The sequence below is a fragment of the Pseudoalteromonas sp. SG43-1 genome, from assembly GCF_014164415.1.
GTDB classification, from domain to species: domain Bacteria; phylum Pseudomonadota; class Gammaproteobacteria; order Enterobacterales; family Alteromonadaceae; genus Pseudoalteromonas; species Pseudoalteromonas distincta.
Window position 1 is genome coordinate 115,343 of sequence record NZ_JACJFD010000003.1, and the last position, 57,671, is coordinate 173,013.

Consider the following 57,671-nt stretch of genomic DNA (forward strand, 5'->3'; position numbering starts at 1 on the left):
GGTTTCATATCCCCTTTTGTCATGTTACGAAATGAAGAATTAGGTTATCAATTCCAAGATTCAACTTATTACATCGGAGCATTTTCAAGTGTATTTTTTTCAGTAGCATTGCTGTTCGCTGCTTTTAACACGTCAAAGATTTCCTATAAAATTGGGAGCTCTGTTATAGCTTTACTTTACATAATTTCCTCGTGTTATGTTTTTCTCGACAGTGAGAGCCGAATGGAAACGATAATCTATGGCTTAAATTATTTGTGCAGTGTGGCTAGTTTAACTTTAGGGGCCTTTATCGCCTTACACTGTTTTAAAAACACAACTCACTCTGTATATAAACATGCATAACAACTCAGTAAACTCGCTCACTACGTTCGCTGGGACGCATACACGCAGGGCGGCTTCGCTATTATGCTTATGTGCCTGCGCCCGTTATTGAAAAGTTATACGCTAGGAGTTTAAATGGAACTTAACCAGGTTACTTTACCAGTAAAAGATATGGATGTTGCTGTTAACTTTTATCTAAAACTCGGCTTCACTCAAATTGTCGATACGCCCCATTACACAAGGTTTTCTTGCCCAGATGGGAATTCTACTTTTTCCTTATCACTCGAATCCAGTGAATTTGAAAACAGTTCTGTGATTTACTTCGAGCATGAAAAACTTGATGAACTGTGTGCTGAGTTGACCAAAAAAGGTTTTCAGTTTGAACAACAGCCGACAGAGCAACGGTACTTGTGGAAAGAAGCAATACTTAAAGATCCGTCTGGTAATAAAATCAAACTTTACTGGGCAGGTGAAAAACGCTTAAATCCTCCTTGGAAAGTTGAGAAACGCGTATAAAAAGTGACTTAGGTTATGAGCATCCGCTCATGGCACTTAGCAGTCATAAATAAGCGAATCAAACATCAACAAAAAAGGCGCTTCCTTTACGGTAAGCGCCCTTCTGTTATCTCACTAATTACTTATTTTACGATTGTCATTTCGTCTAACAAGTTTTGTGCATTATCTACTTTATCCATTACCCACAGCATGTAGCGTGAATCAACGTGGATTGAGCGATTAAGCTCAGGGTTATAATCCCAGTCACCAATAATACTTTCGTAAACACCGTCAAACAGTAAACCAACAAGCTCTGCTTTACCGTTAAGTGTTGGCGAACCTGAGTTACCACCGGTAGTGTCTACATTTGATAAGAAGTTAACGGGTACTGTATTCATGCCACCCGTGTAATCACCATAAAGCTTGGCTTTAATTTGCTCTTGTAACTTTTTAGGTGCATTAAATGGGTCAACATCGGTATTTTTAGCGAGTAACCCTTCAAGCGAGGTAAAAGGTGTTGCTACCAAGCCATCTTGAGGTGAGTAGCCGCCTACAGTGCCATAGGTTACTCGTAGTGTGCTGTTGGCATCGGCGTATACAGGTTTGTTTTTAGCTTTGTTAAACGCAATTATTGCGCTCATTAACTCTGGGCGAGCTGCTTGTAATTTACCTGCAAGTGCTTTTGATTTATCTTCCTCAGCTTTCATTACTTTAAAGATTGCTTTAGCGTACTGAACAAATGGGTCTTGGCTTTGATTTAGCTGGCTAAACGATTGCTCAAATAATGAATTGCGAACAGTGGCATTATCGAGTCTTGACTGCTCATACATGCTATCAAGTAACGCGCTTTGAGTTGCTTTATCAAACCCATTTTGTACTTTAAATACGTTATCAACGTCGCTAAAACGCTCTTCTTTTGGAAGTGCTGCATACAGTTCTAAAAAGTGCAGTAAAATAGCTTTGTCTACTTTGCTATCATAACGGCGCGTCATGCGCTCAAGCCCTGCTTTAATGCGAGGTAAATCACGTTCTTGATAACCAGATTCACGTTCGCTATTTGGCTTTTGCTTTTCATAAGCTAAGCGGTATAAGCGTCGTGCTGTGCTGATCATTTGTGAGCGATGTACATAACCTAGCATGCGGTCGCGTTCACTGTGCTCTTGTGATTGCGCAATTAGCTCAGATAGCTCACCTAATACGCTTCCGTATTGTTCTTTACGCTCACCATCACTATTGATCCATTGTGTTAACTCTTGCTCAAACTGTTTTTTGCGCTCAAGCATAGTGCCCTTTTTGAAGCTTTCGATCATCGAACCATAGTTTTTAATATAGTTGTTATAACCTGCAATGGTGCTTTCGTAAGCAATACGCGCTTTACTGCCGTCTTCTGAGTTTTCTTCGATAAGCGACACGTATTTTGAGTTATGAACGCGTGCTTTAGGGTAGCTGTCGTTAAATACGTTATCTACCTCTGTTGCTATACGGTAGCGGTTAGTACGCCCTGGGTAGCCTGTAACCATTACAAAGTCGCCTTCTTGCACGCCTTTGGCACTTACTTTTAGGTAAGAGTCAGGTACGTAAGGTACGTTGTCTTCGCTGTACTCAGCTGGTTTTCCATCTTTGCCTACATAAGCGCGGTAAAAACCAAAGTCGCCGGTGTGGCGCGGCCACATCCAGTTATCTATATCGCCACCGTATTTACCTACGCCCATAGCTGGTGCGTAAGATAAACGTACGTCTTTAATTTCAAGTGACTTAATTAGGTAAAACTCTAAACCACCATGAAACGAATACACGTTACAACGATAGCTTTCGTCGGCTTCACACTGGGCTACTAGCGCTTTTTCGTTTTTTACTATTGCGTCGTAGCGTGCTTTACCGCTTAGTTCTTCAATACCTTTACTAACTTTGTCAGTCACATTAGTAACTGTTTCTGTGACGTATACGCGTGAACCCGGCGCTGCTGGTAAGTCCTCAGCAGGGCTTTTAGCTAAAAAGCCATTTTCTAATATGTTGTTTTCAGGTGTTGAATTGTATTGCACCGAGCCATAAACACAGTGATGGTTTGACACAACTAAACCCTTAGGCGATACAAACGATGCTGTACAGCCACCTAGGCTAATTACCGCATTCATTGGGAATTCGGTTAATTTAGAAATAGATTCAACATCAATTTCAAGCCCTTTGGCTTTTAAAATTGATTCTAACTCTGGAAGTTGGTGTGGTTGCCACATGCCTTCGTCGGCTATGGCACTACTTGAAAGTGATAAAGAAAATGTGGCTGCTAATGTAGCTACAAGAGGTTTTAAACGCATTATAGAATCCTTTTTATTTGTTTCTATAACAGGTTACTCGTCAGTAGCTAATGAGGTCAATAGCCGTGCAATGAATTGTTACAATCGAGTGTTTAATCTTACTTTTATCAAAATTCATCGAAAAATCAAGAAACTGTTTTGCTGGTATGGGTTTACTAAAGTAAAAACCTTGCATAAAATCACAGCCTAATTTGTTCAACAAAGTATGCTGCCCTTTTGTTTCTACGCCTTCGGCCACCACTGTCAGCCCTAAACTGTGCGACATGGCAATAATTGCCTTTACGAGATTACAATCTTCATTGTTTAGTACAATACCGTCAATAAAACTTCTATCTATTTTAAGTACATTAAACGGATACTCCATCAAATAACTTAATGATGAATAACCCGTACCAAAGTCATCCATTGATAAGTTAATGCCTAATGCCGTAATTTCAGTCAATATATCAACAACATTAGTGTGGCAACTCATCAGCACTCCCTCAGTTATTTCAAGCTCTAAATTTTCGGGATTTACGTTTGCTTCACTCAATGAGTTTTGAATAAAACTGAGCAGCCCTACGTCTCTAAATTGGCGAGGAGATAAGTTAACAGCCATTGTATATTTTTGTTGGCGTTTACAGGTACTTTGCCATGTGTTTAAAAAGTGTAATGCTTGGCTAATTACAAACTTGCCAATAGGTACAATTAATCCTGTATTTTCGGCAATAGGTATAAACTCATCGGGTGTTACATTACCTAGCACAGGGTTATGCCAGCGTAATAACGCTTCTGCACCAATGATGTGTTTATTTTTGGCGTCAAATTGGGGCTGGTAAAATAACTCGAATTCATTACGCTCAAGGGCGCCACGCATCTGCTCTTCTATTACTAGTCGGCGCTGAATAAGTATTACGACCATATGATTTTGCTTGATACATTGCAGTGTCAGCATTTCGTAATAAATCAGCAACAGTTGTACCATTTTCTGGGTATATGGCTACACCAATACTCGCTGTTAGTATGTGTTCTCGGCCTTCAATTTTAAAAGGGGCTCTAAAGTTATTGACCAATTTTTCAGTGATTTTTAGCGCTGCATGGTGATCAGTTATACCTCGTAGTAATACGATAAACTCATCTCCACCTAGGCGCCCTACCGTGTCGTCTTTTCGCAGTGCCTCTTGCAGCCTTTGCGCTGATTCAATTAAAAGTTTGTCTCCTGTTTCATGGCCTAAAGAGTCATTTATTTTTTTAAAATCATCTAAATCCAAAAACAGTACTGCCGCTTTCTCGTTATTTCTTTGTACTTCAATAAGCAATTGCGACAAACGATCAAGTGCTAAAAAACGATTAGGGAGTAAAGTTAGACTATCGTAATACGCTTGATGTCTAATTAGTTCATCTGATTTATGCTGTTCTGTAATATCTCGAATAATAACCATTAACTGGTTATGTTCTGTTATTTTATTTATTCTTGCTTCAAAAAAAACGAGCCCATGGGGTAAAGCTAGCTCATATTTAAAGCTCATCATCTGCTCTTTTTCTAATACGAGGCTGATATAGGTTTCAAATTTTTTGGCTACAGCGCGCGGGAGTACATCACCCATTTTTTTACCAATAAATTGCTTTGGCTTGGTGTAGAGATCGGTCTCATTACTGGCATGATACTCAATAATAGTTCCATCATTTTCCATCAAGAAAAATAAGTCAGGAATTGCCTCAAAAATAGTTTTTAGCATATCCTCATTAAATGATGCATCTGCTTGTGCCTTTTTAACCTCAGATAAGTCAATATCAATGCAATACATTTGTTTTGTATTATATTGATTTGTAAACATAACATGGCTAGAAAAAACAGATACACTTTCGCCATTTTTACCTTTTAGGGTAATTTCGGATGCTGGAATTTCTATGTCTTTTTCTACCCAATCACTGTGTGCGTCAATTACAAATTCACACATTGATTCTGGAATTATAAGGTCTTCTATTTTTTGCCCTATGGCCTCTTCTTTGGTGTATCCGTAAAGTCGCACACTGCCTTCATTCCAATAAATAACACGACGCTCATTGTCATAACCTTGAACAGAAATTACATTTACTGCATCAAATAACTGGTGCAAATAGTCGTTAATTACAAATTAGTTGGTTAAGTCTGAAGCAACGTCGTCTAATTTCATTTTGAGGCTATATCCATAAGTAATTTTATTTAGTAATAAAAAACACCAAATAATAATTAAATTTAATTTTAATATTAAATTTCCATGTACATTATATACGCCATTATACAAAACAAAAAAAGAGCCGAAGCTCTTTTTTAATAATTGTTAACTGTATTTAAACTCTATAAAAACTGAATTTATTTTTTTGTCACATCATTTGGATGTTCCACGCCAATCCATGCTTTGAATAGTGCTTTTTGCTGTGGCGTTGCCTCTTTATCAGCAACTACTTTTTTAGGCTTATCGAAATCTTCTGATAATACTAATGTTAAGCTTTCAAGTGCATCGCGACGAAGATAGTCAACGGTTACTTTGTCGCCTGCCTTAAACGTTTCTAGGCTAGTTTTTAAATCTTTACCTACGTGATGTTTGTTTATAGCGACAATTTTATCATCGGTAGTTAAACCCGCTTTCCACGCACTGCCACCACGGCGTACATAACTTAACGTCAGTAATTCACCTGTATTTTTGGCGGTAGCATCAACACTTGCAAGTGCTTTTGCTTTTTCAGGGCGCTCAAATTTCAAGCCTACTTTAGTAAGTAAGTCGTCAAAGTTAATACTTGCAGGCGACTCTACATTTTCTTGCCACCAGCTTGAATAATCACGTCCTGTTAAATCTTTTAAGATATTAAGTACATCTGTATCTGTAAATCCAGCGGGCATTTTATGATTGTTATAAAGTGCTTTGTGTACGTCTCGGTAGCTTATTTTACCTTGGCTTTTTTCAAGTAAGTCGATATCTAAAGCAAGTGAAAGTAACGAACCTTCTGAATAAATATTGGTGCTGTAGTTACGTGCGTGATCGCCACCTTGATTAATCCATTTATCAAAGCTTGTTTCGCTTGCGCTTTGCACTTCACGGCCCGGTGTTTGCAAATGACGGTTAATGGTTTTACTCATTACTTTAAAAAATTCATCTGTTGTTTGAATGCCTGAGCGCACTAATAAATGATCTTCAAAGTAACTTGTTGAACCTTCTGCAATCCACAGCAGTTTTGAATAGTTCATATTAGTGTAATCGTATGGCACTAAACCTTGAGGGCGATATGCTTTAACATTCCATGTATGAACAAACTCATGCGCAGCGGTGCTAATAAAACCTAAGTAATCTTCGCGGCTACCAAATCGGTCACGTGGTCGTTGAATAATTGTTGAGTTTAAATGCTCTGTTGCACCACCAGCTCCTGATGTTGCATGCACCATAAATACATAACGCTCATACGGATAGCCATCCCAAATTACATTACCCGTGGCAACTAATTTTTTAAGATCGGTAAGCATTAGCTCTACATCGTAGTTACCATCGCCCCATATAACTAAATCATATTCACGCCCTTCTACTTCAAATGTGTGTAGTTGGTTAATACCCGTTTCGATTGGTGAATCAACAAGTACATCGTAATCGGCTGCTTTAAATGAATTTTTGCCTTTTAAATTATTCATACCCGATACAGAACGCCACTTTTTAGGCACGTCTAAATTAACGGTTACAGGCTCTTGGCGAAATGATTCACTAAACATAAAAAAGCCTGACGCATCTATAAATGCATGGCTGTCGTCAATGTGGCGAGCACGTTTACCAAGCTCATTTGCATACACCTGGTAGTCAACATTTACTTCTGTAGGTTCATTAAGATGTACACGCCATGTACTGTGATCTATTTTTTCCCATTTTAGTTCTTTGCCATCTTCGTCTTTGGCTTTGAAGTAGCGAATGCCATTTGCAAGATTTAACATTTCGTAGCGACCCGTGCGCCACGCAGGAAGTTTTATATCAAGGTGTGCTTGCGCTGTTTTTGGAAACTCAACACTTACATCACCTAAATGATGCTGTGGTTGCGAGATTTCTAAAGAATAATTTACATCGGCAAATACAGGCGCTGAACATGCAGCTAAAATTGAAAGGGCTAATAACTTTTTCATAGAGACTCTTAGTAGAAACTTAATTGCTTACAAGACTAACAAGCCCCTATTTAAAAGTGAATTAAATACGATAAATGACCCTATATACGAGTTTATAAGTAGTAGCTTATTAAAATTTCTAAGTTTTTTACTAGATAACTACACATAATAAAAATTTGTTGTAAACTGAAGATAATGAAATTAATTTGATGGCGGTATGCTTAGGTGTCACAAAGATCTAACGCAACAGATAAAAAGCTAAAACAAGCAATTGATGCGCGTATGGCTGTTGAGAGCGCTCGTAAACATCAAGTAGATGTTCTATGTGACTTTACAGCTAAACTATCGTTGAGCTGTAAAGGACTAGATATCGAGTTAGATAATCGCCTCGCCAAATTTAGAAGTGCGCTTAATAAAGGCATGAGTTTTGAAAACCTTGCTCCCCTTATTAGTGAAACTTTAATCCTACTTAAAAACCAAGAATCGATTCAACAAGCTCAGCAACGTAATTTATACAACAGTGTGCAAAGTGCCGGTAAACAATTACAAAAAACCAAAGGTTTACCTGACGATACTCGTAGGACTCTAAGAAATTTACTCGATCACGAGATTAATAACGTTCATTCAACTCATGGTTACATTCCGCTACTTGATCAACTTATTAGCTTTTATCATGAAGCGTTGCTTACCAAGCAAAACCCTCAAGTTGATCAGCAGCGCCCAGTAAAACAGGCGCGTGCAAAAAAACTACTTGAGCTCGCAAATGAACTTATACTTGAAGAAGAAGCTACGCTACAAATTAATAATATAAAAAATAATATTACAGAAAGTGACTCAATCGATACATTACTTGATGTTGCAATTAGTATTATTGATGTAGTGGTAAAAAATATAAGTAAAGAGCGTAAATCCGCGCAAAGCTTTTTAGTTTCACTAAATCAAACCCTCGAAGATCTTCATAACTCTATCGTCTCAACTAGCAAGCACTCTGAGTCTATGGAGGTTGAGTTTGACTCACTTAATAAAAGCATTGAACTAAAAATAAAAAATCTTAATGAGCAAACGCAAAAAGCTACATCAATCTCATCTTTAAAAGAACTCGTAGATAACGAATTAAAATCAATAAGCGAAGATTTTATAGCAAAAGAAAAGTTAGAACGAAAAGACAGAGAAATGCTTAGCGCTAGCTTTAATGAAATAAATACTCGAATTGTTACTTTAGAAGATAAGTTAACAACGTATAAAAAACGCTTAAACGAACAGCGCTTTAAAAGCTTACTAGATGGGCTTACAAAACTGCCTAACCGGGCTGCATTTGACGAACGTTACAATCACGAAATGCATTTGTTTAATGTGCAGCCATCAGATGTTACGCTTGCAGTTATTGATGTTGACCACTTTAAATCTATCAATGATAGATTTGGCCACACCGCAGGTGATATTACCTTACAAGTTATATCAAAAGCGTTGCAAAAATCAGTAAGAAAGTCTGATTTTATAGCGCGTTATGGCGGTGAAGAATTTGTGCTATTAATGCCAGGTGTGTCGCTAGAAAACGCAACATTACCCCTGGATAAAGTAAGAAAGGTAATTAAAAATATACCTTTTAAATTTAGAGAAAAACAAATTGAGATCACTATTTCGGTAGGTGCAACTCAATTTAAAAAAGGCGATACCCTATTAAAGGCATTTGATAGAGCTGATGATGCACTTTACGAAGCCAAAAATTCAGGGCGAGATAGACTTTGTACCAGTAAATAATGTCATAGCTATTATAACTTTTATGACAAGTAGTTTTACGATTTAGTAGTAGGAGCACGTCTATGTTAATACAGTTAAACCCAACTGGGGTTTTAGATTTACTGTCGCAATTAGAAGTTGATTTATTAGAGCAATCGTCTGCTAGTGAGCGTTATAAATTATTTAGAAACTGCGTACTTGCAGTCCTCAATGTAGGTAGCCATACCGACGACAGTAACGATATATACGACAAATACAAAGATTTTGATATTCGTTTAGTAAGCCGCGAACGAGGTATTAAAATTGAGCTTGAAAACCCACCCGAAACCGCATTTGTTGATGGCGAAATAATTACCGGTATTCACGAACATATATTTTCTGTTATTCGTGATATTTTGTTTATTTGTCAAAAATACGAAAAAGATTTAAAAGAGCAAAAAGCCATAACCCATATGGTGTTCGATATGCTCAGAAATGCAGGTGCACTGCGTGTTAAAAGCGAGCCTAACATGGTTGTTTGCTGGGGCGGACATTCAATAAACGAGGTTGAATATAAGTACACAAAACAAGTAGGTTACGAACTTGGTTTACGTGGATTAAATATTTGTACCGGTTGTGGTCCTGGTGCCATGAAAGGCCCAATGAAAGGCGCAACTATTGGCCACGCAAAGCAACGTAACACCGATAATCGCTACTTAGGTTTAACAGAGCCAAGCATTATTGCTGCCGAGCCACCAAATCCTATTGTAAACGAACTCGTTATTTTACCTGATATTGAAAAACGCCTTGAAGCTTTTATTAGAACAGCTCACGCAATTATCATTTTTCCTGGTGGCGCAGGTACTGCTGAAGAGTTGTTATATTTATTAGGCATATTGTTGCACCCAGATAATACTAAACAATGTTTACCTGTTATTTTAACTGGCCCCAAACAAAGCGAGGCGTACTTTAAAGAGCTATGCGAGTTCGTTGAAATGACACTTGGTAAGGAAGCCTTGGATAAGTTTGAAGTAATTATCGATAATCCTGAATTAGTCGGTCAAAAACTAAAGTCATCGATGGCTAATGTTCGTGATTACCGTAAAAGTGAAGGTGATGCTTATTACTTTAACTGGACATTAAAAATAGATAACGACTTTCAACAACCTTTTGCACCAACACATCAAAATATGGCAAGTTTAGATTTACACCTTGATCAGCCTAAACAGCTACTCGCGGCTAATTTGCGTAGAGCTTTCTCTGGTATTGTTGCTGGTAATGTAAAAGACGAAGGCGTTAGAGCCATTAAACAAAACGGTCCATACATTTTAAGTGGCGAACCTGCCCTTATGACAAATATGGATAAATTATTACAGGCATTTGTTCTTCAAGGTCGCATGAAGCTCCCTGGTAGTAAATATGTTCCATGTTACAAAATAAAAGCATGAGTTTTATAGTTTGATACCCCATTTACTTCTTATAGATGCGCTTAATTTAATTAGGCGCATTTACGCCGTTGACGCGAATCAAAAACATCATAGCGACGAGCAAATGATACAAACGTGCTGTGCACGTGTAGCCCACGCCTGTAAAAAGCTTTTAGATACGAGTAATGCAACCCATGCCATTGCTGTGTTCGATGGTGACAAAAGCTGGCGTTATCATTTTTATAAAGACTACAAACATTCACGCGCGCCAATGCCCCAAGTATTAAAAGATGCTCTATTGCATTTTAAAGCCGCAATTGAAGAAACAGGTATTGTAGTATTTGAGCCTATTAACGATGAAGCTGATGATATTATTGCAACGCTTGCCTTTAAGGCATCAAATAATCAAATAACGAGCACTGTTGTTTCTACTGATAAAGGCTTTTTACCTTATATTGGCCCTTACATTACAGTTTACGATTACTTTAAAAAGCTCTATCTAGATGAGACAAGTATAAAAGAGCGTTTTGGTGTTGAGCAAAATAAACTCGTTGATTTTTGGGCATTAGCGGGCGATAAAACAAATGATATTCCGGGAGTTAAAGGAATAGGTACTAAATCTGCGCAGCAAATAGTTAATAACTATAACTCAATTGAACAAGCAGCCGAAGATGAGTCTCTAAGCCCGAGTATTAAAGCAAAGTTAGCCGCTAATATGGATATGTACGTAATTTCAAAGCACTTGGTTAGTTTACGCACCGATATAAATTTAGGTTTTAGTTTAAAGCAGTTAAGACTTAATTAGTCGCAAGTTAATAGCCTCTAAACATTACAAAACGTATACTGATATTAGTTACCGGAGTCAGAGTAAGCCATATTGAAAAAATTTATCCGATATTTAATTTTAGGTTTAGGGCTATATGCACTGATAGCTGCATTGGTGATTACCTTTTATAAAGACGATCCTCAAGCTATGATTTGGCAAGACCGAGAGGCTTTCAATAAACGTTACATCGAAAAACTATCACTTGAGCAGCCAACAACACTAAATAGTGTTCTTGATTACTTAGGCAGCCCCGATCTTACTTATGCCAAACGAGATGGTGAACAAGTATTTCAGATAGTTTTTTATCGTACACAACATAAAACATCTGACGGTATTACCACTATGGATGAATGTACTGGCCTATTATTTAAAAATGGGCAGCTGTTTTTATGGGGCCCGAGTGCATACAATAAATACCAAGAACAAAATTAGGTGAAGGTTTAATGGATGAAGCTGTTTCAACTACCTTAGAGCAGCTGCTTAATAATACGCAGCTGTTTTTAAGTTATTATAACAATAAACAAAAATGGACAGCTCTATATCCAATGGCAAGTAAGCTAGCTGAGCAATATAGAGTGCTCTACAGCAAACAGCCATTCGCATTACAATCCCGATTAACGCTTTATAATCCAAGTTATTCTTATGCAACAAATTTAATTGTTAGTCAGAGCGTCATAACTGCTGCCCTGTGTAAATCTCAAAATTATAATAGTGCCTTAAGTGAGCTATACATAGCCGCTACACTCATTGAACATTTATGTGTTGGAGCGCAATTAAACAAGCTTTGCGAGCAAACACCTTTTCAAGATTCTGATAAAAAAATTTGGAAAATGCGTCATCAGTTAGCAGCAAAAGTAATGTTAGCTAGTGGCGATTCAGCCAAACCTGTTACGCAGTTACTAGCTAAATTAAATAAGTATAAACAAGCACTGGTAAGTGCTCCTAAAATAATGCTTTACGATGGGGGCATAACGCTAATTGCTTTAGCAAATATTATTAGCATGAACATTACGAGCAATACGGCTAATAAACATATTAGCTTATATAAAGCACTTACCGATTTGTACATTCGCACACCTAACTTGTTCGCACTGCAATTAATTAAATCACTAATAGCGCATTTAGGGCCATTATTACCGGGAAGCCGCGTTTTATACGCTGAGCAAACCATGATTTATTTAGCAACTGATGCACAACAACGGCATGTTTTGATTAGTACGGCAAATCCAAATAAATTAACCTGGTACAGAGTAAAAGCAACGCTTAACGATAATCCAAAACAATGGCATTGCACTGATAAAACCATTAGCTTTAAAGTATTTAACAGTGAACATGTAAAACCACAAAGTGAGCTTGAGGTTGATAAGGCACAATCTTTACTTGAGCTAATAAGTAATATTAAGTTACAGCACGAATACAGCTATAAAGGATTAAGCCTGCTGATGGTGCCTCACCCTCTCGTAATTGCTAATTTATGCGAGGCTGTAAAACCATATAATAAAGAACATCAGCCCGCAAAAGACTTAAAACATAGTTTATCGATGGTCGGTTATTATAATGCACCTGCAATAATTCAACGGGTTGTTTTTGAACAATTAGTTAATGTTACCCCACATCCATTGCAAGCCTACGTGACTAACAGATTAAATGGATTAGTAAAAATAATGGCTTTATTGGTTAGTAAAAATGATCACGACCAGTTTGAGCACATCACTTTACCTTTATACGCTTACGCCCATTTTTTATTAACGCAATGCAGTACACAACTTTCTCGTAAAACACTGATTGACGACACACCAAATAAAACATTGAGTACCCCTATCTGCTCCTTTTTTGGGGTAAATTCAATTAACACTGAACAACTAACACAACAACTTACTCATTTATTGAGTGATAACCCATGGACTGCAGCACTCTTAGAGGCAGAGCAAACACCTAAAAAGCACTTAACTGAGGCCCATAAACTTTGGATTACACTTAAGGTTGTCGCTCAAAATGTGTTTAAACCAGAACTTTCGCTAACTCCGTGGCAGCAGCAAACGTTAAATGAACAGCTAAAAATACTCAAGTGGCATAACCAAGCTGATTTTTATCAACAATTAGAATCTCTTGAGTTGTTTAATAGTATTTAGTTTATTAGAAGCTATTTTATGTCTTTATACCCATTATAACTTTCGTGTATACCCAGTATTTTTTGTATAAACTAGCAAAATGGGTGATAAATTGGTATAAATGCGCCCTTAAATTTTCAAGCACGTTCACATAAATGTTCTAACAAGCGGTTACTCTCTCAGAGTAATAATTTATGTGCAAATCAAACTCTTTAAAGGAAAAGTCAATGGCCAAACAAACCATCACAGTGATCAAAGGCGACGGCATCGGTCCGAGCATTATCGACTCAGCACTTGAAATATTAAAAGCCGCAGGTTGCGACTTTGATTATGAATTTGTTGATGCTGGCCTAGCTGCACTTGAAAAAACAGGTGAGTTATTACCGCAAGAAACAGTTGATACAATTGCTAAAAACAAAATCACTCTTAAAGGCCCATTAACTACGCCTGTAGGTGAAGGTTTTACATCTATTAACGTAACACTTCGTAAGCAATTTGGTTTATACGCTAACGTACGTCCAGTTAAATCATTTGTTGGTACTAAAGCGCGTTACGACGATATTGATATCATCACTATTCGTGAAAACACTCAAGGTATGTACTCAGGTGCTGGCCAAGTAGTAAGTGAAGACGGGAATGAAGCAGAAGCAAAATCGATAATTACGCGTGAAGGCGCAGAAAAAATCGTAACTTTTGCATACGAGCTAGCGGTACGCGAAGGTCGTAAAAAAGTAACTGCAGTTCATAAAGCTAACATTTTAAAATCAACATCTGGTTTGTTTTTAAAAGTAGCACGTGAAGTAGCTGAGCGTTACCCACAAATTGAATCAAATGAAATGATTGTTGATGCAACATGTATGAAGCTAGTAATGACACCTGAAGAGTTTGACGTAATTGTTACGACTAACTTATTTGGTGATATTTTATCTGACCTTTGTGCTGGTTTAGTTGGCGGTTTAGGTATGGCTCCAGGTGCTAACATTGGTGAAGACGCTGCAATTTTTGAAGCTGTACACGGTAGTGCACCAGATATTGCTGGCAAAAACCTAGCTAACCCAACATCTGTAATTTTAGCGTCTATTCAAATGCTTGAGCATTTAAATATGGGCGATACTGCAGAGCGTATTCGTAGTGCTGTTGCTGATGTAATTAAATCAGGCGACCGTACAACTCGCGATTTAGGTGGCAGCCACGGTACAACTGATTTCACTCAATCAGTAATTGACCGTTTATAATTAATATTTGTTATTAATTTAAATAGCCCGCTAATTTAGCGGGCTTTTTTGTGTTTGCTAACTGCGTTTACTAACCTAGTGTATTTATGCAGGTTAGTATTAAACCTAAATAAACTTAACAGTAATAATCCTAATAAACCCGTCAGTGATCCGCCACTTGAACCCGAACTACTTTGTTGTTTTTGTACAGTAGCAGATAACTCTTGAGTAAAAGTATCATTGGTTTGAGTATCAGTAACATTCAACGTTACGTTATAAGTCCCGTCAGCTTGATAAGTATGCCTTGGGTTTTGTAAATTTGATAACGCACTGCCATCACCAAAATCCCAACTGTAAGTATAACTATTAAAGCCGCCGGTTACTTGGGCATTAAATTGTGCGCTTAAATCACTAACTGTAACGTTTGCGTTTATGCTAAGCGGAACATTAGCAGTTACATCAATCGCTTTTGATTGTTCAGTGCCTTCGTCATCTGTCACTGTAAGCGTTACTTGGTAATCGCCAGAGTACAAATAATTATACGTAAGCGATTGAGTCGCTAAAGTACTTCCATCTCCTAGCTGCCAATTATAAGTATACGGTGCGATTCCACCTGTAAGCGATGCCTCAGCTGTTAAAGCTCCTTGGTTTATTACATATTCAATTTCATTTACAGTTAATGGTTCAACTAATGTAACTTGTGCTACAGCGACTTGCTGTGAAGTACCATTATCTGCCATAAACTCAACGTTATAAGTGCCATAGTCTTGGTATTCATAAGTAGGCGTTAACTCTGTGCTGGAGCTTCCATCGTCAAAACTCCACGTAAATTTGTCCGCAGGAGTAAGTGCAAAACCTTCTACACTAAAATTAACGGTTAAACCGTTTTTAGTAAAATTAATTCCCTTAGTAACATCGTAAGTAAGCTCTACTTCTATATCTTCACTGTCTGCTGACTGGCTTATAATATTAAAGCCAAAACCAACCTGTGGAAGCACAACACCCGATGGTTTTTGCGCTGCAAAGCTATAATCGGTTTTATCAGTAAACCCGGTGATAGCTGATAAATCATCATCACCTAACCCTGCCCCTTGTTGATATAGGCTAAAAGCAGCATCACGTATTTGAATTGCTGAAGCAGCCGGAGTTTGCGTACTGCCTTTATTTATTGAACGCTGATCGGCATCTACCACTAATGCAAAACCACTACCTGGATGCTCGGTAGTGTTATTATCTGCTTGAGATTCATTGCTGTACCACAATAATAAGCCTGGTGAGTACTGCTCAGCTTGTAAGCTACTGTCAACGCCTGTGTATGAACGCAGTTGTAGATAGTAATGTGATGGCGATGCATATGTGTAACTACCTACTTTTTCAAAGCCATTAAACTCAGTGTGAACTTGATCTTGTGCATTATTTTGCCAAATTAAAGTATCACTTTGCTCAATGCGCATATCATCAACAACAAAACCATAATAATGTGTGTTCGCATCTGTTATGTATTCAATTTTTAAATCAATTGTTTGCCCAGAATAAGCTGATAAATCAAACTTATGGGTCAAATAGCCGTTAGGTTGCTTAGCATCACTATTAAGAAATGAATCACCTGAGATATACGGACCAATATCACCGTAGTATGGATTAAGCGCTTGCGTATAATTACTCGCGATTGGCTCGCCATTTACTTTTACTTGAACTAAATCGTAATCGCGCTCAATACTGTAATATGCAATAAAGCTTAAAGTAAGTGTCTCAGTTGTGCTTGGTAGCGCTATTGTATTAACTAAGCTATTGCTAATATTGTCGCCCGTATTTGAATAGTATTGAAAATCACCTTCAACTGGATCCCTAAATTTTTCGAGCCTTGGTGGTAGTGTTATTTTTATTTGATTTTGCTGTTGTGAAGTACTCGCAGTATTAATTAATGTTTGCTGTGAGTTAGCCTCTATCTCATCCATATCAAGCGTAAGCTGGTTAACCCAGTTACCCTGGTACCGCTTTTGTAAATATTCAAGCGCATAAGGGCTAAACATAACTGGCTCTGAGCCTCTTGGCGAACCAGCCCAACTTCCTGTCGACATAACTGACCAAGATGCGACAGGCTCACCTACCGTGTTAGATTGTAAGTCGTATTCATCTAATAATCCTAAATCATGCCCAAACTCATGCACAACCACACCAATCCCGGCATCAATAGGGTTAATGGTATAACCAAAGAGCTTAATGTTGCTGCCTGCAATCTCGCTCGGCCCGCTATTTTCATCAAATACATAGTAGCGGTGCGACCAAATAGCATCGGTGCTTAGGTAACCGCCACCCGCTTCTTCGCCAATACTTGAATGAAATACCATTACATGGTCAATAATGCCATTAGGTTCATTAAGGATACCGTCACCATCAATATCATCTAAATCAGTTAAGTCATAATCCGCTAAATTAATATTAAACTTTGCAACTGCTTTCTCCACAGCCTCTTTAATTAAAGCGGGCGCATTTATATCCCGTGTACTGCCTTGGCGCTCACCATATATTTTTGCATTGCTATTAGCGGTTACCCAACCATATACCTGCCCGCTAAAGTTTAAGCTATTTCCCGAAGCCGCTTTATAATAATCAGCAGCCGTTTTTAAGCTTTGTCCATCAGGGCCTGTATAACCTTGAGTATTAAAAAGCATTTGCTGATAGTGCTCAGTTGAATAATCAGCGTAAAACATGTCGGTGTCTTGCTCTACAAGTTGATTGTCGTCATGTTTAAGATCAGGAAAATCAATTAAGATACCTAACACTTTTACATCATTAACGCTTTGATCTGGCACTAGCGACGTTGAAAAAGCGACCTGTTGTTTATTTGTGTTTGAAAAAAAGTTGGAAGAGGATTTAAATTGCCTAAAGCCATTTTTAATTGAGTGATTGGCAACGTCTTTGTTACTCATATATGACTTAAATGAACTATCTAACTCACTTGAAGATATTTGGTCTCTTTTTTTAAGCCAATATAAAATACGCTCTTCGTTAGTTATACCAACATCATGCGGACTTAAGTTATTAGCCGCCACCATAGGGCTTAATAGCGTAGTTAAAAGCGCAATTAACGTCACTTTTTTCACTGTGTTTTCCTCAAACATAATTATGTAGCAATCATACCTAATAATAGAAATTTAAACATGCGATAAAAACATATAGTTAACATATGCAATTAAAGCTAATGGTCTCTCACACTATTTTATATCTAAAATCGAACTTACAACCTAAAATGCATAATTTCTGCCAGTAAACTCAATTAAACATAGGCTTTCTGCAGGTTTAAATTAAAAAAAGCCACAAAACGAATTTAAAATGCAAAAAACAGCTTTCAAGGTTGACATGAAGGCTCAAAACCCTTAAAAATAAACCTATACAAAATCTTTAATTTAAAAGCAGTGTTTTGCTAAGTAGAGTAAAAACTATGAACACACACATTAATCTTTTAGTCGTACTCGTACTGGTCTTAGTTATAAGCCCAGCGGGGATGTATTAAAAGGTGATACTGCTTTTTAAAAACCCTCGCACTACGCGGGGGTTTTTTTATGCATAAAAAAGCGCACAGAGGAATGAGGATGAGCAAACAAGAATATAATGGTTCTGAACTAGTAGTTCAGGCATTAAAAGAGTTAAAGGTAAAATACATATTTGGCTATCCCGGTGGTTCGGTTTTAGACTTATATGATGCACTTTTTCAGCAAGATGACATTGAACATATATTAGTACGTCACGAACAAGCTGCAACACATATGGCTGACGGCTATGCCCGCGCTACTGGAGACGTTGGTGTTGTACTTGCAACCTCAGGCCCTGGCGCTACAAACTGTATTACAGGTATTGCAACGGCCTACATGGATTCAATTCCTATGGTTGTGTTATCAGGCCAAGTGCCTACAAATTTGATTGGCGACGACGCATTCCAAGAAACCGATATTGTGGGTTGTTCTCGCCCTGTAGTTAAACACAGTTTTAACTGTAGAAGTGCTAAAGACATCCCTACAATCTTAGCTAAAGCTTTTTATATTGCTAGCACTGGTCGCCCAGGTCCTGTCGTTGTTGAGCTTCCAAAAGATATGCTTAACCCTGCTATTAAGTTTGAATACGAATTTCCTAAAACCACCGAGCTGAGAACTTACAGCCCTAATACTAAAGGGCACTCAAAACAAATTCGCAAAGCCGTAACAGCTATTTTAGAGGCCAAAAAACTGGTTATCTACTCTGGTGGTGGTATTGTTATTTCAAATACATCAGAGCAATTAACGCATTTAGTTGAATCATTAAATGCCCCCATTACAAATACACTAATGGGATTGGGTGGTATTTCAGGTGTGCATCCAAACTTTGTAGGTATGTTAGGCATGCACGGCACGCTTGAGGCAAACAAAGCAATGGCTAACGCCGATGTGATTTTAGCGCTTGGTGCCCGATTTGATGACAGGGTAACTAATAACGTTCAAAAGTTTTGTCCTAATGCCACAATTGTTCATGTTGATGTTGACCCAACTTCAATTTCTAAAACGATTAAAGCACACATACCAGTTGTAGGTTGTTTAGCAACCGTACTTGAACAACTACAAGCGGGTATTGATAAAAGCCCAATTAAAATAGACCGCAGCGCGCAAGAAGATTGGTGGCGACAAATTATCAGCTGGCGCGAACAAAAGTGCTTAAGCTACAACACTGCTGGCGACAAAATTAAACCACAAGCCGTGATAGAAGCGGTCTATAAAGCTACTAATGGCGATGCTTATGTAAGTTCTGACGTTGGTCAGCATCAAATGTTTGCAGCGCAATATTATCCATTTAAGCATCCTCGTCAATGGATCAACTCAGGCGGCCTAGGCACCATGGGCTTTGGTTTACCTGCTGCAATGGGCGTAAAGCTAGCCTTTCCTGATAAAGAGTCTGTGTGTATTACGGGTGATGGCTCTATTCAAATGAATATTCAAGAACTATCAACCTGTTTACAGTACAACCTAGCGGTAAAAGTTGTATCACTTAATAACCGCTCTTTAGGTATGGTACGCCAATGGCAAGACATGGTTTACGGTGGACGTCATTCATCATCTTACATGGATTCACTACCTGATTTTGTTAAGTTAGTTGAAAGCTACGGCCATGTAGGCATACAAGTAAACACACTAGATGAGTTACAACCTGCTATCGATAAAGCAATGTCAATTAACGACCGATTAGTCTTTTTAGATATAAACGTTGATGAAAAAGAACATGTATACCCAATGCAAATTAAGTTAGGCGGCATTGATGAGATGTGGTTACGTAAAGGAGTAAAAGCATAATGCGTCGTATTTTATCTATTTTATTAGAAAACGAACCAGGTGCCCTATCACGTATTGTTGGGCTTTTTTCACAACGTGCATATAACATCGACAGCCTAACTGTTGGCACAACTGACGATCAATCACTATCACGTATTACCATTACCACTATGGGTGATGACAGAGTTGTAGAGCAAATTACAAAGCAGGTTAACAAATTAGTCGACGTGCTTAAAATTATCGATTTAACAGAAATGAGTCACATTGAACGTGAGCTATTGCTTGTCAAGGTATTTGCTCAAGACGAGACTACTCGTGCAGCGGTTACGCGAGTAGTTGATGTGTTCCAAGGTGCTATTTTAGATATGGGCCGACAAAGCTATAGTCTACAACTAGTGAGCAGTACAGACAAAATAGAATCGTTTTTAGACACTCTTCGTCATGAAACCGATATTATTGAAGTTGTACGTTCTGGCGCTGTTGGCATTGGTCGAGGCGATAAAGCCTTAAAAGCATAAATTTATAATATAAAGGCATCAATTGATGTCTTTATTAAACATAAAAAAAAAGAGCTAATTAGCTCTTTTTTTAATTTAATTCGTTAAACCTATTAAGGGTTTACTTGGTCTTTAAGACCTTTACCTGCTTTAAAGCTTGGGATAGTTGCCGCTGCGATTTGGATCTCAGCACCCGTTTGTGGGTTACGGCCAGTGCGAGCTGCACGTTCTTTTACTGAGAAAGTACCAAAACCAACTAATGCTACTGAATCACCTTCTTTTAAAGAAGAAGTTACAGCACCTGTAAACGCGTCAAGAGCACGAGTAGCAGCGGCTTTAGAGATTTCTGCATCAGTAGCAATTTTTTCAACTAATTGAGCTTTATTCATTGTTAGATTCCTATTCGTTATTATTTTGCCTTCGCAAAACCTATCTTTATGCATTTTTAAAGAGTTAGCAACAGCAAATTGCATTTTTTGCTTAAATTCTTAAAAAATGAGTAAAATTTAAATAATTCTCTGTAAAATACAGCGTGTTGGGTTAACAAAGACTTAATTTGAGTACAATTTTGGCGCAAGTTAAGCAACTGGGTAAAGAAGCTATATTTTTTCGATCACTAAGGTCACTTCCCCGACCTCGACTCCAAACTTAACAATAGATGTGCGGTTTATCAAGCGCGATTGTGTAACCAGGTACATCCAATCATCAAAATTCACTTTTAAAGTACTGCCATCGTATGGAAGCTCTACATCGTAATTCCAATGAAATACGCTGCCATCACTTCTACCTTTTGCAGTACCTATAACATCATCTGCCACACCCGTTAAACTATTGTCTTCGTTTAACGTTATTTTCCAAATACGCTTTTGAGTTTCGCCATCGTCATAAACAAAGTCTTCTTCAATAACGCCCTGGTTACCATCCCAGCTCGCATTCATATCTACGACAAGCTTGCGGGTCAATTCACCCTTAAAGTCTTGTACAACACCGTAGGCTTTCAAATTTCCACTAAAAAATGTTTTAAAGTCAAAGTTTGGCGATGTATTTTTATAATGCTCTACATTTGGTGCCGAACAGCTTATCAGCAACAAAGCAGATAAGCATACAAGAGCTGTTTTAAACGCGTTAAATACATTCATATTAATTCCCTAATAGTTGCTTTCGTAGTTTCGGCTCTGAGGTTTTTTCATCCAGCCAAATGGCTAAAAAATCACTCGAAAATTGAGGTTCATTTATTTCGCCAATTTTTTCATCATTATGATAAAAAGTACTCATACCCTGCTCATTTGTGACTAACGTTAGCGAATCACCTTGTCTAATATCAGGCCAAATAGACAATAATTTACTGTCGTATTTGTCTGCTAGCTCTTTTTTTCCAATATGCTCCCACTGCTCATTTGTTGCTTTTACGATTTCTTTAGCTTCAAAGTCACGTAAATAGGTAAGTTTAAATTTAATAGGATGCGTTCCTGCGCTGTAATTACCTGAAGGGGTAAATAAAACCGCGTCATATACATCCCAAAATAAATACTCCATTCGTGCTTCGCCTACTTTGTTAAACTGTGTGTTAGCTAAAACAATTGAAGTTGTAAGCAAATAAAAAGTAACTGCCTTTAGTAAAAATTTCAAAATAAGCTCCCTTGAGTCAATGAGTAATGTTACGAAATGGGAATTGTGGGCGATCAGCGATTTATGAATAACTTGATTTTTTGGTTTATAAAAAGAATAACAGTAAACACTGTAGACCAAAGCGCACCGTAAACGAGCCAAAACTGCCATAAAGGTAAACCTAAACTTATTACTTCAAAGCGTGCTCCAGCCCAATAACTTGCTGGCGCAAAAGCCATGCATACTAAAAAGGCCTGCCAAAGCTTTAATTTACTCAAAAAAACCATAGAAGTATTTAAAGAAAGTAATAACGCAGCCCATAAAAAGACGAGCCATAGAGGGAAGGGATAAACTTTAAATTCTAACAAGCCTAACTTTACTGCTATAAATTCTAATAATAGTGCTAAAGGTAGGGCTTTAATAAGAAGTAAGGTGTCTTGTTTTTTTTGTTTTGACAACCAAAACATTAAAACAATAATCAATCCGCTAAAAAGTAGCGAATCAGCTTCAAGCAGCAAGGATAAAAACCACACTGCTTGAAATAAAACAAAATTAGTAACCGAGCGCAATATCATCGTTATCGCTAACAAAACGTGGTTTACGCGCCATTAAATGCACCGTACTTGTTGCTCTAGCTCTAAACGCGCCTTCGCAATAAGCAAAATAAAACAACCATAAACGATAAAAACGTTCATCAAATTTTGAGCGGTCCAAATCAGGCCAACTTTTTATAAAACGGCTTCGCCAGTCTGCTAATGTTCTTGCGTAGTGTGCACCAATATCATTAACAGTATGAATTACCATGTCGGTATTATTTTTAATCTGCTCACTCATTTCATTAAGTGATGGCAAACACCCGCCTGGAAAAATATACTGCTGAATAAAATCAGAGTTTTTTAAGTAATGCTTATAACGCTGATCGCCAATAGTTATAGCTTGTATGAGCATGGCACCGTCATCTTTTAACAATTCACCACATTGGGTAAAAAAGCTAGGTAAGTACTCATGGCCCACCGCTTCTATCATTTCGATAGAAACAAGCTTGTCGTACTTTCCTTTCAATTGCCTGTAATCAAGCTTAAGTAATGTAATTTTACTTTCAAGACCAAGCTCTGAAATTTTATTAGCGACATAATCATGTTGCTCATCAGATATGGTTGTTGTTGTTACATGGCAATCGTAATGTGTGGCTGCATATATAGCAAAAGCCCCCCACCCTGTACCAATTTCAATTACTGAATCATTTTTTTGAAGCTCAACTTGCTCACAAATGCGTTTAAGCTTGTATTGTTGAGCCTCTTCAAGTGTCGCTTCTTTTGTAGGATATACAGCACTTGAATAAAGCATTTCTTTACTCAAAAATGATTCGTACAAATCATTACCTAAGTCGTAATGAGCAACGATGTTTTTCTTAGAGCCCGATTCAGAATTTTTATTTTTTATGTGATTAAACCGGTGTGCAATATTACTAAAAAATGCGAATTTCTTCTCAAACTCATCAAGTTGCTTCTCATTTATAGCAAATATCTCAATGAAAGAGGTTAAGTTGTCACAAGACCAATGCCCCAAAATATACGCTTCACCAGCGCCAACGCTCCCAGATAATGCAAATGCCTTATACATAGCTTTATCGTTTACTATAATCGTTGCTTTTAGCGCTGAGGATGGGTCACCAAAAACTGTACGCTCGTTTGCATCTACTAAAATAACTTGGCCTGTTTCAATTGACGAAAAGGCTTTAGTCACTAATTTTTTATATATGTTAGTTAACCAGTTTGTGCTTTGTTCGCAATTTAAGCTCGACACTTTATCCATTGAAATACCTATTAATTGTCCTGACTATCTACGTTCTTTATGGCTTGCCTGAGTGACCTAAAAAAGGAACTCGTTTTATAAACAACTTTAACGCTTGATAATAAATACCTTTGAAAATAGACCATGTCATGGCCGGAAAACGTTTAAATAACTTATTAACTTCTTCTTTAGTAAGTTCTTTACGCTTTAAGCGAAGTGTAGCATCAAATAATAGCTCTTCATTTCGCTTATTTTCAATGTGTATCAATGTTTTATCAGGCGATTGCTTAACATGCCAATGATAGTTCATATCTAGATTCATAAAAGGTGATACGGAAAAAACCTTTTTAAAGTTCACTTTTTTTTCTAAAGGTACTAAATAATAATGACGTTCGTTCCATGGTGTATTACTTACTTCAGCAATCATGTATTTAAAACAGGTGTCGTTATGACCAAAAAAGTAAAAATTAACAGGACTAAAATATACACCAAAACAACGAAGTTGCCCAAGCATGTAAATATGAGTAAAGGTTTCAGTAATACCTAAATTGGCAAGTTGTTCGTGTGCACGCTCAATAAGAGGACGTTTAGCAAGCTGTGAGGTGCCTTTAAGATAATCAGCTTCATTAAACTTTAACGCCTTTAAGCCTGACGTACCTATGTGTTTATGCACACCATTTAGTTGTTGAGGATTATTTAAATCTACCCACATCATATATAAAGGGTAACTAAAGCGATGTTCTTTAACAGCAAAACGGCGATGTTTAACATCGCCTAAATACACTGCACTAGTCAAATTCGACCCCAAGTTGCTTGGCTACATCTACACCACTATGTACGCCATCTTCATGAAAACCATTGTACCAATAAGCGCCACAAAAATAACTATTGTTGTGTCCGTCAATACTGTGTTTAAGTTTTTGAGCCGCAATAGACTCTTGGTTAAATACAGGGTGGTGATAAGTAAACTCGCGCAAAATTTTACTTTGGCTTATTCCTTCAAGATGGTTAAGCGTTACACAGAACTGTGTATCTGATTGTATACCTTGCAAAATATTCATTTGGTAAGTTACAACAGCGGCTTTATCAGTGTTGTTGTTAAGTAGGTAGTTCCAGCTTGCCCATGCCGCTTTTCTATCTGGTAAAAGGTTTGTATCGGTGTGCAACACCACTGAGTTCTCAGTGTAAGCTATTGCACCCAATACTGACTTTTCTTGCTCAGTAGCATCACCCAGTAGTGCAAGCGCCTGATCTGAATGACAAGCAAATATTACTTTATCAAATTTACTTTGCTCACCATTGGCAAACTCTATTGTTACTTCATCATTTTGCCGCGTAACTGATTTAATATTTGTATTAAGGTTAATTTTGTCGGCAAAACCTCTGATCAGCGGCTTTATGTACTGACGAGAGCCTCCTGGTACTACATACCACTGTGGTCTATTGGTTACATCTAAAAGCCCATGATTAAAGAAAAACTTAACAAAAAACTCAACGCCTACGTTTTCCATTTCTTTAATACTGGTAGACCAAATAGCCGCGCCCATAGGAAGAATATAATGGTATTTAAAAAAGTCATTAAACTGGTTATCGTTAAGCAATTGCCCTAATGATTGATCAGACTGGTAATCACCTTTTTCATGCATTGCTTTGCACAGTTTGTTAAACCTAACAATGTCGTACAATAATCGCCAAAACTTAGGTCTAAAAATATTACGACGCTGTGCAAATAAGCTTGTAAACGTATGTCCATTGTATTCAAAACCAGTGGCTTCGTTATGCACACTAAAGCTCATCTGGGTTGTTTGTTTATCAATACCAATGCGCGAAAGTAGCTTTTCAAAATATGGGTAAGTTCGGTCATTAAATACAATAAAGCCTGTATCTATTGCGTATTTGATGCCACACACATCAACATCAACCGTTGCTGTATGGCCACCTATGTAATCATTTTTTTCAAATACGGTTACATCGTAATGTTTGTGAAGCAAATGCCCACATGTTAAACCAGATACACCAGTTCCTATTATTGCTATTTTTTTCAACGGGCTAATCCTTTTGCGATTTTAAGCCAAATCGGCAGTGGTAAAATGCGTAAAGCTTTTAATATAAGTGTAAAACGATAAGGGAAATGAACGTCTTTGCGGCGTTTTTGAATACCCTTAATCATGTAGTCAGCTGCTTTTTCAGCAGTAACGGCCATAGGCATCGGGAAATCATTTTTATTAGTAAGTGGCGTTTTTACAAACCCAGGATGAACTAAAGTCACATCAACATCATTTAAATCAACCGCTAAGCTTTTTGCTAAGTAACTTACACCCGCTTTTGATGCGCCATAAGCTTCTGAACGAGGTAGCGCAAGGTAAGTAACACTTGAGCTGACCAAAACAAGTTGGCCGCCTGGATTTATTTTAGGAAGTAACGCCTCAAGGCAATACCCCATAGAAAGTAAGTTAACGTTTATTACACGCTCAAACAACGCGCTATCAAAGTTGCGCGCATCATCTATATATTCACAATTACCAGCGTTTAAAATAACACGGTCAAAATGAGGAAAGCCAACTGTCGACTCTTTTATATCTTGCAGGTTAGTTGCATCAAATTTACATGCTTGGATATTGTCGTATTTAGCAAGCTCGGCGAGCTTATCACTATTACGGCCGCAAGCTATAACAGTGTCTCCTAGCTGTGCATATTTAATTGCTAGCTGCTCGCCAATACCTGATGTAGCACCCGTTATAAGTGTGATCATAATTAACCTGCCCTTTTATCAATTAGCTTTATAACGCTACCAAGTAAAGGAATGTGTTTGTATAACAACTCGCCCACATTAAAGTAGTCTCTGTGCTTAATAATTTTGCCATCTTTAAAAATAAGCTTACTATGACCGGCTACCGAGATAGTTTTACCTGATGAAAGCTTTGGATGTGCATAATGCATAGTCCAATAAATAAAAGCATTGTTACCGCTATTAAACGAATCACTAATATCAAACTGGCAATGCTTAACATTGCTGTATAAGTTAGCAAAGTACCTGCGCAATTCTACAATGCCGTTAATTTCATGCATCGGGTCTATAAACTGTATGTTGTCACAGTAAATATCACTCAATAAATCAAGATTAGTGCTATCAAGCTGTTGGTATATTTCAACAAATTTATCTACTGGTAACTGGTTATCCATATCACACCTTAAATGCAGCAAGTGCACGTTCTCGTGCCGCTTTATGATCAACTATTGCTGGCCAGTAACATTCCTTATCTTTGCCTGTTGCGGCTAAATAAGTGTGTGGAAAATGAATGTGTTTACCTGGCACGTTTTCAAGCTCTGGCAAATACTTACGGATAAACTTGCCCGTTGGATCAAAGCGCTCGCTTTGTCTGATAGGATTAAAAACTCTAAAATAAGGCTGAGCATCACAGCCCGTACTTGCAGCCCACTGCCAACCACCATTATTTGAGGCTAAATCGCCATCAATTAAGTGCTGCATGAAAAAGCGTTCACCTTTACGCCAGTCTATTAATAAATGTTTAGTTAAAAAGCTTGCAACAACCATTCGTAAACGATTATGCATCCAACCGGTTTGCTTAAGTTGTAGCATTGCTGCATCCACTAATGGGTAACCTGTACGCCCTTCGCACCATGCTTTAAAATCGCTTTCGCTTTTACGCCACACTACAGCATTATACTTTTCGTTAAAGTTATCGCCGCGCGAAAGCTTCGGAAATTCAGCAATTAAATGCCTGTAAAATTCGCGCCAAACAAGCTCGTTAATCCACGTAAACGTTTTACTTTTTGATGTAGTTAAAATATCAGGATAACGCTGCTGAATATTAATAAGCAGTTGCTTTGTGCTTACAGTACCTAGTGCTAAATACGGGCTTAAACCCGATGTGCCTTTTACACTTGGAATATCACGCTGGTCGTCGTAACTTGTAAGTTTGTCGCATATAAAATTATCAACTACCGTAGAGAGTGTTTCGTCGTCAACCGGCCACTTATCTGAGCACCCATCACTTTTTAGTAAATCACTCTCGTCAAACTCAATAGGGTCAGAAGTTAAAGGCCATTGTGGCAAACTAAAGTGTGTATCTTGATACTGCTTTAACCATGCACGTTTAAAGGGAGTAAACACTTTATACATTTCATTACTTTGATTTTTGACCGTTCCAACAGGTGCAATTAAATCACCTTCGTACAAAGTAAAAGTAATAGAAAGCTCATCGCATTCGTGCAAAATTGCTTTATCGCGGTTTACTTCATTAAGCTCATATTCTGTATTAGCAATTACGTGTTTTACATCGTTTGCTTTACAAAAGTTAATAAGCTCGCGCGTACAATCACAAAAGCTAGGCGCTTCAATAATATGTAAAGTAATACCGTAATCAGCAAGTTGTGATTGAAGATAAGTAACTCGGCGCTTGAGTAAGTCAATCTGAATAGGCGCAGCTTGGTGTTGTTGCCACTGCTTTTCAGACACAAAAAAAATGGCGTGTTTAGCGCCATTATTTAGCGCTTGAATTAACGCTTCGTTAGAAAAAAGGCGCAAATCGCGCCTAAACCAAAATAATGTATCCATTAAATACCAAATCGTAATTTTAAATCGTGAGGGTATGGGTTAAAAAACACCTGTTTTTCAAGGTACTCATTCGGATGAACTTTCAAATGATGTTTTAACAAGGTAAGTGGTACATACAATGGCACCAATCCTTCGCGGTATTCGTCTATGGCATCACGAAGTTCTTGTTTTTCAACCTTTGATAAATCATTTTTAAAGTAGCCTTGTAAATGCATTAGGGTGTTGCAATTATTTCTTCGAGAAGCAGGCTTTTTCAGACCCGTCATCAAACCTAAAATATATTCATCAGCAACTGCATTTATGTCGTCACCTACGAACGTTCCAAGCAGATTACCCAAATCTCGATAAGCTTGGTAATTATGAGCCATCAACAAGTACTTATACTGAGAATGAAATTGAGTAAGCTTGTGAACCGTTAGTGGTTCTTGTACCAACTTTTGCCAATTTTTAAATACGTAAATTCTCATTACAAAGTTTTCACGTAAATGCATGTCATTTAAGCGACCGTTTTCTTCACATGGCAATAATGGGTTGTGCTTCATTATTTGCTCAGCAAAAAAACCAATGCCTTCAGAAGTATTACCCGTGCCTGCTTCGTTGTATATTTTAATGCGCTCCATGCCGCAGCTTGGACTTTTTGCGCAAAATACAAACCCGCTCAACTCTTTAGCTTGTTCTGTTGCAACTTTTTTACCATACTCGGTAAGTTGTTGACCTACATCTCCAGTGCCATCTGGGCGACATACTTTAATAGTATCTCCCACTTTAACTTGGCGAATAGTTGGACGAGGTATTGGTAAACCTACCGCTACCTCCGGACAAAACCGTGTATATTCAACGTGTTTACCTAACTCATCCATACAGAAGTTTGACTTTTTATGACCTGTGTCAAATCTAACTTTTTCGCCTGCTAAGCAGGCGCTTATACCTATTTTTATTATATCTGTGTGCATAAATTCTCTTAGTAAATCAAATTACCTATTGGATTTAGTAACTTGCTGAAGCCCTTATTAAAATGTAGCGCACTACTGACAACTGTAAAGCACAAACAACCATCTTTTGTTAAAGGTGTATGTTGGTGACTACCATCTTGCCATATAAAGTCACCTGGGACATATTTTCCTTCTTCATCACTAAACTCGCCATCTAGGAGTAAAGTAACTTCAAAGCCAGTGTGCGTGTGTTCTGGTATTTCACCACCAGCATCAATATGTAACAAGCTAGAACGTAATGGGCCATCATCAAGTGCAATACGAGATCTCGCAAGCTTACCCACTTGGGTAAATTTACTGTGAGAAATACGCGTTAGCGCACGTGGAAGCTGATAGTTATGCTCATTAACTTTAATAGAAACAGGCTCTACTTCATAAACTTCGTCGATAGAATCATCAGACATGATCATATCGAGAACATTTAGTTCAAATTCTTCAAGTAAATCAGATTTCTCAGTTTGAGGTTTCTCAAATTTAGCAGGCTCTTCACTAAATAATGCATTTGCATTACTTGCTTCAATTTTAGCTACTTTAGCTTGGCACACAGGGCACATGTCTACGTGAATAGAAACGGCTAAACTCAATGATGTAGCAAGTGATGCATCGCAATACTGTGTCAGTAAAGTTTCACTCGGGTGATGTTTAATCATGCTGATCTCCCATTTCATTACGTAATTTTTGCAAGGCCAAACGTAAACGTGATTTTACCGTGCCTACTGGAATATTAAGTTGATGTGCAAGTTGCTCTTGCGACATGTCTTGAAAATAAACGCCTCTTACCACTTCGCGTTGAGCAATAGGTAATTTGTCTAAATAACGTTTAATTTGTTTATCTTCTAAATGATCACTGTATTCGTGATGTGTATCTTGTGATTCGTTTAATAACGGCCAAATATCTTCGCTTATATTTTCTTCTTTATTACTTTTCATTTTACGAAGCATATCGAATGAAGCGTTACGCATAACGGTATAAACCCACGTAGTAGCCGCACCTTTATCACTGTGATACAAATGTGCTTTACGCCAAACAGATGTTAACGTCTCTTGCACTAGCTCCATTGCTTGAGCTTCAACACCAAATTGCTTAATTCCAAAGCGTTTAATTTTTGGCGCAAAGTATTCAAATAAATAGGAAAATGCTTTTTTATCGCGTGACTGTGCAACATCTATAAGCGCTTGCATGAGTTCTTTACTCGGCGTTTCTGGCATGGCAGTGTACTTACCTGTATTAGGTTCACAACGTGGTGATTGTTGTTGACTTACCATAATAATTTATCCCGTTATTGCTTTTGTATTAAGTAATACGGGCAATAATTAATTTAGGATCATAAAATTTAGGCAAATTCGTTATTAATCACAGTATGGAGGAAATTCAGTAAGTTATCAAAGTTCGTTTCAAACGCAAGTTGCTGTTTTTTCTCAATAGAAATAGGTAGGAGCTCAAGCCAACGAGCTGCAATCCAAGGCAGTTTGTCAAAGTGAGTTTTTTTGTACAGCAAATTAAGTTCCGGATTACTTTTAAACACGTTTAAAAGCGCATCATGCAATAAGTCATGTTCGCCAACTGAGTTGTTAGAATCCTTATACCAATATGGCGTATTACAAGAAGACACCAAACCATGTCGCAGTTCGTCCTCGTCTTGATAAACGTCATTTATTTGAACGCTTTGAGAAGCAAACACATCGATTAATAATACATCGTTGTCGTCTTGGTCAAAATCAATAATATCAACAAGGCAACCTTGCGCGCTTATATTAAATGGCGTGTCGTGCTCAAATGTACAAAGCACAAACCCTGTATTGTTTTTTAATGCGGTTTTAACCATATTTAAATAGCGAGGCTCAAATATGCGTAATCGCGTATAGCCTTCAGGTAACATAAAAATGGGTAATGGAAAAATCGCACGTTTCATAAAGTCTACTTCTTTCAAACACTCTGCCTTTATTTACGTGCGCTTTTGCTAAGTCGATCAGCTTTGTATGAATCGAATTAATTACCAGCTATATAATTGGCTAAAGATTAAACCAACCTCCCATAGCTTTAAACACTTGAACCGAGTAATAAGCGCTAATCATACTGACTACGGGTGCTAACATTAATGCAAATAATCCAAGTTCACTGCTCATCGTTTTAATCCTTTAAATAATTTATTTTGCGTTTTTAATACTAGTGTCAGTATTTTTAGGCGTTGTGCTATGTGTTAAAACGGGCTCATCTAATAAACCCTCTAAAACAGTTTTAGCATCAAAATAAAGCGTTTCCTTTAGTGATTTTTCAAGCTCGATTGTGGTTTGCTTTACGTAGCTTGCTACACTTTGAGTTAATATATCAGTTACATCTAGGTCCACTTCTGTTGCATGTACTTGCGCAGAACCTAATACTAATAAACTTGCCATAGCGATTTTAATTGAATGTTTCATAATGGTATTCCTTGTTTGTGTATTGTTTAGACGTAGTTACATATTCAAGGGTTGTGCCAACATAAAAATAAATCGTAAGCAACTGTAATTAAACAACTTTACATACATCTCTTTAATTTAAAAAATTCATACCTTGTTAATTTAACCATTTAATTTAATTTTTTGACTACTTTTTAGTTAATAAATAAAAGGGTTTAAATGTATTAATACCGTCACACTAAATACATTTAGCGTTTATAAAAACGTCATATCTACCCGCTAAAGTGCACACCACTATAAATAATTCAAAAAGTGCAGTATGACCCTTTCATCACGTCGAAATTTCTTAAAAACCTCAGCAGCAAGCATATTTACCGTCGCAGTATCGAGTGCCATTACAGGTTGTGCTCAAACATTAACAAACAAACCACTATCGGCTATTGAATTTAAACACGGTGTAGCCAGTGGCGATCCGCTCAGTAATGCTTTAATAATTTGGACACGTGCAACTACTTCTCAATCAAATTTTGAAGTTACTGCTGCTTGGGAATTGGCAAGTGACTCTCAATTTAAAAACATCATCCGCAGCGGGCGCGAACAAACAGATAAAAGCAGAGACTTTACAATAAAAATAGATGTGCAAGAACTTACTCCAAACACAGAGTACTTTTATCGGTTTATGGGTTTAAATACACAAAGCCCAATTGGCCGTGCTAAAACACTACCAATAAATAACATTGAACAAGTAAAAATGGCTGTTGTGTCGTGCTCAAACTATCCTGCTGGGTACTTTAATGCCTACACCGATGCCGCTAAACAAAAAGATTTAGATGTGGTACTGCATTTGGGAGATTACATTTACGAATACCCAATGGGCGGATACGCTACCGAAAATGCTGAAAAAATTGGCCGCCAATTAGCAGCCGATAACAGTGGTGAAATTATTACCCTTAGCGACTATCGTAAGCGCTATGCTATTTACAGAACAGACCAAGGCCTTCAAGCTCTTCACGCTGCAGCGCCTTTTATTGCAATATGGGATGATCACGAAGTTACCAACGATACCTATAAAAGTGGTGCTGAAAATCATACCCCTGATGAAGGTGACTTTTTTAAGCGCCGTGCAGCAGCTATTCAAGCCTATTACGAATGGCTGCCAATTAGACCGCCTATGGGCGAACAAAGCCCGCAAATATACCGCACCTTCGATTTTGGTAATTTAATAAGCTTGCACATGCTAGATACGCGCGTAATAGCACGCGATAAACAACTCGCTTACAGCGACTATAAAAACCTAGAGACCAAACAAATGGATGTTGCGCGCTTTGCCAGTGATTTAAATAATCCAAGTAGGCAGTTACTAGGTAACACACAACTAAACTGGCTCACGAGTGCAATAACTAAATCAAATGCAAAATGGCAAGTATTGGGCCAGCAAGTATTGATGACTAAAATGTGGCTACCTACTGAAATATTCTCGCAATCCGATCGCACTAAAATACCTCAGGTGTTAAAAGAGCTTGTTGCCATTAAAAAAGCCGTGTTAGCTAATAAAGCAGTCACACCTGAGCAACTCGCACGCGTAAATACTTTAATGCCTTACAATTTAGATGCGTGGGATGGTTACCCAAGCGAGCGCGAAGCATTATACAAAAGCGTTACCGCATTAAATAAAAAGTTAGTCGTGGTTGCAGGTGATACGCACAATGCGTGGCATGGCACATTAAAAAATGCAAAAGGCGAAAGCATAGGAGTAGAATTTGCAACACCAGGTGTTACATCCCCGGGGATGGAGCATTATTTAGCGCTTAATACAGCACAAGCAAAGCAAATGGCTGACTCGCTTTCATTGTTAATAAACGACTTAAACTATTGTGACTTATCACACCGTGGATATATGTTACTGACTATTACTAAAGAGCAAATCACAACCGATTGGCGCTATATAGATAACATAAACTCCCCTAGCTACAACATCATTAATCAACACCAAAGTGTTTATAAAGGCTAATACTTTTAAAAAGAAGGTAAATGTATTATTTACCTTCTTCACATATTTTATAAAACGTGCTTAACTACAGCTATAGATAAGCGTCCACGAAGCATCACTTCCTGGAATGCTGTTTGTATACCAATTTGCGCTGTATGCATTACCTTGATATTGCATTTTATCGTCGGTGTTATTGTGAGTAAACGGACCACCTGAGTAATCTTTTTTTACCCAATTAGGATATGCATTAATACCATTACAATCTGTTGAACTTACAACACTGCATCCGTTTGTATCAACACTTGTACCAGCGGGTGTATCTGGGCACTGATCAATATCATCATTCACTCCATCGTTATCCGCATCGCTTTGTGGTTCAACTACTTCAACAACGCAACCTACATTATTAACAGTTTCACCTGCAGGTGTATTAGGGCATTGATCAACACTATCGCTAATACCATCACCATCGCTGTCAGTTACTGCACAACCAATACTATCAACCGTTGTACCTGCGGGAGTATTATCGCACTGATCAAGGCTGTCACTTATACCATCGCCATCAGAGTCTAAAGCAACCGTACTACCACCCCAACCTTGAATGATCTCTTTAACTTTAGCGCCTGAAGCGGTTAATGAATTCCAACTACCGCCTGGGGTAAATAACGAAGCACCTTCGTTTTTATCGTTTAAAGCCCAGTTAGCGTGGCTAATATTGTTTGTTTTAAAAAATGCCTTCCATGCATCAGTTTCATTAGCATTAACACCAGCATTGCCATCAGCATTAACTGTTCCCCACTCTGTAGCAAATAGTGCAATGCCGTTATCGAGTGCTGTTTGTGCTTTATTTCGATACGATTGACCATGCGTGCCAGCATAAAAATGCAGAGTGTAAGCAATATTGGCGCGATCTATCGGATTTTGTGATGCCACATCCACATCTTGCTACCACGTAGGCGTACCAACCACAATTAAGTTATCAGGGTCGATTGCTCTAATTTTATCAATAACTGTTTCTGCGTAAGGCTTAATATCGTTAGCCCACGAGATTTGTAACGACTCATTATAAATTTCATAAATAACATTGTCGTACTGCCCATATTTAGTAGCTACGTCTTCAAAAAAGCGAACTGCAGTTGCTTGATAGGTATGTGCTTCATGGCTATGAAAATCAATAATAACGTACATATCTTCGCTAATAGCTGCGTTTACAACAGTATCAAGACGGCTCATATTGCCCTGCCAATCAAAGTTCAAACTACCACCAGTACTCGTACCATGCCCAATAGCTGCACGAATTAATGTTGCATTAAATTCAGTTTTTGCCTTTGCTACTGTTTGTGCTGTATAGAACTTTTCAGCGCCCCACCCCGTATTACTCCAAAATCGGCTAGGTCCTGCAAAGCTTGTGTTTTCTCCACCTGCAAGAATTTGATTCCCACTCACGTTAACTTCTCAACAGCGGCATTGGCCATGGTTGAGCACCCTAATAATAAAGCTAACGATAAGCTCGCCACTTTAAAATCCTTTCTTTTATGATTATTTGAACTGTTATTCATCGTATTTCCTTAAATTGAAATTATCAGTCGTCATTGCTTGATGTAATAAATTGACACAAAACCAATACTTAATAGTTAAAAAAAGTTAATTTGGCGAGCAAAAAGTATCATTTATTTATTAACATTAAATGAATAAAAAGGAACAAGGAGAAGGGTTTTAATTAACTAAGTATCAACAAGTGAGCAATTTAACGAGGTTTGAGGATTTTACTGGGTATATACAGGTATTTACACGATGTTTACATGGTGCAGGCAAAAATCTCGGTTACAAAAAATATGTATAAAAATGGAAAAAGCGGTAATAATTATTACCGCCATCAATAATAGCTAAATATCAGGGATAAATATGCGGGAAGAAAATTAATAAGCCAACCAAACCGAGTTCTGATTAACTGGCTTATTTTTTAGTGGGCAGCGCTTTTCTGCCCAAACGATATGCATCGGCTATGCTCAGCACCCAAATTATAATCATTAAAGGTACGTACTTATATTCAGCGAGGTGAGCGCAGGCGTTAGATGGTTGTTGCGCGGCTTTTAAAATGGCCGTAACCGACATGGGTATTTTTCCGTTTACAATTTCATTTGCAGTACACTGTGCAATCGCAAATATATCTTGAAAGGTTAAAATTAAAAGAACAGAGAATACACCCGCAAAAATAGCGCCTATAAGGTGTTTTCTTAAAGAAAAATGCCCCGCTCCAGGATAAACAATGGCGGTAAGTAAAGCAGCTTTTAGATCTTGTTTCATTTTTACCTAATATAAATTCACTTTAACGTGATCACATAAAAAAGCCACTTTGCAGTGGCTCAATTAAAATATCAAGTAGTTAAATGTATTATTGTCCGCCAAACCCGAGAGTTAACTCAATACCAACAAAGCGAGGTGCCCCTGCAACAAATGTTGGGTTGCCAAATCCCCCTCCAGTATTACCTGCATCAACTAAATACTCTTTATCTAATAAGTTACTGGCAAATACACTAACGGCCCAATCATCATCACTTGCAATTCCTAAGCGCGCACTGACTAATCCAAGCCCAGGTTGGCTAATATCTAAGCCTGATATTGGCGCATTTGCTGGCTCAAAATACACTTCAGAGCGGTAGCTATATATTAAAGAGCTCGTTAAATTAAGTGAGTTCGACAATTCTGTTGAATAAAACAGCCCCGTACTAAACGTCCACTCTGGTTGTAATCTAAATTTATTGCCTGCGAGGTTACCGTTATTACTATCATTATCTATTTCAGCATCAAGGTAAGCCGCATTGGCAAATACCTCAAACTCATTATTAATTAACGCCCTTACTTCAGCCTCTGCGCCAACATTAGTGGCAGAGCCCGCATCTGCAGAAAACGCAACGCCTTCATCATCCTGTAACGTAACCTGAAAGTTAGAGTAATCTTGATAAAATACAGCGACAGAGTAATCTAAACGCCCGTCAAGCGCTTTGCCTTTAATACCGGTTTCGTAGTTCCAAATAATTTCCGCTGGGACTTCTGATATAGAAGCTTCGACACTCCCTTGTTCATCGTTAGCCGAACTTACTTCAAGTACTTCCGAACGACGCCCTTTTGAAACAGTCGCATACATATTTGTAGTAGGGTTTATTATATAAAGCGCATTAAAACGTGGCAGCCAATCATCATAATCAGCATCGCCATAGAATGTTTCACCATTTGTATCAACCGTAAACAATGGCGCTTGTGTTAAAACACTATTGGGTGCTGCAGAGCTATAACCACTGCGCTTTTCTTCTTTTATATAACGAAGACCCGCTGTTAACTCTAGTGCCTCAGTTGCAGCATAAGTTACATCAGCAAACGCTGAGTACGCTTTGTTTTCACCATAGTTTGTAAACTCTAGTGAATATGGCAACTCGTTTACTACACCACCTGTTAATACTGGCGTTAAAATATTAACGCTACCATCATTATTAATACAAGGAACACCTGAGCCCAATACGCCTAAGCAATTTAAAAATATAGACTCCTCTGTACTAAATGGAATACGCTGGCTACCATCTTCTTCAAAGTAACTCACACCAAAAATACTAGTGAACTTATTCTGCGTATAAACAGCGCGTAATTCTTGGCTAAATTGATCGCCCTCAGCAGCTTCTGCAAATTCTAAAAACCATGCTTGCGTACCATCAGCATCAAACACTTCTAAAGAATCAAAATTACGCCCTGCAGTAATTGAGGTGATTGTTAAATCGTTACTTACATCCCAATTTACAGTCAAATTTAAATCGTTAACTGTGCGCTCCACACCTAAGTCTTTTTTTCCAAACAAAGACTCTGCATACGGACTACCTGGCATTTCAACAAAGCTATATGGACTTGTATCACCACCGGTGGGTGCATAAAGCCCATTTTTAAAAGATGTACCCGAGTCATCATTTTTTTCATACGTATACACCAAATCAATCGTTACATCGTCACTAGGTGTAATACGTAAAGACGGACGATAAGAAAAACGCTCAATAGCATGCATGTCATCTTGCTTAAACCCAGCCGGATTTTGGGAGTTACTATCTCCTGCAATATTTTTTATAAACCCATCACGTTCACGATAAGTAAAAGCAACACGGCCTTGCAATAAATCATTGCCACCCGTTACAAAGCCACTAGCACCTTTGGCTGAGTAATTACCAACGGATGCTTTTAATTGAGCCGAAAAATCTTTTTCTGGTTTACGTGTTGCTACACTAATAGCACCTACAGAAGCTGCTGTTCCAAACAGTGTCGCTTGTGGTCCCTTAACAACTTCAATCCCTTCTACATCAAAAAGCTCAAAGTATGAGCCACGAGAGCGTGATACATCTGCTCCGTTATAATAAATAGACACACGAGGGGATGATTGAGACGACCCACTATCAGACGTAATACCACGAATTACAAAACCCGGGTTGTTAGGGCTTTGCTCTTGAATAACAAGCCCTGGTGTTATTTCAGATAAAGTATCTAGTTCGCCAATACCTAAGCTTTCTAAAAAGTCGCCATCGTAGGCACTTATTGTTATGGGCACATCTTGTATTGATTGCGCACGCTTTTGAGCAACAACCACTATTTCATCAAGTTCTTTATTTATGGTTTGATCTGCAAAACTATTTGTTGATGTAACGCAAATCATCGCCACAGACAATTTAGTAAATTTAAGAAAAGGCCGTGTTGTTAATTTATTTTTCATGTTTTTCACTGTTCGTCCGGTTAATTGTTTTTAGGAATTACCAGTAATCTAACGAACTATTACGACTTTTTTACGTCTTATTAATTACGCATTGGTTAAATTGATGTTTCAACTTTATGAAAAACAATAAATTATTGTATTCATATAAAAATTATAATATTGAAAAACTCAGCGTACACTTGTACACTAAAATTCATTCAAATAGTGGTAGGATCTGTCATGTCGTTAGAAGCGCCCTATTCTAAAAAAGAAGAACAACTAAACGTAATCAGCCATGCACTCGGTATTATATTTGCCGCGTGTGTTATGTGGGATTTATTTAGCCAAGCCACCAGCACTAAAGCGTATGTTAGTACTGCAATTTATGGCAGCAGCTTATTTGTGCTGTTTTTGTCATCCACTTTGTACCACGCGAGTATTCAACCGCGCTTAAGAGCCTTTTATAAAAAGTGCGATCACTGCGCCATATACTTATTAATTGCTGGCACCTACACTCCCTTTTTATTAATCTCATTAACCGGTGCTTGGTCATGGGCAACACTTACATTTATTTGGAGTGTTGCACTGGCGGGCGTTGCGTACAAAGTATTTGTAAAAAACGGTAATAAAAAAATATCACTCGCCACCTACTTACTCATGGGCTGGTTTGCACTGGCTATTGTATATCCGCTTTATTCAAGTGTTGATGTAAAAGCACTTTACTGGCTACTTGCCGGCGGCATTTTTTATAGTTTAGGTACATTATTTTACAGCGCTAAAAGCACCCAATTTAGCCACGCTATTTGGCACTTATTTGTTATTGCTGGGTGTGTTTGCCATTATATTTCAATTAGTAATTATGTTTATTAGGCAGGTAAAGCCAATTAGAGTGGTCTGGTTTGAGCGATAACCGGACATTCAGGTGAGTTATCATTAACTTAATAAGAGTCAGGGATACTTTCCTCTTTTTTACATGTTTATATAAGCTACATAAAGCATAATATTTATAGTTGGCAATAATTTACACTATTTGCTATTAGTATACGTTCATAAAATAAGGACGTTTTCACGCTAAAATAGGGAAGTGTCCTCTGATAAAGATGTTATGTGCAAGGAATAAATTTTGGATTCTATGGATGGAATTGATCTTCAAGATTCTTTCGTATTGGGATGGGAAGTTTCAGAAAATCAGTTTTCCATACAACTTGAAGCAAGTATTTGGCCTTCATCAGTTCATTATGCTGAACCCAAAGCAAATGAATACACTTGTTACAAGAAAGCCGTTTTAACCTTTTCTGACTTTTCATCAATATCTTGTGTTAATGGGCAATCGGCAATCGAACCGACAACCGACATTGACGGTTCGATTGACTATGGCAACATAGATAGCTTCATTAAAACAGAGTCAGGTTTTTTCATCTCGGCATGCTTTGGTAATGTCAGTATTAGTAATGGCAAGGTTGTTTTGAATGTTTGCACATAACAAAAAAATTAAGTCACTCACTGCGTTCGCTGGGACGCATACACGCGGGGCGGCTGCGCCATTATGCCCCGCATGCCTGCGCCCCTTATTTAAAAGTTAGGTATTACATGAGGTTTGGAGTCACGCTACTATTTTTAATTTTTTCTTCGCATTCGTATGCGTGTTTTAGTGGTGTTGGTTATGAGCAAAATTGGAGCGATTCAATTAACTTACTTTTTATATCTCTTGTCGTTGGTATTCTTGCAACGATTATTAGGTATTTTCAAAAAGTTAAACGGTTGTATATTCCTATAACATTACTCGTGCTCGCATGTATTCCTTCTGGATTAGAAATGTTGCGTTATGGTAATGGCGATTGTGGCTCTAGTCTAATGCAAGTTGCTAACTAGCCAATTTATACAATGTCTATTGTTTTACTTTACGAGGTTGTAAAGCTACTAAAATTAAGGCTTGGTGTAGGTAATACCTAACAAGCTGTTAAAGCAGGACAAAATTCAAAATTGTGCATATTTTCTGGAAATTACTTTTCGCTAGATAAGGTATTTGCCTGAATTAAAGATTTGTAAGTTATGTGAATTTCTATTAGCTACGGAATTTACTTAACTTCGGAAGAACTTAAATACAGAGGGTTGATGGAGTGTCTCAAGAACAAGATGCATGGGAAAAGTTTTTAAGTTTATGCCAAAAAGGCTTCATCAGTTGTACGTTTTCCGATGAACTTACTGAAGTCTGTGGTGGAGATGCTAATGTTGCTTCAGTGGTTTATTACCACAACAAAGGCAATGCATTGAAATGGATGCGGTCAAAAATGCCTGCACTTAAAGATAAAACTCCAGCATTTTGCGCAAGGTCAGATATGCCCTTACTAAAAACTGTACTAATGTCATTTCCGTGTTAATTTATCAGAAAGAAACATTTTATAAGGCCATCCACCCAAGCTCCGGTGAGTGATGACGCGTTAAGTGCTAGAGGGTGAATTTGAAAATCTAACAAGTTAAACAAAAAATAGATTTACTGGAGCACTTAGGGTTAAAACTCGATTTGATAATAATTCACTCAGTAAGTTTGTTAAGTTTTACGCACTCAAAAAGACAAGTGGTCAAATCATGACTTCAGACATTACAACTACTGACCGTCTTCGTATGGCACATTAATGCCCTTGGAATTGAACTTGAAACTGTTTCTAAATGTTTGAACTAACAAGGAGCTTGTTTGAGTTAAAAAATGACAAAATTCACATATTATAAAAATTTATCTTTATCAGTTATTTCCATCGCATTAGGCCTAGCAATCGGGTTTGTAAATCTAAATCAGGTTAATAGTGGCTTTCCTTTTAAAAGTGACCTTGTAGAAAAAAGTGGTCCTGTTGATTGGGTTCAAGCACATGATTATGGAATACGCTTCGGGTTTGTTAATGATCCAATGAATTTTAATTACCCGTCAAAATCAAATGGGCAAGGCATTGTTGAAGAGTCTCTTTTGAAATCAAAAGATCAGCTTGTTACTATTTTATTTGAGGCTTCTGATACGCATTCGCCAATCTACTCTTCGAAGATATATCATAATTTTTTTGAGTTAAAAGTGAATGGACTGCTTGTTCGTTCTTATGAAGAATCTGAACAAGCTTGGAAGTCAGACAACAAATTGACACCTTTAATTGTTGCTCTATTTTTGTTTGGAGGAACATATATTTGGCGCAAAACAATAAAAGAGTACAAATATACTCGATATTGAAACACAGCTAACTCTCACATCATCAGGCCAGAAGATGCAAATTTAGACTTTACATATCATGATTCATCAATATCTGCTCGTGACACTGTGCGACACCCGCATATTGTTACATTTAGCTTTACCTAAGATAATAGAAAACTTAGTAATAGTAATATTTTAGGTAATTTGTTAAAACTATATAAAGCAGAAAAATGAGCGTGACAACAGCAGAAGTATTCGTGATTAGCGCATTTTAAGATTGTTATGTGTAATGGAGTATACAGAGTATGAATATCGGAATATACATATACGATGACGCAGAAGTTCTTGATTTCTCTGGACCATTTGAAGTGTTAAGTACTGAAAATCGTTTAGGCAATAAAAATTGGAATGTATTTTTGGTTTCTGAAAAACCTGATGTTGTAAAAGCTCGTAGTGGTTTTCCAGTGCACGCACATTTCTCGTTTGAGACTCATCCGAATATTGATGTGCTTATAGTTGTTGGAGGTATACATACAGAGGAAGTTAAAAAGCCTGCTGTAATATCTTGGATTTCGAATGTTGCTAGTACATCAAAAAGAGTCGCATCTGTCTGTACAGGAGCGTTCATTTTAGCTGAAGCTAATTTACTAAATGGTTTAACAGTTACAACGCATTGGGAAGATATAGCCGATCTCAGTGCTACCTACCCGAAATTAAATGTTGTGAGTGATCATCGTTGGGTCTCTCAAGGTAAATATATAACTTCTGGTGGCATATCAGCTGGAATTGATATGAGTTTACACTTAGTGTCAGAACTATCGACCTTAAATTTAGCTGAGCAAACAGCTAAGCAAATGGAGTATCACTGGCAAAAATGCACATAACAACAGGCTAAGTCGTCGTAGTCAGCTTGCCAATAATAGTCATATCACTCCCACCGACACTCACGCATATTTACTTTGTCGTTTTTAAACAATACGCCTTCTGATAATAGCTTTTCACGCTGTTCTTGGTATTTTTCGCTACCTTCAGGGAATGATATTTTACCTTGGCTATTCACTACCCTGTGCCAAGGTATAACTGAGTCGTTTGGCATCACTTTTAATAAGCGCCCCACCAAGCGTGAGTTTTGCGGATAGCCTGCAAGAGCAGCAACTTGCCCATAGCTTGCTACTTTTCCTATTGGTATGCCTGCGATAACAGTATAAATAAGTGTTTCTTTATCAATATCAGCGTTCATTTAAATACGCCTCACTAAGTACTTTAAATTGCTCCCAAATAGTACGCGCTACAGGGCCGTGGTGCATTGCATGCTGCCTAAAGGCTCTAATTTGCGCGCTAAACTTATGCTCTCGATCAGTTATATGTATTTCTTGAAGTAAGCCTGCTTTTATTTCAAGAGCGCAGTGTTCTAGGCTCATCATTGCCCAACCTGCACCTGAGAGTAAAAACGATTTTAAGGTAGATACATCATCAATTTTCATCATGGCGGAGCCTTTTGAGTACGATAGCCTGTCGCTGTCGATACTCAAATCACTTTCAAACATGGCTAAACACGGATACGTTTGTAGTTCGCTATAGGTTAGCTTTTTAGGGAGTACGCCTTTAGCGCTGACAATGCCAATATCGAGCCTGCCTATAGGTACGCTTTCTAAATCGCCTGTCGCATGAAATAAATCAAACCACGGACCAATGCCTAATTCGGCTTGCCCACTATTTACTTGCTCTAACGAAATAAAGCGCTTCCCGCTTGTTAAGCTAAATTCGGTGCTGGTAAACAATCTAAAAGTATTACTTATGATCTCGTTGTAACTCTGCGTATGGCAAAGTTGTTCGTAACAAATTCTAAATTGGGGTTCATTACCGAGTGCCAATTCTTTAGCAAGCTGCGCTAGCTCGTCGTTGGCATGCAGAAGTTGCTGCGCCTCGCGGTGAAAAATACGCCCTTTTTCAGTAAGCTGTAATCGGTACTTACTTCTATCTAGTAACTCAAATCCTATTTTTTCTTCTAGATTTTTAATAGCAAGTGTAAGCGCTGGCTGCGTTTTATGTAGCTTTAGTGCTGCCCCGCTTAAGCTTGCGCTTTGCACTATGGCATCTAAAATTATTAATTGATTCAGCTTCATATAGCACTCTGCAACATTATAAGTAAAACTTATTGAGTTTCTAAGATTTAATGATTTTTATTTTATATGTTTGCAGCGTATGCTGCACTTAATTATTTTGCCATCATTGCAACGGAGAAGACATGAAACTCTTTCGTCTATGTTTTTTAACTACGACTTTATTAAGCTTAATAGCCTGTTCTGAGCCAGAACAACAAGTTAAAGAAGAGCCCATTCGCCCTGTTAAATTATTCAACATAGGTCATGATTCTCAAACTAACATTCGCAGCTTTCCTGCTGAGGTTGTTGCAAACCAAGGCTCTTACTTGGCGTTTAGAGTAAATGGTGAGCTTGTTGAGTTTCCGGTTTTAGCAGGTGAAGAAGTTAAAAAAGGTCAGCTACTGGCAAAGCTCGACCCAGAAGACTTTCAATTACAATACGATGATAGAAAAGCCCGCTTTGAGCTTGCTAAGTCGCAACTTGGTCGTATTGAGCAATTACTTGAAAAAAGAATCGCAAGCCAATCTGAATACGATGAAGCATTAGCCAATATGCAGGTGGCAGAGTCTGCCTTTAAAATTGCCGAAACAAACCTAGAATACAGTGAATTACGCGCACCATTTGCAGGCACTGTGGCTAAAGTATTTGTTAAAAACTTTGAAAACATTCAAGCCAAGCAAAACATTTTACGCTTAGAAACACGCGACTTAATGGATGTAGAAATCCAAGTTCCTGAAAAAATAATAGCGCGCATTAAAAAAGGTACCGATTACCACCCTACCGTTGTGTTTGATGGCTTTTCAAAAAAAGAATACACCCTTGATTTAAAAGAGTGGGATACACAGGCTGATCCAACCACCCTGACCTACCAAGTTGTTTTTTCGCTGCCAGTACCTGATGACTTTAATTTACTTGCCGGTATGACTGGGCGTGTATTTATTGATTTATCTAAAGTTACTAGCTCGCAAGTAGCGTATACAATTTTACCTGTTGAGTCGGTTTTTTCAGAAGCAAAAGAAAGCGTGTCTGATAACGCGTATGTGTGGTTATACAACCCAGAAACAGGTGTTGTTAATAAGCAGGCTGTAAAAGTAGGACAAGTTCACCGTGATGGTATTGAAGTACTTAGCGGCATAAAAGAAGGCCAAATGGTTGTATCTGCCGGTGTACATTCATTAGATGAAGGCATGAAAGTACGTCCATGGAATAAAGAGCGAGGCTTATAATTATGAGCTTTGCGCAACTCTCCATAGAGAAAAAAGTAATTAGTTGGATGTTTGCACTGCTGCTGTTAATTGGCGGTAGTGTGTCGTATTTTGACTTAGGGCAATTAGAAGATCCTGAGTTTACGCTTAAAAAAGCCATGGTTATTACCATTTACCCTGGCGCGTCGCCGCAACAAGTAGAAGAAGAAGTAACTTTTCCGATTGAAAATGCGATTCAGCAACTCCCTTATGTTGATTACGTTACTTCTATTTCATCTAACGGCAAGTCGCAAATTTCGGTAGAGATGAAAAGCACCTATCGAAAAGAGCAACTTCGCCAAATTTGGGATGAAATGCGTCGTAAAATTAACGACCTCTCCCCTTCACTTCCCAGCGGCGTTTACCCAAGTACTATTTTAGATGACTTTGGCGATGTATACGGCGTTTTATATTCGGTTACTGGCGACGGCTACTCATATGACGAGCTTAAAGACTACGTAGACTTTTTAAAGCGCGAGCTAGTCTTGGTTAAAGGTGTAAGTAAAGTAACTATTGCTGGTGAGCAACAACCACAAGTTATGGTTGAAGTATCTACACGTAAATTGGCTCAACTAGGTATAGCCCCAAGCCATATTTTTGGCTTGCTGCAATCGCAAAATACGGTGTCTAACGCGGGCAAAATACGTGTTGGTGATGAGTCTATTCGCTTTCACCCAACCGGGGAATTTAAAGATGTAAGTGAGCTTGAAACTCTGCTTATTTCAAAACCTGGTGCAAGTGAGCTTATTTATTTAGGCGATGTAGCAAAAGTATTTAGAGAATACGCAGAAGTACCTACTAATGTTATTCGTTACAACTCAGAGCAAGCACTGTTAATTGGTGTGTCGTTTATGAACGGGGTTAACGTAGTTGATGTAGGTAAACGTATTGACGAACACTTAGCAGAGCTTGAATACCAGCGCCCGCACGGCATACATGTTGAATCGGTATATAACCAACCTAAAGAAGTAGAAAAATCGGTAGATGGCTTTATTGTAAGCCTTGTAGAGGCTATTGCCATTGTAATTGTGGTACTGCTTATATTTATGGGTTTAAAAAGCGGTATTTTAATTGGCGGTATTTTATTACTGACCGTTTTAGGCACTTTTATATTTATGAAATTGTTTGCCATAGACCTGCAACGTATTTCTCTGGGAGCACTTATTATTGCCCTAGGTATGCTGGTAGATAACGCCATAGTAGTAACCGAAGGCATATTAATAAATTTAAAACGTGGCCAAACTAAGCTAAAAGCGGCAGTTAATATTGTTGAGCAAACTAAATGGCCACTACTAGGCGCGACAGTTATTGGTATTACTGCATTTGCTCCCATTGGATTAAGCTCTGATGCCACGGGTGAATTTGCTGGCAGCTTGTTTTGGGTGTTATTTATATCGCTTTTATTAAGCTGGATCACCGCCATCACCCTTACGCCATTTTTTGCAAACTTAATGTTTAAACAAGATGAGTTTAAAAAAGGTAAAAATGCTGAGGGCGAAGAGGAAGACGACGACCCGTACAAAGGCTTTATTTTTACAGGCTATAAAGCACTTTTAGATGTGTCTATGCATTATCGTAAAACAACTCTCGTTCTTATGGTTGTATTACTTTGCTCTGCAGTAATTGGCTTTGGTGCGGTTAAGCAGTCGTTTTTCCCTGCGTCTAACACGCCAATGTTTTATGTGGATTACTGGCAGCAGCAAGGCTCAGATATACGTGCAACCCTTGATGGCATTAAAAAGCTAGAAAACTACTTACAAAATGAAGAGCTCGTTGAGGAAATAACAAGTACAACAGGCCAAGGTGCGCCGCGCTTTATGCTTACTTATGCTCCTCAAAAATCGTATTCTTCTTATGGGCAGCTTATTATTAGAGTAAAAAACCGCGAGGCGGTTGCTATAGTAATGCAAAAGGTGCGTGAATACTCACAAAGTACGCCACTTTCAGCCGAGCTTAAAATTAAGCCGATGGAAATTGGCCCATCTACCGATGCTAAAATTGAAGCACGCTTTACAGGCCCAGACCCAGTAGTTCTTAGAAAACTTGCAGCTAAAGCAGAAGACGTTATAGCAAAGGATGAAGGGGCTTATAATATTCGTGATGACTGGCGTGCGCGTACTAAAATGATTCGCCCGCAGTTTAACGAACAAAAAGCGCGCCGTTTAGGTATTAGTAAATCTGACCTTGATGATGTGCTGCTTACTAGCCTCTCTGGAAAACAAGTAGGCGTATACAGAGATGGTACGCAACTGTTACCTATTATTGCCCGCTCTCCTGCTAATGAACGTTTAAATGTAGAAAGCGTTCACGATTTACAAATTTATAGCCCAGTACTTGGTGTGTTTGTGCCAGTAACGCAAGTGGTTGACGAATTTGTGGTTGAATGGGAAGACAGCCTAATCATGCGCCGCGACCGTAAACGTACAATAACGGTAATGGCCGATCAAAACGTTTTAGGTGACGAAACCGCTGCTAAATTATTTGCCCGCATACGAGGGCCTGTAGAAGCAATAGAGCTACCGCGTGGTTATAAATTAGAATGGGGCGGCGAATATGAATCGTCATCTGATGCGCAATCGGCTATTTTTGGCTCATTGCCATTAGGCTATTTAGCTATGTTTGCGGTAACCGTACTGTTATTCAACTCGCTTAAACAACCTTTAGTTATTTGGGCTACAGTGCCACTTGCCATTATTGGTGTAAGTGCGGGTATGTTGATAATGAATGCGCCGTTTAGCTTTATGGCATTGCTTGGCTTATTAAGCTTAAGCGGCATGTTAATCAAAAACGGCATTGTGTTGGTCGATCAAATTAACCTTGAGCTTCGCGATGGTAAATCGCCTTATCAAGCTGTGTTTGAGTCTGGTGTTAGCCGTGTGCGCCCTGTAGCAATGGCAGCAATAACCACTATTTTAGGTATGATCCCACTGTTATTTGACGTGTTCTTCCAGTCAATGGCGGTAACTATAATGTTTGGTTTAGGCTTTGCCACCATACTAACGCTAATTGTGGTACCGGTACTTTACACGGTTATATTTAGAATTGATTACGAACCGCGTAAGTAGTTAAGCATATAATCGGTTAACATTAAAAAATGCCACTGGCTCAAGGTCAGTGGCATTTTTATTTAATACCGATGAAAAAAGAAAGGCTACATATTTAGTTGTTAAGAAACTAACCGCAACACTTCTTATATTTTTTGCCGCTACCACATACACAAGGTGCGTTACGCTCTGGTAATTTATCAAATACTTGTGGTGTTGACTTGCTAAGCGCAAAGTCTAGTTCGCGAATATCTTCTGGTACTTCAGCTTTAACTTCAATTGAAGCAAACAGCGAATGCTCTTCTAGTATTGCTTCTATTTCTGATTGTCGTTCAACTGAGTTTACAATTAACGTGAGCGGGTGTGACTCTGTGCCAGGCTTGGCAGTACGTTTTGGTGCAAATCCATTACTGTTATTTTTACCCATTATATCGGGCTTACCCATAAAGAAAAATTTTGACATGTTACTTCTATAACCTTTCTACATTATTAAGACGGCGCATCTTAACAGCTTACCCTTCATATAACTAAGTGTACTTGATAATGCACAATATAAATCAGGCTTTAGCGTATATACGCCTAATATAGCGACATAATGAGGCCATTTAATGGATTTAGGCAAAATTTAAATTCGAAATATAGTAAAATTATCATGACTCAACTTAGTGCCATTTTAGTATCTAACTCAATATTATGGAAAAGCCTTGGAAAATTTTAAAACCGCGATACTAATAGCGGGCAGCGTTTTTATACTTTTTGGTTATTTACGCTTTATAACTGACGAGAATGGTAACGTGAACTTAAACAACTACCGTTTTACAGGGGGCATACTACTGGTTATTTCCGGTATGTTTGATGGCACACGCGACCTTGTTAAGCGCCTTCGCTCTAAAAACTCGTTATCGGCGATTGCTGTTTATTTAGGTATACTCTTATTTTATATTGGCTTTAGCATTTAATAGCGAAACATTAAGCGCTAATTTGGGCTTTATACAAGCAACATTTTATAAGTGAATACCCTTTGACCTTTAAACAACTCTTCAACAGCGCCATATTACTCTTAGTAACAGCACCTCCGCTGGTTTTACTTGCATGGGATGAACAAGCCGACCCCGCTTTTATCCCCAACAGTATATATAACACCTTAACATTTACGTTATTTCCAATAACGGCGATAGTGTTGTCGGTTGTTTTATTAAGGCACCTATATAAAAAATACAATAATAACTTTGAATTTAAACATACAGTTAAAAATTATATTACTGAGCATGGGAAGTTCCGCAGCGCATTTATACCACTGTTTTTGCCTATTTTAATTTACTTATGGTTATGGACGTCAGTTTGTATTTCTGTGAAATTATGGGCCAATAAACACAGCAATAATATATGGCAGCAAGAGCATCAATTACTTGAAGTAGGTAGTTGCCCAACTGATTATGAGTACAGTTGTGCAACGCTAACTGTGCTTAGTTTACAGAACTACAGAAAATACACTTTTAGATGGTATTTAGATAAGAATAAATTGGTGACTTTGCAAAATAACAATATAAATTTAGTGGGCGTTACAAGCCCACTTGGCAATATAGTACAAGAAATACAGTGGTAGTAGAATACCACTTAGGTGCAGATTATTTTTTTAAGCTAAGGGTACGCCCCGAGCTAGGTTTTGACTGTGACGACTTATTCTCTTTAATACTTTTTGGCTTACCAACATACTTGGTAGAACGCTTTTGATAAGGTGCTTTACTGCGCTCATTTTTGCGCTCGCCATTAGCATTACTGCGTTCAGAGTTGCGACTTGAATTTCGCTCGCCACTTTGTACGCCTTTATTAAAACGGCGAGGATTTTCACCCTGAAAATCACGCTTTTTAGGAGCCGACAGCATATTATTTTCTGATTGTTTATTAGCATCAAGCGAATGTTCTTGAGTTTTACCTGAGTCAGAAATCGAGTCGTTTATTTGCGCCATTTCAGTATCAGACAAATGACGCCACTGCCCTACCTTTAAACCTTTTAGTGTTACGTTCATTATACGAGTGCGCTTTAACGTCACCACTTCGTAACCTAAATATTCACACATACGGCGTATTTGGCGGTTTAAACCTTGTGTAAGTACTATTTTAAATTCTTTAGGGGCAGTTTGTGTCACTTTACACTTTTTAGTCACGGTATCTAAAATAGGCACGCCATTGGCCATTTTTGTAACAAACTGACGATTAAGCGGTTTATCAACCGTAACAACATATTCTTTTTCGTGGTTATTACCCGCACGCAAAATTTTATTAACGATATCGCCTTCGTTAGTTAAAAATATAAGCCCTTCAGAAGGTCTATCTAAACGCCCTATTGGAAATATACGTGTTGGATAGTTAACTGCGCGAATAATATTACTTTGAATTTTACTTTCGGTAGTACACGTAATACCAACGGGTTTATTGTAAGCGATATAAACGCGCTTTGGTGTGGCTTTAAGTGGCTTGCCATCAACTAATACAACATCGGTAGCAGCTACTTTTACGCCCATTTCAGGCGAGTAGCCATTAACGCTGACACGACCTTGCTCAATATATTTATCGGCTTCGCGGCGTGAACAAAATCCTGTTTCACTAATAAATTTATTTAAACGTTTTAATTCGGTCATGGCACTTATAGCGTAGTAATTTTTAAGGCGAGTAGTGTAAACCACCCACACTATTTTTTCGCCCCTAATTTAAAATTTATAGGTGTTTAAGCATTAATTCTTGCTTTCGTTAATTTACGCCATACAAATTCAAGCGGGCCTTGGTTAAAATAGCGGCTGTATATAAAGGTAAATATGAGCTGCAGTGCAACTAATGCCGTTGCAACTAACCAGTAGTCAATACGATCAAAATTGAGCACCCAGTGCGTAAATAGCACTTTATATAACAACAGTTGTATGAGTGTTTGGCTAATATATAAAGTAAATGCTAAGCGCCCCGCTTGTTGAATAAGCGTGCCAACGTGTGCGCTGTTATTGCAAAATTTAACAATTAAATGAATATACAGCGTAGCCATACCTAGCGCCGCAAAAATATTTACAAATTCTTGCACCCCATATCCTAAGCTGCCATTAAGCTGTGATGCATAAAGCCTGATTCCACAAAAAACAAGGGTCATTGCACCGCAAACTATTAATTGCTGAGTCGTTAAGCCTTTACTAAAAACGTCTTGTTTATATAAATAAATGCCAATGAGCATAAGGCCCACGCACATCCACATTGTCATTATTGGCACCATAACAAGCATTAACGTGTTCATAGCAAGGTTACTAATAAAGTAATCAATATAGTGTGGGTTATATAATTCAATAAAGTGTGCTGTATCGCGGTAAATTATTTCATCGGGTACGCTAGATATAACAAGTAAGGTAATCACAGCCGACAACAAGGTAAATGCAAACCCTCTTTTTAAAAGTACGTTGCTATCACTTTCTAAATATTTAATAACAAACCAGCCAGATACACCGTAAACAAATAAAATATCACCGGCCCAAAGTAAAAAACCATGCGCTAAACCAAAGAGGATTAACCAATAGAGCCTGCTTTTTATCTGCACTTCAGACTTGTAACGTTGCCACTGAATATAAAGCCCAGCACCAAAAAGCAAACTAAACAGCGTTCTAAAACGCCCGTCTACAAACACGCTGCTAAGGGTGTGAATAATTGAGTCGCTAACAGGAGGATTAGTTAAGGAGGAATACCCATATTCAAAAATGCCGAAGGCGTAAGCATTCATGTAAACGAGGCCAAGCACGGCAACGCCGCGAATAAAGTCCATATTATAATTGCGCATTAAAGCTATTATCCGTTAAATATTATTCTTATAACTGTCAGCCCAATCGACTGACTGCTGGTAAAGTGGAGGTAGTATAGCACTGTCAATATTCAACAAAAGTACAGCTTGTTCAAGTGCCCACCAGCTTCCTGTTTCATATGCTTTAACAACGTTTAAAATATAATAAAGTGTGTTTTTGTCCCCTAATAATGCCGTTTTTATTTCATCAGGGAAAGGTAGCTTTTCAACAAGCAAGCTCATTGGTTGATCAAGGATTGCATCTAGCAGTGAAAATAATCCTGTTAAAAATGCTTCGCCTGACTGACTTTTATTAACCTTTTTTGCCACAAGCTCACAAAAACGAGCACGTACAACACACACTTGCATTAGCTCTGCAGGTTTTTTACCCGCTGTATGAGCAGTAACAATAAGGCTCACAAACTTTTTAAGGCGTTCGTGTCCTAAATACACGAGCGCTTGCTTTAATGACGATATTTGGCTTTGTATAGGAAACACACCGCTGTTTATTAATCTCAGTAACTTATATGCGAGTGCAGCATCTAGCTCAAACAGGCTTGCGATTGTTTTAATGTCAGGGCTTTGCTTCATTATTTCTGCGTAAATAGCGACGACTAAACCATAATTATAATCAATGTCGTTTTGCTTGATCATGGTAGGCCTTGCAAAAAAATAGCCTTGAAAATAATCAAACCCCATATCAAAGGCAAGCTCATAGTCTTCTTGTGTTTCTATTTTTTCGGCTAGTATTTTTATTTGTTTATGCGCTTGTAACTTAGTAACTATAGGCTGTATTTCGCTAAGAGGTGTAATTGCAATATCAAATTTAATGAGCTTCACAAGCTTTAGAAAACGATCCCATTGTGGTTTATATACAAAATCATCGAGCGCGAGTTTGTAGTTACTATGAAATAAACCTCGGCATAGCTCATAGTTGTCGTCGGTAGGTTCTATGGTTTCGAGCAACTCAATCACAACGTCTTGGCATGGTAAGAAAGCACATAAATCGAGTTTTAATGATTCAGGTCCTATATTTATAAGCGCTTTTTTGCCTGATGTAATATGGCGTGTACCTAAATTTAATTGATTTTCCATAATAAGCCTTGCTGTTGCTTGGCCTTCTGCAATATCTGGAAAATAATTTTTTGGACTATCACGAAAAAGTAGCTCATAGGCTACTACTTTTTTACTTCGATTGAATATTGCTTGCCTTGCAACAAATACAGACACATTACCTACTTCTTAGCTTTTATATAATACTAAGTAATTAAACCCTAAGCAGGTAGATTTGTCACTAAACTTTAAAGTACAGAAACGAATTACCGGTATAAGGTTGTTATATAATCAGTTGCCACTTGTGGCCACGAAAAACGCATTTGCTCTGCGCTGTGCTTAATTTTATGCCACTTTTTAGGATTTTGCTTTTTAATTAAGAGAGTTTCGTCTAAACAGCTAATTAAATTACGCGTTTGCGTTGCTAACGTATCTCCATTAAAGCTAAAACCATTTTCGTGGTGTTTAACTGTATCTTTTAATCCGCCAACACTGTGAACTAAACACGGTTGCCCCGCTCGCATTGCTAGCATTTGGCTAATACCACACGGTTCAAACGAGCTTGGCATTAAAAATAAGTCACCTACTTGATACATTAAATCGCCAACACCTTGCCCATAGCCCTTTAAAAATAAAAGATTGGAATTACGCGCCATTGCTTTGGTAAATATGCTTTCGAGCTCTTTGTCACCCGAGCCGAGAATAATAAGTCTGCCGCTATGTTCACTAATTAATTGGCACACTTTATCAATAGCTAAAATCCCATTAACCTGCTGGCACAATAACAACACTTTTTGCTCAGTAAGACGGCCAACGCTTGTAACTAATGGACCGTTATTAACCGTTGCTTTAAATTGCTGTAGTCGTTGGTGGGCAATATAGTAGCCACTTTGTAACTGCTCGTAATTGGCCACCCAACCAAACAAAGTACTCTCAGCTTGGCTATAAAAGTCTGCGAGAGTTGCTCCTTCAAGTGCATTGCTTGGATATTCGCAGCCATTTAAAATACCAACAAGCTTGCCTTGGCTTGCTGCATTTTGCAGATCTTGCTCAAGCCCTTCGCCACCAAAAAAACCATGTTCGTAATTGCTAGGTTCAAGAACCTCTTGGCTGTAGGTTGGTGATACAACATGTATTTTATCGCACAGATTTATTGCACTGCGCATAGGATTAAAACAATGAGGGTAACGCGGGTCGCATAATTGCTGGCCATTATAACTAAGTGATGGAAACCACGCCTCTAAGCTTGAATCATCATGTTTGAAAGGCCTTATCCCTTGCAGTGCAATATTATGCACTGTGAAGGCAATAGGTAAGGTATTAAGTGAGCTATAACGTGGTTCAAACTTAAGTAAAACTGCAACGCAGGCACTGTGCCAATCATGTAAATGCAGCGCTGTAGGGCGCTTTAATACACCTTGTAATAACGCTTCGCAGACGGCTGCGTTAAATAGAGCAAATTTAGTCGCATCAGTTGCAAAAGGCCTCCCCGGTGCATCATTACAATATACACTGCCTGATTCACTAAATAACGGGTGGCTAATAACAATTTGGCTTACATTATTTTCGGCTTGTTGTACTTTAAAAATGATTAATACATGGGGTTGAGCATTAAATGCAACGGTTACTTCACCTATATAAATACGCTCAAGCGGCTCAAACCCGTAATCAGGAATAACAACATCAACCGTTATACCTTGCTTTGCGAGAGCCTTAGGTGCATCGCGTACTACATCTGCCACACCGCCTACTTTTGCGCCTGGTAACGCGTCATTTTCTGCTGCAACCATTAATACATGCATTAATTTATTATTTCCTTTAAACCTGTGTGAGCTTGCTCACAAATGAGCAAGCTATGTTGTCGTGCTTATCTAACTTGTTGTTACGCTAGCTTTTTATTTTCTCGCGCTTGGCGTTCTAACTTTTTTGCAAGCTCAGTGAGCATATCACGTGTAACAAGAACGATACCTTTTTTAGATACCCTAAAGCCGTTTTCTTCATCTGTTTTTTTGTCAAAACCTATTTCAAGGCCTGCAGGTATTTCACAGCTTCTATCTATTATTGCACGCTTAATTTTACAGCCTCGGTTTATAACTGCACCGGGTAAAATTACCGACTGCTCAATGGTACAAAATGAGCGAACGTGAACGTTAGAAAACAATAGGGATTTTCTAACCGCAGAGCCCGAAATAATACACCCACCCGAGACTGTTGAGTCTAAAGCCATACCACGTCTATCTTCATCATCAAAAATAAACTTAGCAGGTGGTAGTTGCTCTTGATAAGTCCATATTGGCCACGTTGGATCGTATAAATCAAGTTGTGGTTCTGGCATTACCAGTTCCATATTAGCTTCCCAGAACGAATCAAGCGTACCTACATCTCGCCAATAAGGTTGCCCTTCTTGGTTTGGATCTCTAAATGGGAAGGCAAACACATTATGCTCTTCTATAATCGCTGGAATAATATCGTGACCAAAATCGCGTCCAGAGCCTTCATTCTCAGAATCTTTTTTAAGTTGCTCAAACAAAAATTCAGTATTAAAAATGTAGTTCCCCATTGATGCTAAACATGTACCTGGCTTGCCAGGTACAGAACTCGGCATTGCTGGTTTTTCATCAAAACGGCACACTCTATTTTCTTCATCAACGGTCATTACACCAAATGTGTCTGCAGCTTCTTCAACAGGCACTTCAATACAACATACCGTCATATCAGCCCCTTTTTGCACATGTTCAGCCAATAAAGCGCCATAGTCCATGCGGTACACATGATCTCCAGACAAAATCATCACATATTTAGGAAGCTCGTGACGAATAATATCTATGTTTTGAAAAACAGCATCTGCGGTTCCACAATACCAATCATCACCTTGGCGCTGAGATGCAGGTAGTATTTCAACCGACTCTCCTAGCTCTTTTTTAAAGTGCCCCCATGCGCGGTTTACATGGCGTATTAATGAATGTGATTTATATTGTGTAGCAATACCAACACGTCTCACACCCGAGTTAATGCAGTTTGATAGTGGAAAATCGATAATTCGATGTTTACCACCAAAGTAAACTGCTGGCTTTGCTCGCCAATCGGTTAACTCATGCAGGCGAGAACCGCGACCGCCTGCCAGTATTAACGCGTAAGTTTCTCTGGTTAGGCTACTTATGTAGCGATTTGCATAATTAGGCATAATACTCTCTCCATTTAGTCTAGGCTGTTAGTGGCATGGCTTTTAGTTGTCGTTAAGTCTGTTTCACTAATATTGAGGGGTTCTAAATGCCAAATATCTTCACTGTATTGGCTTATGGTTCTGTCACTTGAAAACATACCACTGGCTGCTGTATTTAAAATACTCATTTGTGTCCAGTAGGTCTGATCTGCGTAAGCTTTATCAACTTCTTTTTGAGCTGCTACATAACTTTCAAAATCGTGAGCAACAAGCCATGGATCGTGCGGGCTCTTAATTGCATTTGTTATGTCGTCAAATAAGCATGGTTCAAATAAATTAAAATGCCCGCTCTCGAGTAATTGCATCACATTCTTTAAATCGCTATTTTGCGATATTAAATGCTCTGGATTATAACGTGATTTAATATCGTCAATTTCGTGCGCTTGTGCGCCAAACAAAAAGAAGTTATCAGCACCAACAGCATCTCTAATTTCAATGTTTGCGCCATCCAGCGTGCCTATTGTCAATGCACCATTCATCATAAATTTCATGTTGCCAGTACCAGACGCTTCTTTGCCTGCGGTAGATACTTGCTCTGAGAGATCAGTTGCAGGACAAATAACTTCCATTGCGGTTACGTTGTAATTAGGCAAAAAGGCGACGCGTAAATATGGCGCAGCTTGAGGGTCTTTATTTATAACCTCTGCCACGTTATTAATAAGCTTAATAATTTTTTTAGCCATGTAATAACCCGGCGCTGCTTTACCACCTAATAGAACACAACGAGGAACAAGCCCTTGGGTATCCCCACGGCGAATACGGTCATATAAATGAATCACATGAAGTATGTTTAATAGCTGACGTTTGTATTCGTGGATACGTTTTACTTGTACGTCAAACATCATTGATACATCAAAATCGATATCGCAGCGCGCCTTAACTAAATCAACTAAACGTTGTTTGTTTTCACGTTTAGCATTTTGCCACTGCTCATGAAATGCCTTGTCGTCATAAAAACGACGTAGGTCACTAATTTTTGAAAAGTTTTTAACCCAATCATGGCCAATTTTTTCACCAATTAATTCACTTAATACTGGATTACAATGCGCAAGCCATCGACGAGGCGTTACACCATTTGTTTTGTTATTAAACTTATCTGGCCACAGTGCATAAAATTCTTTAAATAATCCCGCTTTTAACAGTTCAGTATGAAGTGCTGCTACGCCATTTACAGAGTAACTACCTACAATAGCTAAATAAGCCATACGAATTTGCGGCTCATCACCCTCTTCAATCAGTGACAATGCACGTTGCTTTTCAACATCTCCCGGCCATTGCTGTGCAACTTGTGCTAAAAAGCGTGCATTTATCTCGTAAACTATTTCTAAAATGCGTGGCAATAATTTTGAAAACAACGAAACAGACCATTTTTCAAGCGCTTCAGGAAGTAGCGTATGATTTGTATAAGCCATTGTTTTAGTTGTGATTTGCCAAGCGTCGTTCCAATTTAATTCGTAATCATCAATTAAAATACGCATTAGCTCTGCAACAGCAATACTTGGATGCGTGTCATTTAACTGAAAAACATGAAAATCAGCAAAGTCACTAAAGCTCTCGCCATGTTGGGAAACCCATTGGTCTACTACGTCTTGAA

Annotated in this window: 49 protein-coding genes and 2 pseudogenes (1 of these 51 cut by a window edge); 20 read left to right on the forward strand and 31 right to left on the reverse strand. The window is 38.2% G+C overall.

Annotated features, from left to right (window positions below; all coding sequences use genetic code 11):
• The first annotated feature begins 456 nt into the window (after nt 1-456).
• Nucleotides 457-837: a VOC family protein gene (locus H5159_RS04450; protein WP_182779793.1), complete on the forward strand. Its 381-nt coding sequence runs from the start codon at nt 457-459 to the stop codon at nt 835-837.
• Nucleotides 838-959: 122 nt separating this feature from the next.
• Here the strand turns inward: H5159_RS04450 and H5159_RS04455 are convergent, their stop codons facing one another.
• From H5159_RS04455 to H5159_RS04465, 3 genes and pseudogenes are all read right to left on the reverse strand, one after another.
• Nucleotides 960-3,131, reverse strand: coding sequence for a S46 family peptidase (locus H5159_RS04455; protein ID WP_182779794.1), 2,172 nt, complete (start codon nt 3,129-3,131; stop codon nt 960-962).
• Between the two features lie 40 nt (nt 3,132-3,171).
• Nucleotides 3,172-5,242, reverse strand: a pseudogene (locus H5159_RS04460) (EAL domain-containing protein).
• 224 nt (nt 5,243-5,466) lie between these two features.
• Nucleotides 5,467-7,254, reverse strand: coding sequence for a M61 family metallopeptidase (locus H5159_RS04465; protein ID WP_182779795.1), 1,788 nt, complete (start codon nt 7,252-7,254; stop codon nt 5,467-5,469).
• Between the two features lie 204 nt (nt 7,255-7,458).
• Between H5159_RS04465 and H5159_RS04470 the strand changes: the two genes are divergently transcribed.
• From H5159_RS04470 to H5159_RS04495, 6 genes are all read left to right on the forward strand, one after another.
• A complete protein-coding gene (locus H5159_RS04470; RefSeq protein WP_182712414.1) occupies nt 7,459-8,994 on the forward strand; it encodes a GGDEF domain-containing protein in 1,536 nt (511 codons plus the stop codon).
• Nucleotides 8,995-9,056: 62 nt separating this feature from the next.
• Complete coding sequence (gene ppnN, locus H5159_RS04475) at nt 9,057-10,400, forward strand: nucleotide 5'-monophosphate nucleosidase PpnN (protein WP_182779796.1); 1,344 nt, start codon at nt 9,057-9,059, stop codon at nt 10,398-10,400.
• 10 nt (nt 10,401-10,410) lie between these two features.
• The gene (gene xni / locus H5159_RS04480) at nt 10,411-11,184 is read left to right on the forward strand and encodes a flap endonuclease Xni (protein WP_182779797.1); all 774 of its coding nucleotides are present in this window, start codon (nt 10,411-10,413) and stop codon (nt 11,182-11,184) included.
• A gap of 69 nt (nt 11,185-11,253) precedes the next feature.
• Entirely contained in the window at nt 11,254-11,637 is a 384-nt protein-coding gene (locus H5159_RS04485; RefSeq protein ID WP_024596929.1) for a DUF3192 domain-containing protein, read from the forward strand.
• Between the two features lie 11 nt (nt 11,638-11,648).
• Nucleotides 11,649-13,337: a hypothetical protein gene (locus tag H5159_RS04490; RefSeq protein WP_182779798.1), complete on the forward strand. Its 1,689-nt coding sequence runs from the start codon at nt 11,649-11,651 to the stop codon at nt 13,335-13,337.
• A gap of 206 nt (nt 13,338-13,543) precedes the next feature.
• Nucleotides 13,544-14,551 (forward strand): isocitrate dehydrogenase, encoded by a 1,008-nt coding sequence (locus tag H5159_RS04495; RefSeq protein WP_039487666.1) that lies wholly within the window; start codon nt 13,544-13,546, stop codon nt 14,549-14,551.
• 35 nt (nt 14,552-14,586) lie between these two features.
• On the opposite strand, the gene H5159_RS04500 is transcribed toward H5159_RS04495, so the two are convergent.
• Entirely contained in the window at nt 14,587-17,637 is a 3,051-nt protein-coding gene (locus tag H5159_RS04500; protein WP_182779799.1) for an immune inhibitor A domain-containing protein, read from the reverse strand.
• A 489-nt stretch (nt 17,638-18,126) separates the two neighbouring features.
• Between H5159_RS04500 and H5159_RS04505 the strand changes: the two genes are divergently transcribed.
• On the forward strand, nt 18,127-19,851 hold the full coding sequence (locus H5159_RS04505) for an acetolactate synthase 3 large subunit (protein ID WP_165742623.1): 1,725 nt from the start codon (nt 18,127-18,129) through the stop codon (nt 19,849-19,851).
• Complete coding sequence (gene ilvN / locus H5159_RS04510) at nt 19,851-20,348, forward strand: acetolactate synthase small subunit (protein WP_002960314.1); 498 nt, start codon at nt 19,851-19,853, stop codon at nt 20,346-20,348. The genes H5159_RS04505 and ilvN overlap by 1 nt, the downstream gene beginning before the upstream one ends.
• A gap of 92 nt (nt 20,349-20,440) precedes the next feature.
• Here the strand turns inward: ilvN and H5159_RS04515 are convergent, their stop codons facing one another.
• The 15 genes from H5159_RS04515 to H5159_RS04585 form a co-directional block, all read right to left on the reverse strand.
• Nucleotides 20,441-20,716 (reverse strand): HU family DNA-binding protein, encoded by a 276-nt coding sequence (locus H5159_RS04515; protein WP_002962474.1) that lies wholly within the window; start codon nt 20,714-20,716, stop codon nt 20,441-20,443.
• 210 nt (nt 20,717-20,926) lie between these two features.
• Nucleotides 20,927-21,466: a DUF3833 domain-containing protein gene (locus tag H5159_RS04520; protein ID WP_165724279.1), complete on the reverse strand. Its 540-nt coding sequence runs from the start codon at nt 21,464-21,466 to the stop codon at nt 20,927-20,929.
• A gap of 1 nt (nt 21,467) precedes the next feature.
• Nucleotides 21,468-21,956 (reverse strand): chalcone isomerase family protein, encoded by a 489-nt coding sequence (locus H5159_RS04525; protein WP_182692608.1) that lies wholly within the window; start codon nt 21,954-21,956, stop codon nt 21,468-21,470.
• Between the two features lie 53 nt (nt 21,957-22,009).
• Nucleotides 22,010-22,510: a DUF2878 domain-containing protein gene (locus tag H5159_RS04530; protein ID WP_149603678.1), complete on the reverse strand. Its 501-nt coding sequence runs from the start codon at nt 22,508-22,510 to the stop codon at nt 22,010-22,012.
• Nucleotides 22,488-23,750 (reverse strand): cyclopropane-fatty-acyl-phospholipid synthase family protein, encoded by a 1,263-nt coding sequence (locus H5159_RS04535; protein WP_024596923.1) that lies wholly within the window; start codon nt 23,748-23,750, stop codon nt 22,488-22,490. Before H5159_RS04535 ends, H5159_RS04530 begins: the two co-directional genes overlap by 23 nt.
• 37 nt (nt 23,751-23,787) lie before the next feature.
• The gene (locus H5159_RS04540; protein ID WP_165742618.1) at nt 23,788-24,525 is read right to left on the reverse strand and encodes a DUF1365 domain-containing protein; all 738 of its coding nucleotides are present in this window, start codon (nt 24,523-24,525) and stop codon (nt 23,788-23,790) included.
• Nucleotides 24,518-25,774, reverse strand: coding sequence for an NAD(P)/FAD-dependent oxidoreductase (locus H5159_RS04545; RefSeq protein ID WP_002962467.1), 1,257 nt, complete (start codon nt 25,772-25,774; stop codon nt 24,518-24,520). Before H5159_RS04545 ends, H5159_RS04540 begins: the two co-directional genes overlap by 8 nt.
• The gene (locus H5159_RS04550) at nt 25,771-26,481 is read right to left on the reverse strand and encodes an SDR family NAD(P)-dependent oxidoreductase (protein ID WP_024596920.1); all 711 of its coding nucleotides are present in this window, start codon (nt 26,479-26,481) and stop codon (nt 25,771-25,773) included. Before H5159_RS04550 ends, H5159_RS04545 begins: the two co-directional genes overlap by 4 nt.
• 2 nt (nt 26,482-26,483) lie before the next feature.
• Nucleotides 26,484-26,912, reverse strand: a complete 429-nt coding sequence (locus tag H5159_RS04555) for a nuclear transport factor 2 family protein (protein WP_182721122.1) — start codon at nt 26,910-26,912, stop codon at nt 26,484-26,486.
• 1 nt (nt 26,913) lies between these two features.
• A complete protein-coding gene (phrB, locus tag H5159_RS04560; RefSeq protein ID WP_182779800.1) occupies nt 26,914-28,308 on the reverse strand; it encodes a deoxyribodipyrimidine photo-lyase in 1,395 nt (464 codons plus the stop codon).
• The gene (locus H5159_RS04565; RefSeq protein WP_002962461.1) at nt 28,308-29,261 is read right to left on the reverse strand and encodes a DUF523 and DUF1722 domain-containing protein; all 954 of its coding nucleotides are present in this window, start codon (nt 29,259-29,261) and stop codon (nt 28,308-28,310) included. The genes phrB and H5159_RS04565 overlap by 1 nt, the downstream gene beginning before the upstream one ends.
• An 8-nt stretch (nt 29,262-29,269) precedes the next feature.
• Nucleotides 29,270-29,950: a ChrR family anti-sigma-E factor gene (locus H5159_RS04570; RefSeq protein WP_182694906.1), complete on the reverse strand. Its 681-nt coding sequence runs from the start codon at nt 29,948-29,950 to the stop codon at nt 29,270-29,272.
• Nucleotides 29,943-30,566, reverse strand: a complete 624-nt coding sequence (locus H5159_RS04575) for a sigma-70 family RNA polymerase sigma factor (RefSeq protein WP_002962457.1) — start codon at nt 30,564-30,566, stop codon at nt 29,943-29,945. The genes H5159_RS04570 and H5159_RS04575 overlap by 8 nt, the downstream gene beginning before the upstream one ends.
• Nucleotides 30,567-30,634: 68 nt before the next feature.
• Nucleotides 30,635-31,213, reverse strand: a complete 579-nt coding sequence (locus H5159_RS04580) for an LON peptidase substrate-binding domain-containing protein (protein ID WP_024596915.1) — start codon at nt 31,211-31,213, stop codon at nt 30,635-30,637.
• Nucleotides 31,214-31,448: 235 nt separating this feature from the next.
• Nucleotides 31,449-31,721, reverse strand: coding sequence for a hypothetical protein (locus H5159_RS04585; protein WP_002962453.1), 273 nt, complete (start codon nt 31,719-31,721; stop codon nt 31,449-31,451).
• Between the two features lie 298 nt (nt 31,722-32,019).
• On the opposite strand from H5159_RS04585, the gene H5159_RS04590 reads away from it, so the two are divergent.
• Complete coding sequence (locus H5159_RS04590; protein ID WP_182779801.1) at nt 32,020-33,711, forward strand: alkaline phosphatase; 1,692 nt, start codon at nt 32,020-32,022, stop codon at nt 33,709-33,711.
• A gap of 60 nt (nt 33,712-33,771) precedes the next feature.
• On the opposite strand, the pseudogene H5159_RS21175 reads toward H5159_RS04590, so the two are convergent.
• From H5159_RS21175 to H5159_RS04605, 3 genes and pseudogenes are all read right to left on the reverse strand, one after another.
• Nucleotides 33,772-35,249: pseudogene (locus tag H5159_RS21175) on the reverse strand (cellulase family glycosylhydrolase).
• Nucleotides 35,250-35,646: 397 nt separating this feature from the next.
• Nucleotides 35,647-35,997, reverse strand: a complete 351-nt coding sequence (locus H5159_RS04600; protein ID WP_182779802.1) for a hypothetical protein — start codon at nt 35,995-35,997, stop codon at nt 35,647-35,649.
• An 88-nt stretch (nt 35,998-36,085) separates the two neighbouring features.
• The gene (locus H5159_RS04605) at nt 36,086-38,437 is read right to left on the reverse strand and encodes a TonB-dependent receptor (RefSeq protein WP_182779803.1); all 2,352 of its coding nucleotides are present in this window, start codon (nt 38,435-38,437) and stop codon (nt 36,086-36,088) included.
• Nucleotides 38,438-38,656: 219 nt separating this feature from the next.
• On the opposite strand from H5159_RS04605, the gene trhA reads away from it, so the two are divergent.
• The 6 genes from trhA to H5159_RS04635 all read left to right on the forward strand — a co-directional run bounded on the left by trhA (nt 38,657) and on the right by H5159_RS04635 (nt 42,478).
• Nucleotides 38,657-39,286 (forward strand): PAQR family membrane homeostasis protein TrhA, encoded by a 630-nt coding sequence (gene trhA, locus H5159_RS04610; RefSeq protein ID WP_182779804.1) that lies wholly within the window; start codon nt 38,657-38,659, stop codon nt 39,284-39,286.
• Between the two features lie 253 nt (nt 39,287-39,539).
• Nucleotides 39,540-39,899: a hypothetical protein gene (locus tag H5159_RS04615; protein WP_045899398.1), complete on the forward strand. Its 360-nt coding sequence runs from the start codon at nt 39,540-39,542 to the stop codon at nt 39,897-39,899.
• 107 nt (nt 39,900-40,006) lie between these two features.
• Complete coding sequence (locus tag H5159_RS04620) at nt 40,007-40,288, forward strand: hypothetical protein (RefSeq protein ID WP_182779805.1); 282 nt, start codon at nt 40,007-40,009, stop codon at nt 40,286-40,288.
• 248 nt (nt 40,289-40,536) lie between these two features.
• Complete coding sequence (locus H5159_RS04625) at nt 40,537-40,797, forward strand: hypothetical protein (RefSeq protein ID WP_182716592.1); 261 nt, start codon at nt 40,537-40,539, stop codon at nt 40,795-40,797.
• Nucleotides 40,798-41,123: 326 nt separating this feature from the next.
• The gene (locus H5159_RS04630) at nt 41,124-41,633 is read left to right on the forward strand and encodes a hypothetical protein (protein ID WP_182779806.1); all 510 of its coding nucleotides are present in this window, start codon (nt 41,124-41,126) and stop codon (nt 41,631-41,633) included.
• Nucleotides 41,634-41,899: 266 nt separating this feature from the next.
• The gene (locus tag H5159_RS04635) at nt 41,900-42,478 is read left to right on the forward strand and encodes a DJ-1/PfpI family protein (RefSeq protein WP_182779807.1); all 579 of its coding nucleotides are present in this window, start codon (nt 41,900-41,902) and stop codon (nt 42,476-42,478) included.
• 44 nt (nt 42,479-42,522) lie between these two features.
• On the opposite strand, the gene H5159_RS04640 is transcribed toward H5159_RS04635, so the two are convergent.
• Nucleotides 42,523-42,834, reverse strand: coding sequence for an MGMT family protein (locus tag H5159_RS04640; protein ID WP_149603666.1), 312 nt, complete (start codon nt 42,832-42,834; stop codon nt 42,523-42,525).
• The gene (locus H5159_RS04645) at nt 42,824-43,720 is read right to left on the reverse strand and encodes a LysR family transcriptional regulator (RefSeq protein WP_182779808.1); all 897 of its coding nucleotides are present in this window, start codon (nt 43,718-43,720) and stop codon (nt 42,824-42,826) included. Before H5159_RS04645 ends, H5159_RS04640 begins: the two co-directional genes overlap by 11 nt.
• A 122-nt stretch (nt 43,721-43,842) precedes the next feature.
• Between H5159_RS04645 and H5159_RS04650 the strand changes: the two genes are divergently transcribed.
• Complete coding sequence (locus H5159_RS04650; protein ID WP_024605174.1) at nt 43,843-44,925, forward strand: efflux RND transporter periplasmic adaptor subunit; 1,083 nt, start codon at nt 43,843-43,845, stop codon at nt 44,923-44,925.
• A 2-nt stretch (nt 44,926-44,927) separates the two neighbouring features.
• Nucleotides 44,928-48,008: an efflux RND transporter permease subunit gene (locus H5159_RS04655; protein ID WP_182779809.1), complete on the forward strand. Its 3,081-nt coding sequence runs from the start codon at nt 44,928-44,930 to the stop codon at nt 48,006-48,008.
• A 109-nt stretch (nt 48,009-48,117) separates the two neighbouring features.
• Here the strand turns inward: H5159_RS04655 and H5159_RS04660 are convergent, their stop codons facing one another.
• A complete protein-coding gene (locus H5159_RS04660; RefSeq protein WP_182779810.1) occupies nt 48,118-48,450 on the reverse strand; it encodes a PBPRA1643 family SWIM/SEC-C metal-binding motif protein in 333 nt (110 codons plus the stop codon).
• Between the two features lie 241 nt (nt 48,451-48,691).
• Here H5159_RS04660 and H5159_RS04665 point away from each other — a divergent pair, with 241 nt between their 5' ends.
• A complete protein-coding gene (locus H5159_RS04665) occupies nt 48,692-48,946 on the forward strand; it encodes a MetJ regulator of methionine regulon (protein WP_182732989.1) in 255 nt (84 codons plus the stop codon).
• Between the two features lie 62 nt (nt 48,947-49,008).
• Nucleotides 49,009-49,593 (forward strand): hypothetical protein, encoded by a 585-nt coding sequence (locus H5159_RS04670; RefSeq protein ID WP_024595071.1) that lies wholly within the window; start codon nt 49,009-49,011, stop codon nt 49,591-49,593.
• Between the two features lie 22 nt (nt 49,594-49,615).
• Here the strand turns inward: H5159_RS04670 and rluF are convergent, their stop codons facing one another.
• From rluF to H5159_RS04700, 6 genes are all read right to left on the reverse strand, one after another.
• On the reverse strand, nt 49,616-50,629 hold the full coding sequence (rluF, locus tag H5159_RS04675) for a 23S rRNA pseudouridine(2604) synthase RluF (protein ID WP_182779811.1): 1,014 nt from the start codon (nt 50,627-50,629) through the stop codon (nt 49,616-49,618).
• Nucleotides 50,630-50,715: 86 nt separating this feature from the next.
• Nucleotides 50,716-51,786, reverse strand: a complete 1,071-nt coding sequence (locus H5159_RS04680) for a DUF418 domain-containing protein (protein ID WP_182779824.1) — start codon at nt 51,784-51,786, stop codon at nt 50,716-50,718.
• Between the two features lie 30 nt (nt 51,787-51,816).
• Nucleotides 51,817-53,031 (reverse strand): EAL and HDOD domain-containing protein, encoded by a 1,215-nt coding sequence (locus tag H5159_RS04685; RefSeq protein WP_182779812.1) that lies wholly within the window; start codon nt 53,029-53,031, stop codon nt 51,817-51,819.
• A gap of 89 nt (nt 53,032-53,120) precedes the next feature.
• Nucleotides 53,121-54,656: a glycogen synthase gene (locus tag H5159_RS04690; RefSeq protein WP_182779813.1), complete on the reverse strand. Its 1,536-nt coding sequence runs from the start codon at nt 54,654-54,656 to the stop codon at nt 53,121-53,123.
• An 80-nt stretch (nt 54,657-54,736) separates the two neighbouring features.
• Nucleotides 54,737-56,038 (reverse strand): glucose-1-phosphate adenylyltransferase, encoded by a 1,302-nt coding sequence (gene glgC / locus H5159_RS04695; protein ID WP_002958601.1) that lies wholly within the window; start codon nt 56,036-56,038, stop codon nt 54,737-54,739.
• Nucleotides 56,039-56,052: 14 nt separating this feature from the next.
• Nucleotides 56,053-57,671, reverse strand: the 3' portion of a protein-coding gene (locus H5159_RS04700; protein ID WP_182779814.1) for a glycogen/starch/alpha-glucan phosphorylase. It continues 919 nt past the right edge of the window; the window shows 1,619 of its 2,538 coding nt (coding positions 920-2,538); its start codon lies beyond the right edge, outside the window; it ends in the stop codon at nt 56,053-56,055.

What these genes read in the sequence shown, in the direction of transcription:
- H5159_RS04450 (WP_182779793.1), top strand. Translation starts at nt 457, where the DNA reads ATGGAACTTAACCAGGTTACTTTACCAGTAAAAGATATGGATGTTGCT.
- H5159_RS04455 (WP_182779794.1), bottom strand. Translation starts at nt 3,131, where the DNA reads ATGCGTTTAAAACCTCTTGTAGCTACATTAGCAGCCACATTTTCTTTA.
- H5159_RS04465 (WP_182779795.1), bottom strand. Translation starts at nt 7,254, where the DNA reads ATGAAAAAGTTATTAGCCCTTTCAATTTTAGCTGCATGTTCAGCGCCT.
- ppnN (WP_182779796.1), top strand. Translation starts at nt 9,057, where the DNA reads ATGTTAATACAGTTAAACCCAACTGGGGTTTTAGATTTACTGTCGCAA.
- H5159_RS04490 (WP_182779798.1), top strand. Translation starts at nt 11,649, where the DNA reads ATGGATGAAGCTGTTTCAACTACCTTAGAGCAGCTGCTTAATAATACG.
- H5159_RS04495 (WP_039487666.1), top strand. Translation starts at nt 13,544, where the DNA reads ATGGCCAAACAAACCATCACAGTGATCAAAGGCGACGGCATCGGTCCG.
- H5159_RS04505 (WP_165742623.1), top strand. Translation starts at nt 18,127, where the DNA reads ATGAGCAAACAAGAATATAATGGTTCTGAACTAGTAGTTCAGGCATTA.
- ilvN (WP_002960314.1), top strand. Translation starts at nt 19,851, where the DNA reads ATGCGTCGTATTTTATCTATTTTATTAGAAAACGAACCAGGTGCCCTA.
- H5159_RS04515 (WP_002962474.1), bottom strand. Translation starts at nt 20,716, where the DNA reads ATGAATAAAGCTCAATTAGTTGAAAAAATTGCTACTGATGCAGAAATC.
- H5159_RS04520 (WP_165724279.1), bottom strand. Translation starts at nt 21,466, where the DNA reads ATGAATGTATTTAACGCGTTTAAAACAGCTCTTGTATGCTTATCTGCT.
- H5159_RS04530 (WP_149603678.1), bottom strand. Translation starts at nt 22,510, where the DNA reads ATGATATTGCGCTCGGTTACTAATTTTGTTTTATTTCAAGCAGTGTGG.
- H5159_RS04535 (WP_024596923.1), bottom strand. Translation starts at nt 23,750, where the DNA reads ATGGATAAAGTGTCGAGCTTAAATTGCGAACAAAGCACAAACTGGTTA.
- H5159_RS04550 (WP_024596920.1), bottom strand. Translation starts at nt 26,481, where the DNA reads ATGATCACACTTATAACGGGTGCTACATCAGGTATTGGCGAGCAGCTA.
- H5159_RS04555 (WP_182721122.1), bottom strand. Translation starts at nt 26,912, where the DNA reads ATGGATAACCAGTTACCAGTAGATAAATTTGTTGAAATATACCAACAG.
- phrB (WP_182779800.1), bottom strand. Translation starts at nt 28,308, where the DNA reads ATGGATACATTATTTTGGTTTAGGCGCGATTTGCGCCTTTTTTCTAAC.
- H5159_RS04565 (WP_002962461.1), bottom strand. Translation starts at nt 29,261, where the DNA reads ATGCACACAGATATAATAAAAATAGGTATAAGCGCCTGCTTAGCAGGC.
- H5159_RS04570 (WP_182694906.1), bottom strand. Translation starts at nt 29,950, where the DNA reads ATGATTAAACATCACCCGAGTGAAACTTTACTGACACAGTATTGCGAT.
- H5159_RS04575 (WP_002962457.1), bottom strand. Translation starts at nt 30,566, where the DNA reads ATGGTAAGTCAACAACAATCACCACGTTGTGAACCTAATACAGGTAAG.
- H5159_RS04580 (WP_024596915.1), bottom strand. Translation starts at nt 31,213, where the DNA reads ATGAAACGTGCGATTTTTCCATTACCCATTTTTATGTTACCTGAAGGC.
- H5159_RS04585 (WP_002962453.1), bottom strand. Translation starts at nt 31,721, where the DNA reads ATGAAACATTCAATTAAAATCGCTATGGCAAGTTTATTAGTATTAGGT.
- H5159_RS04590 (WP_182779801.1), top strand. Translation starts at nt 32,020, where the DNA reads ATGACCCTTTCATCACGTCGAAATTTCTTAAAAACCTCAGCAGCAAGC.
- H5159_RS04600 (WP_182779802.1), bottom strand. Translation starts at nt 35,997, where the DNA reads ATGAAACAAGATCTAAAAGCTGCTTTACTTACCGCCATTGTTTATCCT.
- H5159_RS04605 (WP_182779803.1), bottom strand. Translation starts at nt 38,437, where the DNA reads ATGAAAAATAAATTAACAACACGGCCTTTTCTTAAATTTACTAAATTG.
- trhA (WP_182779804.1), top strand. Translation starts at nt 38,657, where the DNA reads ATGTCGTTAGAAGCGCCCTATTCTAAAAAAGAAGAACAACTAAACGTA.
- H5159_RS04620 (WP_182779805.1), top strand. Translation starts at nt 40,007, where the DNA reads ATGAGGTTTGGAGTCACGCTACTATTTTTAATTTTTTCTTCGCATTCG.
- H5159_RS04630 (WP_182779806.1), top strand. Translation starts at nt 41,124, where the DNA reads ATGACAAAATTCACATATTATAAAAATTTATCTTTATCAGTTATTTCC.
- H5159_RS04635 (WP_182779807.1), top strand. Translation starts at nt 41,900, where the DNA reads ATGAATATCGGAATATACATATACGATGACGCAGAAGTTCTTGATTTC.
- H5159_RS04640 (WP_149603666.1), bottom strand. Translation starts at nt 42,834, where the DNA reads ATGAACGCTGATATTGATAAAGAAACACTTATTTATACTGTTATCGCA.
- H5159_RS04645 (WP_182779808.1), bottom strand. Translation starts at nt 43,720, where the DNA reads ATGAAGCTGAATCAATTAATAATTTTAGATGCCATAGTGCAAAGCGCA.
- H5159_RS04650 (WP_024605174.1), top strand. Translation starts at nt 43,843, where the DNA reads ATGAAACTCTTTCGTCTATGTTTTTTAACTACGACTTTATTAAGCTTA.
- H5159_RS04655 (WP_182779809.1), top strand. Translation starts at nt 44,928, where the DNA reads ATGAGCTTTGCGCAACTCTCCATAGAGAAAAAAGTAATTAGTTGGATG.
- H5159_RS04660 (WP_182779810.1), bottom strand. Translation starts at nt 48,450, where the DNA reads ATGTCAAAATTTTTCTTTATGGGTAAGCCCGATATAATGGGTAAAAAT.
- rluF (WP_182779811.1), bottom strand. Translation starts at nt 50,629, where the DNA reads ATGACCGAATTAAAACGTTTAAATAAATTTATTAGTGAAACAGGATTT.
- H5159_RS04680 (WP_182779824.1), bottom strand. Translation starts at nt 51,786, where the DNA reads ATGGACTTTATTCGCGGCGTTGCCGTGCTTGGCCTCGTTTACATGAAT.
- H5159_RS04690 (WP_182779813.1), bottom strand. Translation starts at nt 54,656, where the DNA reads ATGCATGTATTAATGGTTGCAGCAGAAAATGACGCGTTACCAGGCGCA.
- glgC (WP_002958601.1), bottom strand. Translation starts at nt 56,038, where the DNA reads ATGCCTAATTATGCAAATCGCTACATAAGTAGCCTAACCAGAGAAACT.